This is a genomic window from Flavobacterium sp. NRK F10 (assembly GCF_024054235.1).
Taxonomy (GTDB): Bacteria; Bacteroidota; Bacteroidia; order Flavobacteriales; family Flavobacteriaceae; genus Flavobacterium; species Flavobacterium sediminis.
This window is the reverse complement of sequence record NZ_JAMXLC010000001.1, coordinates 1,868,575-1,926,245: the sequence shown is the minus strand read 5'-3', so window position 1 is coordinate 1,926,245 and position 57,671 is coordinate 1,868,575. Positions and strand designations below refer to the sequence as shown.

The 57,671-nt window shown below is 34.7% G+C and carries 49 protein-coding genes and 1 tRNA gene (1 of these 50 running past the window's edge); 33 read left to right on the top strand and 17 right to left on the bottom strand.

Features of this window, described 5'->3' with window-relative positions:
- From ruvB to NHF50_RS08760, 9 genes are all read right to left on the bottom strand, one after another.
- Positions 1-3 carry the 5' end (the start) of a Holliday junction branch migration DNA helicase RuvB gene (gene ruvB, locus NHF50_RS08800; RefSeq protein ID WP_109569336.1) on the bottom strand. It extends 1,020 nt beyond the left edge of the window, so the window shows 3 of its 1,023 coding nt (coding positions 1-3); it begins with the start codon at positions 1-3; its stop codon lies off the left edge, out of view.
- A 78-nt stretch (positions 4-81) separates the two neighbouring features.
- Positions 82-1,851 (bottom strand): cbb3-type cytochrome c oxidase subunit I, encoded by a 1,770-nt coding sequence (locus NHF50_RS08795; RefSeq protein ID WP_109569335.1) that lies wholly within the window; start codon positions 1,849-1,851, stop codon positions 82-84.
- Positions 1,852-1,879: 28 nt separating this feature from the next.
- Positions 1,880-3,028, bottom strand: a complete 1,149-nt coding sequence (locus NHF50_RS08790) for a cytochrome c oxidase subunit II (RefSeq protein WP_252775878.1) — start codon at positions 3,026-3,028, stop codon at positions 1,880-1,882.
- A 19-nt stretch (positions 3,029-3,047) separates the two neighbouring features.
- Positions 3,048-4,361, bottom strand: coding sequence for a quinol:cytochrome C oxidoreductase (locus NHF50_RS08785; RefSeq protein ID WP_252775875.1), 1,314 nt, complete (start codon positions 4,359-4,361; stop codon positions 3,048-3,050).
- A 28-nt stretch (positions 4,362-4,389) separates the two neighbouring features.
- Positions 4,390-4,935 (bottom strand): cytochrome c, encoded by a 546-nt coding sequence (locus NHF50_RS08780; protein ID WP_109569332.1) that lies wholly within the window; start codon positions 4,933-4,935, stop codon positions 4,390-4,392.
- Between the two features lie 5 nt (positions 4,936-4,940).
- Positions 4,941-5,465: a DUF3341 domain-containing protein gene (locus NHF50_RS08775; RefSeq protein WP_109569331.1), complete on the bottom strand. Its 525-nt coding sequence runs from the start codon at positions 5,463-5,465 to the stop codon at positions 4,941-4,943.
- A gap of 4 nt (positions 5,466-5,469) precedes the next feature.
- On the bottom strand, positions 5,470-6,879 hold the full coding sequence (gene nrfD, locus NHF50_RS08770; RefSeq protein WP_109569330.1) for an NrfD/PsrC family molybdoenzyme membrane anchor subunit: 1,410 nt from the start codon (positions 6,877-6,879) through the stop codon (positions 5,470-5,472).
- A gap of 32 nt (positions 6,880-6,911) precedes the next feature.
- The gene (locus NHF50_RS08765; RefSeq protein WP_252775873.1) at positions 6,912-9,953 is read right to left on the bottom strand and encodes a TAT-variant-translocated molybdopterin oxidoreductase; all 3,042 of its coding nucleotides are present in this window, start codon (positions 9,951-9,953) and stop codon (positions 6,912-6,914) included.
- 35 nt (positions 9,954-9,988) lie between these two features.
- Positions 9,989-11,290 carry a c-type cytochrome gene (locus tag NHF50_RS08760; protein WP_109569328.1) on the bottom strand — a complete coding sequence of 434 codons (1,302 nt, stop codon included), beginning with the start codon at positions 11,288-11,290 and terminating at the stop codon, positions 9,989-9,991.
- A gap of 219 nt (positions 11,291-11,509) precedes the next feature.
- On the opposite strand from NHF50_RS08760, the gene NHF50_RS08755 reads away from it, so the two are divergent.
- Positions 11,510-11,899 carry an SPOR domain-containing protein gene (locus NHF50_RS08755; RefSeq protein ID WP_252775871.1) on the top strand — a complete coding sequence of 130 codons (390 nt, stop codon included), beginning with the start codon at positions 11,510-11,512 and terminating at the stop codon, positions 11,897-11,899.
- 75 nt (positions 11,900-11,974) lie between these two features.
- Here the strand turns inward: NHF50_RS08755 and infB are convergent, their stop codons facing one another.
- The 3 genes from infB to rimP are packed head-to-tail and all read right to left on the bottom strand — an operon-like array spanning position 11,975 to position 16,571.
- Positions 11,975-14,788 carry a translation initiation factor IF-2 gene (infB, locus tag NHF50_RS08750; RefSeq protein ID WP_252775869.1) on the bottom strand — a complete coding sequence of 938 codons (2,814 nt, stop codon included), beginning with the start codon at positions 14,786-14,788 and terminating at the stop codon, positions 11,975-11,977.
- A gap of 60 nt (positions 14,789-14,848) precedes the next feature.
- Complete coding sequence (nusA, locus tag NHF50_RS08745; RefSeq protein ID WP_109569325.1) at positions 14,849-16,087, bottom strand: transcription termination factor NusA; 1,239 nt, start codon at positions 16,085-16,087, stop codon at positions 14,849-14,851.
- A gap of 16 nt (positions 16,088-16,103) precedes the next feature.
- Positions 16,104-16,571, bottom strand: a complete 468-nt coding sequence (rimP, locus tag NHF50_RS08740; protein ID WP_252775867.1) for a ribosome assembly cofactor RimP — start codon at positions 16,569-16,571, stop codon at positions 16,104-16,106.
- 170 nt (positions 16,572-16,741) lie between these two features.
- Here rimP and NHF50_RS08735 point away from each other — a divergent pair, with 170 nt between their 5' ends.
- Positions 16,742-17,566 carry a universal stress protein gene (locus NHF50_RS08735; RefSeq protein WP_252775864.1) on the top strand — a complete coding sequence of 275 codons (825 nt, stop codon included), beginning with the start codon at positions 16,742-16,744 and terminating at the stop codon, positions 17,564-17,566.
- Between the two features lie 53 nt (positions 17,567-17,619).
- On the opposite strand, the gene NHF50_RS08730 is transcribed toward NHF50_RS08735, so the two are convergent.
- Positions 17,620-17,690: transfer RNA gene (locus NHF50_RS08730), tRNA-Gln, on the bottom strand.
- A 165-nt stretch (positions 17,691-17,855) separates the two neighbouring features.
- On the opposite strand from NHF50_RS08730, the gene NHF50_RS08725 reads away from it, so the two are divergent.
- Complete coding sequence (locus NHF50_RS08725) at positions 17,856-21,056, top strand: DUF2723 domain-containing protein (protein ID WP_252775862.1); 3,201 nt, start codon at positions 17,856-17,858, stop codon at positions 21,054-21,056.
- Positions 21,057-21,069: 13 nt separating this feature from the next.
- Positions 21,070-21,741: a polysaccharide deacetylase family protein gene (locus NHF50_RS08720; RefSeq protein WP_252775860.1), complete on the top strand. Its 672-nt coding sequence runs from the start codon at positions 21,070-21,072 to the stop codon at positions 21,739-21,741.
- On the opposite strand, the gene NHF50_RS08715 is transcribed toward NHF50_RS08720, so the two are convergent.
- Together NHF50_RS08715 and NHF50_RS08710 are read right to left on the bottom strand one after the other, a co-directional pair.
- Positions 21,738-22,034, bottom strand: a complete 297-nt coding sequence (locus NHF50_RS08715) for a co-chaperone YbbN (protein WP_109569323.1) — start codon at positions 22,032-22,034, stop codon at positions 21,738-21,740. The genes NHF50_RS08720 and NHF50_RS08715 overlap by 4 nt on opposite strands.
- A 73-nt stretch (positions 22,035-22,107) precedes the next feature.
- Entirely contained in the window at positions 22,108-23,343 is a 1,236-nt protein-coding gene (locus NHF50_RS08710) for a metallophosphoesterase (RefSeq protein WP_252775858.1), read from the bottom strand.
- A 400-nt stretch (positions 23,344-23,743) separates the two neighbouring features.
- On the opposite strand from NHF50_RS08710, the gene NHF50_RS08705 reads away from it, so the two are divergent.
- The 10 genes from NHF50_RS08705 (at position 23,744) to polA (ending at position 35,841) form a co-directional block, all read left to right on the top strand.
- Entirely contained in the window at positions 23,744-25,639 is a 1,896-nt protein-coding gene (locus tag NHF50_RS08705) for a tetratricopeptide repeat protein (RefSeq protein WP_252775857.1), read from the top strand.
- Positions 25,639-25,932: a response regulator gene (locus NHF50_RS08700; RefSeq protein WP_252775855.1), complete on the top strand. Its 294-nt coding sequence runs from the start codon at positions 25,639-25,641 to the stop codon at positions 25,930-25,932. Before NHF50_RS08705 ends, NHF50_RS08700 begins: the two co-directional genes overlap by 1 nt.
- Positions 25,933-26,069: 137 nt before the next feature.
- On the top strand, positions 26,070-26,348 hold the full coding sequence (locus NHF50_RS08695) for a LytTR family DNA-binding domain-containing protein (protein WP_252775853.1): 279 nt from the start codon (positions 26,070-26,072) through the stop codon (positions 26,346-26,348).
- A 119-nt stretch (positions 26,349-26,467) separates the two neighbouring features.
- Positions 26,468-27,925: a hypothetical protein gene (locus NHF50_RS08690; protein ID WP_252775851.1), complete on the top strand. Its 1,458-nt coding sequence runs from the start codon at positions 26,468-26,470 to the stop codon at positions 27,923-27,925.
- An 8-nt stretch (positions 27,926-27,933) separates the two neighbouring features.
- The gene (locus NHF50_RS08685) at positions 27,934-28,404 is read left to right on the top strand and encodes a T9SS type A sorting domain-containing protein (RefSeq protein ID WP_252775848.1); all 471 of its coding nucleotides are present in this window, start codon (positions 27,934-27,936) and stop codon (positions 28,402-28,404) included.
- A 3-nt stretch (positions 28,405-28,407) separates the two neighbouring features.
- Positions 28,408-29,856 carry a DUF1566 domain-containing protein gene (locus tag NHF50_RS08680; protein WP_252775846.1) on the top strand — a complete coding sequence of 483 codons (1,449 nt, stop codon included), beginning with the start codon at positions 28,408-28,410 and terminating at the stop codon, positions 29,854-29,856.
- A 56-nt stretch (positions 29,857-29,912) separates the two neighbouring features.
- On the top strand, positions 29,913-30,638 hold the full coding sequence (locus NHF50_RS08675; RefSeq protein WP_252775844.1) for a hypothetical protein: 726 nt from the start codon (positions 29,913-29,915) through the stop codon (positions 30,636-30,638).
- Positions 30,639-30,651: 13 nt separating this feature from the next.
- On the top strand, positions 30,652-31,449 hold the full coding sequence (locus NHF50_RS08670; protein WP_252775842.1) for a T9SS type A sorting domain-containing protein: 798 nt from the start codon (positions 30,652-30,654) through the stop codon (positions 31,447-31,449).
- A 136-nt stretch (positions 31,450-31,585) separates the two neighbouring features.
- Entirely contained in the window at positions 31,586-32,893 is a 1,308-nt protein-coding gene (locus NHF50_RS08665) for a T9SS type A sorting domain-containing protein (RefSeq protein WP_252775840.1), read from the top strand.
- Between the two features lie 107 nt (positions 32,894-33,000).
- Complete coding sequence (polA, locus tag NHF50_RS08660; protein ID WP_252775838.1) at positions 33,001-35,841, top strand: DNA polymerase I; 2,841 nt, start codon at positions 33,001-33,003, stop codon at positions 35,839-35,841.
- Between the two features lie 115 nt (positions 35,842-35,956).
- On the opposite strand, the gene NHF50_RS08655 is transcribed toward polA, so the two are convergent.
- Positions 35,957-37,411 (bottom strand): P-loop NTPase fold protein, encoded by a 1,455-nt coding sequence (locus NHF50_RS08655; protein ID WP_252775836.1) that lies wholly within the window; start codon positions 37,409-37,411, stop codon positions 35,957-35,959.
- A 158-nt stretch (positions 37,412-37,569) separates the two neighbouring features.
- Between NHF50_RS08655 and NHF50_RS08650 the strand changes: the two genes are divergently transcribed.
- The 16 genes from NHF50_RS08650 (at position 37,570) to NHF50_RS08575 (ending at position 54,624) form a co-directional block, all read left to right on the top strand.
- Entirely contained in the window at positions 37,570-38,490 is a 921-nt protein-coding gene (locus NHF50_RS08650; RefSeq protein ID WP_252775834.1) for a nucleotidyltransferase domain-containing protein, read from the top strand.
- On the top strand, positions 38,483-39,943 hold the full coding sequence (locus tag NHF50_RS08645; protein ID WP_252775833.1) for a radical SAM protein: 1,461 nt from the start codon (positions 38,483-38,485) through the stop codon (positions 39,941-39,943). The genes NHF50_RS08650 and NHF50_RS08645 overlap by 8 nt, the downstream gene beginning before the upstream one ends.
- The gene (locus tag NHF50_RS08640) at positions 39,933-40,706 is read left to right on the top strand and encodes a bifunctional 2-polyprenyl-6-hydroxyphenol methylase/3-demethylubiquinol 3-O-methyltransferase UbiG (RefSeq protein ID WP_252775830.1); all 774 of its coding nucleotides are present in this window, start codon (positions 39,933-39,935) and stop codon (positions 40,704-40,706) included. Before NHF50_RS08645 ends, NHF50_RS08640 begins: the two co-directional genes overlap by 11 nt.
- On the top strand, positions 40,703-42,076 hold the full coding sequence (locus NHF50_RS08635) for a B12-binding domain-containing radical SAM protein (protein ID WP_252775829.1): 1,374 nt from the start codon (positions 40,703-40,705) through the stop codon (positions 42,074-42,076). The genes NHF50_RS08640 and NHF50_RS08635 overlap by 4 nt, the downstream gene beginning before the upstream one ends.
- Positions 42,077-42,118: 42 nt before the next feature.
- Entirely contained in the window at positions 42,119-43,513 is a 1,395-nt protein-coding gene (locus NHF50_RS08630; protein ID WP_252775827.1) for a glycosyltransferase family 39 protein, read from the top strand.
- Positions 43,506-44,552, top strand: a complete 1,047-nt coding sequence (locus NHF50_RS08625) for a glycosyltransferase family 4 protein (RefSeq protein ID WP_252775824.1) — start codon at positions 43,506-43,508, stop codon at positions 44,550-44,552. Before NHF50_RS08630 ends, NHF50_RS08625 begins: the two co-directional genes overlap by 8 nt.
- The gene (locus tag NHF50_RS08620) at positions 44,545-45,693 is read left to right on the top strand and encodes a hypothetical protein (protein ID WP_252775822.1); all 1,149 of its coding nucleotides are present in this window, start codon (positions 44,545-44,547) and stop codon (positions 45,691-45,693) included. Before NHF50_RS08625 ends, NHF50_RS08620 begins: the two co-directional genes overlap by 8 nt.
- A 45-nt stretch (positions 45,694-45,738) precedes the next feature.
- Positions 45,739-46,548, top strand: a complete 810-nt coding sequence (locus tag NHF50_RS08615; protein ID WP_252775820.1) for a class I SAM-dependent methyltransferase — start codon at positions 45,739-45,741, stop codon at positions 46,546-46,548.
- Positions 46,535-47,983 (top strand): aryl-sulfate sulfotransferase, encoded by a 1,449-nt coding sequence (locus tag NHF50_RS08610; RefSeq protein WP_252775818.1) that lies wholly within the window; start codon positions 46,535-46,537, stop codon positions 47,981-47,983. The genes NHF50_RS08615 and NHF50_RS08610 overlap by 14 nt, the downstream gene beginning before the upstream one ends.
- Before the next feature lie 84 nt (positions 47,984-48,067).
- Positions 48,068-49,591 carry a radical SAM protein gene (locus NHF50_RS08605; RefSeq protein WP_252775815.1) on the top strand — a complete coding sequence of 508 codons (1,524 nt, stop codon included), beginning with the start codon at positions 48,068-48,070 and terminating at the stop codon, positions 49,589-49,591.
- 6 nt (positions 49,592-49,597) lie between these two features.
- The gene (locus NHF50_RS08600) at positions 49,598-50,266 is read left to right on the top strand and encodes a methyltransferase (protein ID WP_252775813.1); all 669 of its coding nucleotides are present in this window, start codon (positions 49,598-49,600) and stop codon (positions 50,264-50,266) included.
- Between the two features lie 428 nt (positions 50,267-50,694).
- Positions 50,695-50,949, top strand: a complete 255-nt coding sequence (locus NHF50_RS08595) for an autorepressor SdpR family transcription factor (protein WP_252775810.1) — start codon at positions 50,695-50,697, stop codon at positions 50,947-50,949.
- Between the two features lie 5 nt (positions 50,950-50,954).
- Positions 50,955-51,611, top strand: coding sequence for an SdpI family protein (locus NHF50_RS08590; RefSeq protein ID WP_252775808.1), 657 nt, complete (start codon positions 50,955-50,957; stop codon positions 51,609-51,611).
- A complete protein-coding gene (locus NHF50_RS08585; RefSeq protein ID WP_252775806.1) occupies positions 51,608-52,561 on the top strand; it encodes an alpha/beta hydrolase in 954 nt (317 codons plus the stop codon). Before NHF50_RS08590 ends, NHF50_RS08585 begins: the two co-directional genes overlap by 4 nt.
- Before the next feature lie 12 nt (positions 52,562-52,573).
- Positions 52,574-53,878, top strand: a complete 1,305-nt coding sequence (locus NHF50_RS08580; RefSeq protein ID WP_252775803.1) for a serine hydrolase — start codon at positions 52,574-52,576, stop codon at positions 53,876-53,878.
- On the top strand, positions 53,878-54,624 hold the full coding sequence (locus NHF50_RS08575; RefSeq protein WP_109569307.1) for a nicotinamide mononucleotide transporter family protein: 747 nt from the start codon (positions 53,878-53,880) through the stop codon (positions 54,622-54,624). Before NHF50_RS08580 ends, NHF50_RS08575 begins: the two co-directional genes overlap by 1 nt.
- Here NHF50_RS08575 and NHF50_RS08570 read toward each other — a convergent pair.
- A complete protein-coding gene (locus tag NHF50_RS08570) occupies positions 54,616-55,638 on the bottom strand; it encodes a LacI family DNA-binding transcriptional regulator (protein ID WP_252775801.1) in 1,023 nt (340 codons plus the stop codon). The genes NHF50_RS08575 and NHF50_RS08570 overlap by 9 nt on opposite strands.
- A gap of 206 nt (positions 55,639-55,844) precedes the next feature.
- Between NHF50_RS08570 and rplM the strand changes: the two genes are divergently transcribed.
- From rplM to rpsB, 3 genes are all read left to right on the top strand, one after another.
- On the top strand, positions 55,845-56,300 hold the full coding sequence (gene rplM / locus NHF50_RS08565; RefSeq protein ID WP_109569305.1) for a 50S ribosomal protein L13: 456 nt from the start codon (positions 55,845-55,847) through the stop codon (positions 56,298-56,300).
- Entirely contained in the window at positions 56,300-56,686 is a 387-nt protein-coding gene (gene rpsI / locus NHF50_RS08560) for a 30S ribosomal protein S9 (protein ID WP_109569304.1), read from the top strand. The genes rplM and rpsI overlap by 1 nt, the downstream gene beginning before the upstream one ends.
- 147 nt (positions 56,687-56,833) lie before the next feature.
- The gene (rpsB, locus tag NHF50_RS08555; protein WP_109569303.1) at positions 56,834-57,589 is read left to right on the top strand and encodes a 30S ribosomal protein S2; all 756 of its coding nucleotides are present in this window, start codon (positions 56,834-56,836) and stop codon (positions 57,587-57,589) included.
- The last annotated feature ends 82 nt before the right edge of the window (positions 57,590-57,671 follow it).

Here is a 57,671-nt window from a genome sequence, read left to right as displayed (position 1 = left end):
CATAATCATCAAATATCAGCAAAGATAAAACAAAAAACCTTTCCAATCGGAAAGGTTTTCTTTATTAACGCTATTATGAATTTAGTGATGTAATTCTTCTTCTCCTTCTTTCATAGGAACATTTTGCGGTACAAAATCATCCTCATGCCCTGGTTTACTATAATCATAAGCCCAACGGTGAACTACCGGTAATTCTCCCGGCCAGTTTCCGTGAATGTGCTCTACCGGAGTAGTCCATTCTAAGGTGTTAGCTTTCCAAGGATTTTCTGTTGCTTTTTTACCGTAGAACATGCTGTAGAAGAAATTCCAGAAGAAAACGATTTGGAAGATCGAACCTACAATTGCAAATACAGTAATCAACACATTAACGTCAGCTAATTCATCAAATAAAGGGAAAGCTGAATTTGTATAGTAACGACGTGGTAAACCAGCCATTCCTAAGAAGTGCATCGGGAAGAATACTCCGTAAGCACAAACTGCAGTTACCCAAAAATGAACATAACCTAAATTTTTATTCATCATACGCCCGAACATCTTAGGGAACCAGTGATACACTCCGGCAAAGAAACCGTAAAGTGCAGAGATACCCATTACTAAGTGGAAGTGAGCTACAACGAAATATGTATCGTGAACATTAATATCTAATGTACTATCTCCTAAAATAATACCTGTTAAACCACCCGTAATAAATGTTGAAACTAATCCGATAGAGAACAACATAGCAGGATTTAACTGTAAGTTACCTTTCCATAAGGTAGTGATATAATTAAATGCTTTTACTGCTGAAGGAATTGCGATCAATAACGTTGTGAAAGTAAACACAGATCCTAAGAAAGGATTCATACCTGACACGAACATGTGGTGACCCCAAACGATAGTTGACAAGAAAGCGATTGCTAAAACAGAAGCAATCATTGCTCGGTAACCAAAGATAGGCTTTCTTGAGTTTGTTGCAATAATTTCAGAGGTAATACCTAAAGCCGGCAATAATACAATATATACTTCAGGGTGACCTAAGAACCAGAATAAGTGTTCGAACAATACCGGAGAACCTCCTTGGTAGTGTAGTACTTCACCTGAAATAAAGATGTCTGATAAATAGAATGATGTACCGAAGCTTCTGTCAAAGATCAACAAAAGAGCAGCAGAGAACAATACCGGGAATGAAACAACACCGATGATCGCTGTTACGAACAAAGTCCAAACTGTCAATGGTAATCTTGTCATTGACATACCTTCAGTTCTCAAATTAATTACTGTAACAATATAATTCAATGATCCCATTAAAGAAGATGCAATGAAAATTGCCATAGCTACTAACCAAAGCGTCATACCAAGACCTGAACCCGGAATTGCTTGCGGTAATGCACTCAACGGCGGATAAATTGTCCAACCTGCTGAAGCAGGACCTGACTCAATGAATAGTGAACTCAACATGATAACACAAGAAAGGAAGAACAACCAGTATGAAAGCATATTCATAAAACCGGAAGCCATATCTCTTGCACCGATCTGCAATGGAATTAACAAGTTACTGAACGTACCACTTAATCCGGCAGTTAACACGAAGAATACCATAATGGTACCGTGTATTGTTACCAATGCTAAGTAAATATCTTGACGCATTACTCCGTCAGGAGCAAATTTTTCACCTAATAAAACTTTAAATATTCCAAATGATTCTTCAGGCCAAGCAATCTGCAAACGGAATAAAATCGATAATAAGATACCTACGATACCCATTACCAAACCAGTAATCAAATATTGCTTAGCAATCATCTTGTGATCATAACTAAAAATATATTTTGTTATGAACGTTTGTTTGTGATGACCGTGTTCTAGTGCTGACATAATCTATAATTCTATATTATTGATCTAATTAATTTAAATTTTGAGCTAAAACTTTAGTTGTATCCACTACTGTTTCCATAACTTCCGGAACTACAGGAGCCGTTTCAGCAGGAGCATTAGCCTCTTTCCATTGTGAAGCCAATGTAGGCTTTTCTGCTAACCAAGCTTTGAATTCTTCCGGAGTTTCAACTACAATCTTCATTTGCATGTTGTAGTGAGAAGCCCCACAAATCTTATTACACAGTAATAAATAATCAAATGTATAAGGCTCTAAAGCAGATTCTCCTTTTGCTTCAAGTTCTTTACTCTTTTTAGCTCTAATTTCATTAATTCTAGCTACGTTTTCTTTTATATTATCATCTTCACGCATATCTGCTGTTGTTACAGTAGGAACATACGTAAATTGTGTAATCATACCCGGAACACAGTTCATTTGAGCTCTAAAGTGAGGCATATAAGCCGAGTGAAGAACATCTTGTGAACGGAACTTAAAAACTACTTTTTTACCTTTTGGTAAGTGTAATTCGTTTGTTACTTTATCGTCTTGTGCAGCAGGATCAGCCAAATCAACTCCCAAAGTATTGATACCTTCAATAAAACGAACATTCGCTTTACCTAAAGTATTATCAGTACCGGAATATCTAACTTCCCATCCGAATTGTTTAGCATATACTTCTACATACATTACATCCTCTTCATTATCATAGAACATAATGTTATTCCAAGTATACAATCCGTATAAGATCAAACCTGCCAAAGTAATTACGGGAATAATTGTCCAAACTGCTTCTAATTTACTGTTATCAGCAAAATATAAAGCTTTCTGACCTTGTTTTCCTCTATATTTAAAAGCAAAATAATGCAACAAGAACTGTGTAATTGTTTGTACAATAAATATAATAACCAATGAAATAGCCATTAAGTTATCATAATCAGGGCCATGTTCTGAAGCCGGTGTACCTAAAACCAGATGTCCCCAAGCATAAATTGAGTATATAGTAAATATATATATAAACCCAACGAATGCAAACATTAAATATCCGTTAACACTATTATCTCTATCATCAGCAACTTCTGTACTAGCTGCACCAACTTGAGTTAAATCAAATATTTTAGTTAACTGCCAAATGGCAACTCCGACTAAAACTAAAATAATAAATACCAATAAACCTGTCATTTGTTTATTTCTTTAAATATTAATAATGAAAATGTTTGCTTTCTTCCATTAACGGATTTCCTTTTGCTACTAAAGGTGCTTTTGTCAATGCAGTGAACACTACAAAAATAAACAATCCTAAGAAAAATAAGATAGCACTAATTTCAGGTAATCCGATGAACCATTGGTCACCAACTGTAGCCGGCATCACCATGTTATAAAAATCAACGTAGTGACCTGCTAAAATTACAATACCTGCCATAACTACAATCCAAGACAAACGTTTAAAGTCTGTATTAACAAGGATCAATAACGGGAAGACAAAGTTCATTACTAACATACCGAAGAACGGTAATTTGTAATGTTCGATTCTGGTTACGAAATAAGTAACCTCTTCCGGAATATCTGAATACCAAATCAACATAAACTGAGAGAACCATAGGTAAGTCCAGAAAATACTGATACCAAACATGAATTTAGCTAAATCATGAATATGACTGGTATTCACTTGCTCTAAATAGCCTTTAGATTTTAAATAAATAGTAACCATTGCTATAGCTGTGATACCACTAACAAAGAAGCTAGCAAAAACATACCAAGCAAATAAAGTACTATACCAATGCGGATCTAGTGACATAATCCAATCCCAAGACATTAATGACTCAGAAACGATGAAGAACACTAAGAATGATGCGGCCATTTTAAAATTCTTTTTATAAAAACTCACACCATCTGCATTATCTTGTGCAATAGAGTTCTTTCTTGAAAAGAATCTATATAAATTCCAAACACCTAAAAATAATACGGCTCTGATTAAGAAAAATGCAACATTCAAGTAACCTGATTTTCCTTGGATTAAATGGTCATTAGCAACTACTTCAGGATCCATCCATGTAAACAAGTGGTTCATGTGTACTCCTGAAAGAACCAAAACCAACAAGAAGATTACTGAACCGGGTAATAAATAAGCCGTAATACCTTCCATAACTCTGAAAAGTATCGGAGACCACCCTGCTAATGCTACTTGTTGAATTGCATAAAAAGCCAGAACACCAACACTCAGCAACATAAAGAAAATACAAGCTACATAAAAAGCAGCCCAAGGTTTGTTTTGCAATTGGTGGAAAACATGGTTCACATGTTCCTGATGAGCAGCATCAGCGTGTGCGTCATGTGCTGCATGCGCATCGTGAGAAGCTACTTGATCATGATGACCATGGCTTTCTTCTAATAAGATCGTTTCAACTTCTTCTACAGTTTTTGGTGCACTCCAAAAACCTACTCCAATCCCGATAGCTCCAATCACCATCAAAATCAAAGAAAAAGTTTTTAATTTACTTGAAAACGTGTACATATCAATTATTTTCAAAAGTGTTTTACAATTATAATTCTGATTTTAGTTTTAAAACGTAATCTGCTACTTGCCATCTTTCTTCTTGAGACAATTGATTAGCATGAGATCCCATGGCATTTAATCCATAAGTTATTACGTGATAAATACTACCTTCTGTAATTTCTCTATCTTTATAGTTAGGTACCCCTAAGAATTTTTCTCTTTTCACTAAAGTTCCTTTACCATCGCCTTTTTCGCCGTGGCAAATAGCACAATAGATATTAAATAACGCCTTACCTTTTTCAGTATCTAACGCTAAAGAATCTAATGGGGATTTCAAAGTTTCCTTTGCCAAAGTGTATCCTTCGGGAGTATTCGGAATTTCATAAGGCACAAACCCCCTCTTGATAGTTCCTTCTACCGGCAACAGACCTTCTTTACCTCCTTTAAAAACTTCATGCTCTGAATAGGTCTCGTAAGGAACCGCTTCATACATGTTCGGGAAAAATTGATAGTTAGGCTTGTTCTTGTTGAAACAAGAAGTTGCAACAATTGATAGACCAACTACAGCTACAATTTTATATAAGCTTTTCATACTTGTTAATGCTTTTCAATTACTTTTACTTCAACTGCTCCTGTAGACTTAAAGAAAGAAACTAATTCTTCTTCATCACCATGAACACCAACTTCCATTAAGAAATGATCATCAGTAGTTCTTACATCCGGGTTTTCAGCTTTTTTAAATGGCCATAATTTACTTCTCATGTAGAATGTAATTACCATTAAGTGAGCTGCAAAGAAAACAGTCAACTCAAACATAATAGGCACGAATGCCGGCATGTTATCAATAAAACTAAAACTTGGTTTACCACCAATATCCTGTGGCCAATCAACGATCATTATATAATTCATCAATGTAGCTGCAAAAGACAATCCGATTAAACCATAAATGAACGAAGCAATTGCAATTCTTGTTGGCGCTAAGCCCATAGCTTTATCTAAACCGTGAACCGGAAAAGGTGTATAAACCTCTTCAATATGATGATGAGCTGCTCTTGTTTGTTTAACAGCATCCATTAACACATCATCATCATTATATATAGCGTGTATAACTTTATTACTCATGATATTAATGATTATCAGAATGATTGTGATCGTTTAATTCTCTCTCTCTTTTGTAATTATCACCTGAAGACTTCAAAATAGTCTTAACTTCAGCCTGTGCAATTACAGGGAAACTTCTTGAGTACAATAAGAACAATACAAAGAAGAATCCAATAGTTCCTATATAAATACCTGCATCCACAAAAGTTGGTTGGAACATTGTCCATGAAGAAGGTAAATAATCTCTATGTAATGACGAAACAATGATTACAAAACGCTCAAACCACATACCGATATTTACAATGATCGATATAACAAATGAAGCTGCAATGCTTGTTCTGATCTTTTTAAACCACATTACCTGAGGCGAAACAACATTAAAGCTCATCATACATAAGTATGCCCACCAGTAAGGTCCTGTAGCTCTGTTTAAAAACGCATATTGTTCATACTCAACTCCTGAATACCAAGCAATGAATAACTCAGTAATATAAGCTGTACCTACGATTGAACCTGTAATCATAATAATAAGATTCATCAATTCAATGTGTTGTAAGGTAATATAATCTTCAAGTTGTGATACTTTTCTCATGATGATCAACAAGGTCTGTACCATGGCAAATCCTGAGAAAATAGCTCCTGCAACGAAGTAAGGCGGCAAGATTGTAGTATGCCATCCCGGAATAACCGATGTTGCGAAGTCAAATGATACGATCGTGTGTACTGAAAGTACAAGAGGCGTTGCTAAACCGGCTAACACAAGAGAAACCTCTTCAAAACGTTGCCAGTCTTTTGCTCTACCACTCCAACCGAATGATAATGTAGAATAAACTCTTTTTGTAAAAGGAGTAACCGCTCTATCGCGAAGCATAGCAAAGTCAGGTAATAAACCAGTCCACCAGAAAACTAATGATACCGACAAATACGTTGAGATTGCAAATACGTCCCACAATAACGGAGAGTTAAAATTCACCCATAAAGAACCGAATTGATTCGGAATAGGTAACACCCAATATCCTAACCATGGACGCCCCATGTGAATGATCGGGAATAAACCTGCCTGCATTACCGAGAAAATCGTCATTGCTTCTGCAGAACGGTTAATAGCCATTCTCCATTTTTGACGGAATAATAATAATACAGCAGAGATAAGTGTTCCGGCGTGACCAATACCTACCCACCAAACGAAGTTAGTGATATCCCAGGCCCAGCCAATTGTTTTATTTAAACCCCAAGTACCAATACCAGTAGATACTGTATAAATCATACAGCCTAAACCGTATAAGAAAGCAGCAAATGCTATCGAGAATACAATCCACCATTGCTTATTTGCTCGACCTTCTACCGGTTTTGCAACATCTACCGTAACATCGTGATAAGATTTGTTTCCTACCACTAAAGGTTTTCTAATGGGTGCTTCGTAATGAGACGACATAATCCTTTATATTGTTTCTGTTAATTAATATTTTATTTTTCGTTTCTAACTTTAACGTGATAGAATACATTCGGTTTAGTTCCGACATGTTCCAGTAAGTGATACATTCTTGCATCTTCAGCTAATTTAGCCACTTTACTTTCTTTATCATTCACATCACCAAATACCATTGCACCACTAGAACAAGCTGCAGAACAAGCCGTTTGGAATTCTTCGTCTTTTACCGGTCTTCCTTCACGTTTTGCTTTTAATTTAGAAGCTTGTGTCATTTGGATACACATAGAACATTTTTCCATCACCCCACGAGAACGCACGTTAACATCAGGATTCAATACCATACGACCTAAGTCATCGTTCATATGATAATCGAATTCACTATTCTTGTTATACAAGAACCAGTTGAAACGACGTACTTTATACGGACAGTTGTTTGCACAGTAACGAGTACCTACACAACGGTTATAAGCCATGTGGTTTTGACCTTCTCTACCATGAGACGTTGCTGCAACAGGACAAACTGTTTCACAAGGTGCATGGTTACAATGCTGACACATTACCGGTTGGAAAGCCACTTGAGGATTCTCAGCCGGATCTTCCATACCTCTGAAAGTTTCAATTGAATTCATCATTCCTGACGTTTCTTCTTTCAACTCAACATCTCCTTCAAATGTATCCTGAGAAGAATAGTATCTATCAATACGCAACCAGTGCATATCACGACTTCTTCTTACTTCAGACTTACCAACTACAGGGACGTTATTTTCAGCATGACAAGCAATTACACAGGCACCACAACCCGTACAAGCGTTTAAGTCAATTGATAAATTAAAGTGATGTGCTACACTTCTATCAAAAGATTCCCAAAGATCCACTTCCGTAGAAGGCGTTTCTTTGTGATCTAAAGATACTAATGGAATAGGATTCCAAACTTCTGTATCTTTAGTATTGAATACCTCTAAAGTAGTTTCTTTAATGATATCTCCTCTACCCATTAATGTTTTGTGTAACTGAACACAAGCAAATTCATGCTCACCTTCATCTTTTGTTACAGTAACATTTTGAACAGTATTAAAATTATTATAAAGAGCGTAAGCATTAACACCTACCTGCATTTCTTCTTTTAAAGCAGCGGTTTTACCGTAACCGAAAGCCAAACCTACAGTTCCAACAGCCTGACCTGGTTGAATAACTACAGGAACTTTAGTTAAAGTAGCATTACCCACTTTTAAAGTCGCATAACTACCGTTTAAACCTCCGTTAGCTACATTCCAGTTTTCAAAACCTAGCTTTTCAGCATCTTTTTTCGAAACAGTAACATAGTTATCCCAAGAAACTCTTGTAATCGGATCAGGAAACTCTTGTAACCAAGGATTATTAGCTTGTTGTCCGTCACCCATTCCCGTCTTAGTATACAATACTAACTCCATACCTGAAGCTTTTGCAGCAGCTAACTTAGAAGCCGAAGCCAAAGCATCAAAAGAAGCAGCTTCTAAAGGAGCAACTTCAGTTTGAGCAAAACCATCATGAACTGCCTGATTCCAAGACTTACCACCTAATTGAGCAGCCGCGAAACCTTTCAAATAATCATAATAAGCCGTACTATTACCTAACAAGCTTAATAAAACTTCTTGGAATTGTTTTGTATCAAATAATGGACGAATAGTCGGCTGCATAATACTATAGTGTCCTCTTTCTATAGACACATCTCCCCAAGATTCTAAATAATGCGGAGCAGCAGCAGCTATTGTAGTTAAAGTAGCCGTTTCATCTTCTTTCAAAGAAAAAGCTACTGATAATTTCACTTTTTTAAGACCTTCAGTAAAGTCTTTTGCATTTGCTAAAGTATAAACAGGATTAACTCCATTCATAATTAAAGTATGAACAGCACCTGATTTCATATCTGCTACTAATTGAGCAACTTCTTTAACATTACCTTTTCTTGTTAACTTAGTTGCACTAGGATTAAAGGCCTCAGAACTGATAGCAGCATTAATCGCTAATACCAATAACTGAGCATCCAAGTCATCTAACCCGGTTACGACAACACCTTTAGAACCTGCCGCTTTTAATTGTTGAGCAGCTTTAGTTACTTCAGCATTTTTCAATCCGGAAGCAGCCCCGCCTACAACAGCACTATACAAGTCTACTAATGCTTGTTTTTGCTGAGCAACTGTTAAAGGTATACGTTTATCAGCATTTGCACCAGCCAAAGACATATTAGCCTCCATCTGGATATGCTTAGACATTTTTCCGTTTTTAGGAACTCTCCCCATAGCATAACCGGCATCGTATCCACCACCTTGCCAATCTCCTAAGAAATCAGCACCAACAGAAACAATAACATCTGCTTTAGAAAAGTCATAACCAGCAAAACCTCTAACACCATAAACCGTTTCAAAAGCATCTAAAGCATTTGATTCAGAAACAGCATCATAAACCACTTGTTTTACGGTCGGATATTTAGCTTTTAATTCAGCTAATAAAGCATCCGTTGAAGGACTAGCAGAAGTTGAAGTTAACACTACTACATTTCCGCCTTTTTCATTAGCCTCATCTAAACTCGATTTAATTTTCGCAGTTACTTCAGCCCAAGTTGCATCTTTACCCGCAATCTTAGGTTGTTTTAAACGCAAACTGTCATATAGAGACAAAACCGAAGCATGAACTCTGGCATTTGCCCCAGAAACAGCTCCTTTTAATTTATTGTTTTCAACTTTGATCGGACGACCTTCTCGTGTTTTGATCAAAATGTTTGCAAAATCAAATCCGTCTGCAACAGTTGTAGCATAATAATCTGCTACTCCGGGAATAATTTCTTCAGGTTGCACTACATAAGGAATCGATTTTACTACAGGTCCTTCACAAGCAGCCAAAGAAGCAGCAGCTGTACTAAAACCTACGTATTTCAAAAAGTCACGACGAGTTGTCCCCGCTGTTGATAAATTCTCTTTGTTCCCCAAAAATTCATCTACAGGAATTTGTTCAACAAACTCATTGTTTCTTAGCGTCTCAACAATAGAACTATTTTCATTTAGCTCCTCAACACTTTTCCAGTATTTTTTGTTTGATGCCATATTATATATTGATATTAGCTTCTTAAATTAATTTATTAATAGTGGCATTTACCACATTCTAATCCTCCCATTTGAGCAGCTGTTAACTTGTCAACACCATACTTTTTAGAAAGCTCTTCATGAATCTTTTTGTAGTATTCATTATCTTCAACTTTCACATTAGTCTCTCTATGACAGTTCACACACCAACCCATAGTCAATGGCGCAAATTGCTCCATAACCTCATACGTTTCAACAGGACCGTGACATTTCTGACACTCAACCCCTGCAACCGTTACGTGCTGAGAGTGATTAAAGTATACAAAATCCGGAAGGTTGTGAATTCTTACCCATTTAACCGGTTGCGTTTTTCCTGTATACGCTTGCTTAGCCGGATCCCAACCAACAGCAGCATATAATTTTTGGATCTGCTCATCATAAAACGCCTTAGAATGCTCCTCTGTAGCAGTCGACTCAGCAACTTCACTAATGTTTTTATGACAGTTCATACACACATTCAACGAAGGAATACCTGAAGTTTTACTCACTCTGGCAGACGAGTGACAGTATTTACAATCAATAGCATTATCTCCGGCATGAATTTTATGCGAATAATGTATTGGCTGAACCGGAGCATAACCCTGATCCACACCTACCTGCATCAAATAGCCGTAAACAAAATAAGCAGCAACTAACAAGAACACAATTGCAGAACACAATACTAAAAATTGATTTTTAGCAAATGCTTTCCACAACGGTAATGATTTTTCCGAAGTACCAACTTCGATTCCGTTAGCCTTAGCAATTCTTCTTAAAACATTGTTAACCAACAACAACATTACAACAAGCATTGCCAACACCAATGTCAAAGCACCCAAAATCACTTCATTTGAAATACCTGAAGCATCCTGAGTTTGACCATCGGTACCAGGAACATTCGCCACCTCTTTAGGCTGCGCCGCTGGCTCAGACGTATACGCTAAAATATTGTCAATATCCTGATTTGACAATTGAGGAAAAGCCGTCATCGGGATTTTCCCGTTTTCTTCAAAAACTTTTACCGCTTGAGCATCCCCTGCTTTAATCAACTCTGCACTATTGCGAACCCACTTATAGATCCACTCTTTGTCATACTTATCAGCAACCCCCCTTAAAGCAGGTCCTGTTGCTTTTTTGTCTAATTTATGACAAGCGGCACAATTGGCATTAAACAACTCTTTACCTTTTGCCGGATCACCTGCGCCTGCAGCGGCTTCCGGAGCAGCATCTTGAGAAAATACAGATAAAGAAAAAGATAGCGTTAGCGCTAAACTGAAGAAAATCTTTGAAAATGATTTATGGTTACCCACCTTTTTCATATTTATTATGATTATCGTGTCATTTTTGGTATGGTTTTAGCACTATAAAACTAGTCTCCGCCACCACACTTTATTTTAAACTCCGACAAAAATACGACATTCGAACTATTATAAAAACCTTAATTTTATCTTAAAAGATAATTTATATCTATTCTAAATAACCTTTGTGTCGCGGTATAATAAGATTAATTGTATTTTTGTTTTAAATAACTATTCAAAATGAGAAATTTAGCTTTCAAAAGATTAACAAAAATTGTTTTTATAACCTCTTTCTTCTCAATTGGTATACATGCGCAAAGCGGAAAAACCACACTAAGCCAAGATGAGAAATTTTCAGAATTATTAGAAGAAAAAGCAAAAATCAATGCAAACTTATCAATAAACAACAGCTATAAGATACAAATTTTCTACGGAAACAGCTCGGATGCTAAAAATCAATTGGCCGCATTTAAAAGAGATTTTAGCGGTATAGAAGGCACAATCATATATACCAATCCGACCTATAAAGTCTATGTCGGAAATTACAAATCCCGCTTACATGCTGAAAAAGCTTTAATCGAAATCAAGAAAAAATATCCGACCGCTTTACTTATTAAACCAGGAAAATAAACAAATCGCTCCCTTCAAAATATAAAAAAAGCCCGAACCAAATGTCCGGGCTTTTTTTATATAAAATCTCTGTTCTTATTTTAATTTTTTCTTCACTTCAACTTCCTGGAAGGCTTCGATAGTATCATACTCTTTCAGATCGTTGTAATTCTTTATCTGTATACCACAATCATATCCTTTTGACACTTCTTTAACATCATCTTTAAATCGTTTTAACGCAGCTAATTCACCGGTATAGATAACCACTCCTTCTCTGATTAAACGAATCTTAGAATTTCTGAAGACTTTACCGTCTGTAACCATACATCCGGCAACAGTTCCCACTTTAGAAATCTTGAACAACTCACGAACTTCTGCAGTACCAGTAACTTCTTCTTTTAATTCCGGCGACAACATTCCTTCCATAGCATCCTTCACATCGTCTATTGCATCATAAATAATAGAATAATTACGGATGTCAATTTCTTCTTTTTCAGCTAAGGCTTTCGCACTTCCCTGAGGACGAACGTTGAAACCTATAATGATCGCATCTGAAGCTGAAGCCAACAAAACGTCTGATTCTGTAATAGCTCCTACTCCTTTATGAATAATATTGATTTGGATTTCTTCAGTCGATAATTTTGAGAATGAATCCGAAAGTGCTTCTACAGAACCATCCACATCCCCTTTCAAGATAATATTTAACTCTTTAAATTGTCCTAAAGCTATACGACGCCCGATTTCTGCCAAAGTAATATGTTTTTGTGTACGAACAGATTGCTCACGTAATAATTGAGTACGTTTTGCTGCAATTTGTTTTGCTTCTCTTTCGTCTTCGTAAACATTAAATTTATCACCCGCTGTCGGCGCACCGTCTAAACCTAAAACAGATACAGGTGTTGACGGACCGGCTTCTTTTACATTATGTCCGCGTTCGTCAAACATCGCCCGGATCTTACCGTGATGTTTACCCGCTAAAACATAATCACCTATTTTAAGAGTTCCGTTTTGAACTAAAATAGTTGTCACATACCCTCTACCTTTATCTAACTGCGCCTCAACAACTGTTCCCTGCGCTAACCTGTTCGGATTCGCTTTTAATTCTAGGATCTCTGCTTCTAACAACACTTTTTCCAAAAGTTCCTTAACCCCTAATCCTGTTTTAGCTGAAATATCCTGAGATTGGTATTTACCACCCCACTCTTCAACTAACAAGTTCATAGCTGCTAACTTCTCTTTGATCTTATCCGGATTAGCCGTTGGTTTATCTACTTTATTGATCGCAAAAACCATTGGCACTCCCGCTGCCTGAGCATGACTAATCGCCTCTTTTGTTTGCGGCATGATGTCGTCGTCCGCTGCAATCACAATAATTGCAATATCCGTTACCTGAGCACCACGAGCACGCATAGCCGTAAAGGCTTCATGACCCGGTGTATCTAAAAACGTAATTCTTTGTCCTTCTTCTAATTTCACGGAATAAGCCCCGATATGCTGCGTAATACCTCCTGACTCACCGGCAATAACATTGGTCTTCCGAACATAATCCAGAAATGACGTTTTACCGTGGTCAACATGTCCCATTACAGTAACAATCGGTGCACGTTCTTCCAATTCTTCCGGTGTATCTTCAATCTCTTCGATCGCTTCTTCAATATCTGTTGTAATGAACTCAACCTGATAACCGAATTCATCTGCCACGATTGACAATGTTTCGGCATCTAAACGCTGATTCATGGTAACCATGATTCCCAATGACATACAAGTTCCGATAACTTTTGTAATCGGCACATCCATCATTGTGGCAATTTCACCTACCGTAACGAATTCTGTTACTTTCAAGATTTTACTTTCTAAATCTTGTTGTTGCATTTCTTCATCTAAACGCTGACGGTGAGTTTCACGTTTATCTTTACGGTACTTAGCAGCTTTAGATTTATTTCCTTTCCCTTGAAGTCTTTCAAGAGTTTCTTTAATCTGGTTTTTAACTTCTTCCTCAGTAGGCTCAACTTTTTGGATTACCGGTTTTTTACCTTTATTGAAACGATCTCTTCCGAAATCTTTCTTTCCACCTTGTTGGTTTTGCCCGTTTCCGCCTTGAACCGGTTTAACAATACGCTTGCGTTTATTTTTATTTTCGCCTTCTTTTTTATTTGCGTTATTATTGTTATTCTGTCCCTGATTATTTCCGTTATTGTTCCCTTGATTGTTTCCGTTATGATTCCCTTTTTTGAAGTCTTTTTTATCTTCTTTCTTCTTTTTAGGTTTTTCAAACTGAGACAAATCTATTTTCTGCCCTGTAAACGTTGCTCCGGAAAGTTTTTTGTATTGCGTCTGGATCTTTTCATCTTCGATGATCAAGCCATCTGCTTTTTTCTCTTCTACTTTCTTTTCTTCCTGTTTTTGAACAGGTTCAGCCTTTGGAGCTGATTCAACAGGTGGAGTTACTTCTTCAACACTTTTCTTAGTTTCTTCAGGTTCCGGAGATTTTACCTCTTCTGATATGTTTTGCTCAACAGCTTCAACTTTCTCTTCCTGCTTAGGCGGATTCAAATCGATCTTTCCTACTGCCTTAGGCGCAGTTACAACAGCTTTTGCTTTTATAATTTCCTGCTCCTTCCTCAACTTCTCTTCCTGCTGACGTTTCAGTTCTAATTCTCTTTCCAACTCTCGCTTTAAAGCTTCTTTCTCTTTCTTCTTTTCTTCACTCACTTCAATCGAAGCCTCTTTTTTGCCCTTATCAGCAGAAAACTGTCGACATAAGACATCATACTCCTCTTGAGAGATCTTGGCATTAGGACTCGATTCAATATCATGCCCTTCTTCTTTTAAAAAGTCCACAGCTCTATCAAGAGAAATATTTAGTTCCCTTAAAACTTTGTTGATTCTTATAACTCTTTTATCAGACATATAATGTTTTTAATTTTTCTAAAATTCAGTTTGTGTTGTGTGTTTAGCAATTATGTCGAGTTAGTCTTCCAATTCTTCTTTTAGAATTCTAAACACATCTAAAATAGTTTCTTCCTCTAAATCTGTTCTTCTTATCAGATCTTCCACATCTTGTCCTAACACGCTTCTAGCCGTATCTAATCCGATTTTTTCAAACTCTTCGATTACCCAGTTCTCGATTTCATCTGAAAACTCTCTCAATTCTACATCATCCACTTCTTCAACACCTTCACGGATAACATCAATATCATAACCCGTCAACATACTTGCTAAACGAATATTGTGCCCTCCTTTACCGATAGCTTTTGATACCTCGTCGATTTTCAAGAAAACTTCTGCTTTTTTGGTTTGTTCATCAATCTTAACCGATGAAACTCTAGCCGGGCTCAATGCTCTGGTAATATACAACTGCGGATTTGTAGTATAATTGATCACATCAATATTCTCATTTCCTAATTCACGAACGATACCGTGGATACGAGAACCTTTCATTCCCACACATGCGCCAACAGGATCAATTCTGTCGTCATAAGAATCCACAGCTACTTTTGCTTTCTCACCAGGAATTCTAACCACTTTCTTAACATTAATCAAACCATCAAATACCTCTGGAATTTCTTGCTCAAAAAGCTTCTCTAAGAAATCCGGAGATGTTCTTGACATCACAATCTGCGGTTTATTTCCTTTTAATTCTACAGACTCAATAATTCCTCTTACATTATCTCCTTTTTTGAAATAATCATTTGGAATTTGTTTATCTTTAGGCAATACGATCTCATTTCCTTCATCATCCATCAAAACTATCATTTTAGGACGAACATGGTGCACTTCTGCTGTGTAAATATCACCTATAAGATCTTTAAACTGTTTGTAAAGATTTGTATTATCGTGTTCATGTATCTTAGAAATAAGATTTTGACGCAAAGCCAAAATAGCTCTTCTTCCCAGATCAATCAACTTCACTTCTTCCGACACCTCTTCTCCGACTTCAAAATCCGGCTCTATTTTACGAGCTTCAGAAAGTGATATCTCAGAATTCGGATCCTCAACCTCTCCATCTTCCACAACCGTTCTGTTTCTCCAGATTTCCATATCTCCCTTATCCGGATTTATAATAATATCAAAATTATCATCAGAACCGTATTTCTTCTTTAACGCATTGCGAAATACATCTTCCAAGATCGCCATCAAGGTAACTCTATCGATAAGCTTATTATCTTTGAACTCTGAAAACGAATCGATTAACGCAATATTCTCCATGTCAACTTATTTGTTTTTAAAATGATATTATAACTGTTGCTTCTTTAATTTCAGCATACGGCAACACTTCTTTTTTCGCCACCGTTTCTTTTCCTTTACCTATTTTTTTAGGCTCTCTGGCTTTCCATTCCAAAGTAATACTCTCTTCATCAGCAGCAGTTATTTCTGCTTCTATTTCTCCCCCCGAATTCTTTTTAACTTTAAGCTTTCTTCCGATGTTCTTTTTAAACTGTCGCACTAATCGCAACGGACTAGCAGCTCCGGCAGAAGCGACTTCAAGTGAAAAATCTTCTTCTTCTCGATCAAGATTGTGCTCTATAGCTCTACTCACATCAATGCAGTCCTGCAAATTTACACCATTATCTCCATCTATCACAACATTTATTTTATTTCCTTCGCTAATTTTCAAGTCAATAAGAAATAAATCCCCACGTTCTTCCAACGCTGAATTTAACAAATGCCGAACCCTATCTTTAAAACTCATATTTTATAAAAAGAGGCACGCTGTGCGTGCCTCATTATTTAACTAGTAATAAATAATTTGCAGCAAATATACGCATATTTTTTTAATTAAAAAAAAATTGTAGTTTTGATACATATTTACTAACTTTATTATGTAAATCTTTACATCCAACCTTTTAAAAAACAAACTTTATGAAACGAATTTTAGTACCTACAGATTTTTCTCAACATGCCGAATATGCGTTAAAAGTTGCTGCCCAAATTGCTCAAAAAAACAATGGAGAAATTTTCCTAGTCCACATGCTTGAGCTTCCGACATCCGGAAACGACGCTATTTCCACCGCACACGAGATGCCGGAACTAATGTTGTTTAAAAATGCTGCTATTGCCAAATTAGACACCTTAATGAGTGCGCCTTACCTTAATGATCTAAAAGTTACAAAGATAATTCAGTTTGAAATGGCTTTCAGCGGTATCATCAGAAACGCAGAAGAACACAAGGTTGACCTGATTGTAATGGGTTCCCACGGAGCAAGCGGATTCCAGGAAATGTTTATCGGATCAAACTCCGAAAAAGTAGTTCGTAATTCTGAGATCCCTGTTCTGATCATCAAAAAAGAAGATGACAACTTCAATGTTGATCATTTTGTTTTCGCTTCAGATTTTTCAGACGAGATCAAAAAACCTTTTGAAAAAGTAGTTGATTTTGCTAATGAATTTAATGCTCACCTTCATTTGGTAACCATCAACACTCCTAACAATTTTAAATCTACTCGTGTTGCTCAAAAAATTATGGATGAATTTGCAAGCAATTTCAAAATCCATAAATTCTCTACCCACATCTACAATGATATCAATGTAGAGAAAGGAATATTACACTTCGCCAAAGAAGTAAATGCCGATTTAATAGGAATGAGTACTCACGGCAGAAAAGGAATTTCCCATTTCTTTAACGGCAGTATCAGCGAAGACCTTGTTAATCATGCTAAAAGACCTGTAGTTACATTTAGAATTTAAGTTCTGAAATTATTAAAAATAAAAAACTCCGCTTTTAAGCGGAGTTTTTTTTGTTGGCCCACAAGGACTCGAACCTTGAATGACGGTACCAAAAACCGGAGTGTTACCATTACACCATGGGCCAATACCCTAACAACCTTTTCGATTGCGAGTGCAAATGTAATACATATTTTTTATTCTGCAAATTTTTCTAAAAAAAATATTAAAAATTATTTTTTGGCTTTTCCTTAAACAAAAAAATAGTTTCTTTGTAGAAGTTTACAAGCTATTTAAAGTTAAAACAATCTCTATGAGTTCATTCAATTTCAAGAAATGGAATACCGTCTTAGGATGGATTACTTTTGCCGTTGCATTAACCACTTACTCTTTAACTGTTGAACCTTCCATGAGTTTTTGGGATTGTGGCGAATACATCACAACTTCAGCAAAATTAGAAATTGGACATCCTCCCGGAGCTCCCTTATTTCAAATGCTCGGTGCTTTTTTTGCCATGTTTGCCACCAGCGCATCACAAGTAGCTTTAATGGTCAACATGATGTCTGTGTTTTCAAGTGCCTTTACAATCTTATTCATGTTCTGGTCCCTAACCCTTTTAATGAAAAGATTATTTATTCCTGAAGATGCGAGTAACTCCAGCTATATTACAATTTTAGGGGGAGCATTTATCGCTTCACTAGCCTATACATTTTCTGACAGCTTTTGGTTCAACGCTGTTGAAGCCGAAGTTTACGCCATGGCTTCCTTTCTGATCGCAATCCTGTTTTGGTTAGGTTTGCGTTGGGAACAAGAAATCGATACCCCAAGAGGAAATCGCTGGCTTTTATTGATCTCCTTGATTATAGGTCTTTCATTCGGAGTACACTTTATGGCTTTATTAACACTGCCTTCTATAGGCTTCTTATATTTCTTTAAAAAATATAAAAACGTTACCGTAAAAAGCTTTATTATAGCCAATATAGCTATTGTAGCTATTTTACTCTTTATTTTCAAACTACTTTTACCTTATACATTAGCTTTCTTCGGAAAAACCGAAATTTTTATGGTAAATAGTTTAGGACTACCTTTTAATTCAGGAACTATTTTTGCCTTCTTAATGATTGTAGCGCTCTTTTATTTCGGACTTAACTATACCCGAAAAAAAGGATATGTTTTATACAATACCATCTTGTTATGTACCCTGTTCATCTTGATTGGTTTTTCAACCTGGATGATGTTGCCAATCCGCGCAAATGCAAACCCTCCGATCAACGAGAATAAACCTTCAGATGCGGCAGAGGTTTTAGCTTATTACAACAGAGAACAATACGGAGAACAAAAATTATTTTACGGTCCTCAGTTTTCAGACACTTATTCAGGACTAGACGAGGAACAACCTTACCTTGACGGTAAACCTAACTACGAAAGAGATTACAAAACCGGAACGTATATCATTACTAACAATTATAAAAATTCCGTTCAAAATACCGACAACAATCACAAAGCCTTCTTACCGAGAATGTGGAGTAGCGAGCACAATGTAAATTACATGATGTTCACCGAACCTTTAGATTTTAGAATCAAACCTGAATATGCTGACGAGCATGAATTAGTTGAAGTCGTTGCCGAGTTCAGAAGCGGTTTTAATCAAGGTAAATTTGATCTGGACGATTATGATAAGTTCTTAAAAGGTTATGGTGAATACCTAATTGTTGAAAAACCTAGCTTTTTAAGCAACATGAAATTCATGTTCCAGTTTCAATTCGGATATATGTATTGGCGTTACCTGATGTGGAATTTTGTTGGTCGTCAAAGCGACAATCAATGGAAAGGAGACACATTTGACGGTAACTGGATCAGTGGTATCACTTTCTTAGATGAGTTGCGCTTAGGAAATCAAGAAAACCTGACTCCTGACATGCTGAACAACAAAGGAAGAAATACTTATTTCTTTTTACCTTTCATTTTAGCCTTAATCGGAATGATTTTTCATGCTAAAAAAGACCTTAAAAGTTTCTATGTTCTTTTAGCTTTATTCCTATTTACCGGACTGGCTTTAAAAATATATCTAAACGAAAGACCTTTTGAACCGAGAGAACGTGATTATGCATTGGTAGGTTCATTCTATGTATTTGCAATGTGGATGGGCTTTGGTGTTTATGCTCTTTATGACGGTATTAAAAAAACACTACAACCTAAGATTACCGTACCGATTGTATTAGCCGTTTGTTTCCTTACTTCGCCATTTTTAATGGCCAAAGAGAATTGGGACGACCACGACAGAAGTAACCGCTATACTGCTATTGCAATGGCTAAGGCTTATTTAGATTCTTGTGACAAAGATGCTATTCTCTTTACTATCGGAGATAACGACACTTTCCCGTTATGGTATGCTCAGGAAATTGAAGGTTACAGAACAGACATAAGAATCGTCAATACAAGCTTATTCATGACTGACTGGTACATTGACCAAATGAAACGCAAAGCTTACAATTCAGACCCTGTTCCTATTTCATTTACCAGAGAACAGTATAGGGGTAGTAATCGGGATTATAGTTTCTTAATTGAACGCACTAAAGACTCTATATCTCTTGATGATTTTATCAAGTTCTTATCTTTAGATGATGAGCGCGCTAAAGTACAATTGAGAAGCGGACAATGGATCAACTATTATCCTACGGATAAGGTTTTCATCCCGATTGATAAAGAAAACATTATTGCAAACAAAGTTGTCTCTCCTGAGTTATATGACTCCATAGTTCCGGTTATGCATTTCCAGATCAAAAAAGACGCCTTATACAAAAATCGGTTAATGATGCTTGATATTATCAACCAAAACAACTGGAAAAGACCTATCTATTTTACCGGAGGAAGTTTTGGTGAAGATGATTATCTATGGATGAAGGATTACTTAGAACTGGATGGTTTGTGCTTCAAATTAGTTCCGGTGAGAACGCCTCAAAAAGGCAAACCAAACCCTATGGAAATGGGATTGATCGATACGGACAAAATGTACAACATTGTAACCAACTGGTACTGGGGGAATAGTGGTAGTCCTGAAATCTATCACGATCCGGAGACTCGCAGAAACGGTATTACTTACAGAACAAATTTAGCCCGATTAATGGAAGCCCTGATCATTGAAGGTAAAAACGACAAAGCTGAAAAGGTTATTGATCTGGCTATGGAAAAAATGCCTGTTAAATATTTTGAATACTACACCATAGTTGAACCGTTTGTTCAGGGGTATTATGAGATCGGCAAAAAAGACAAAGCCAGAAAACTACTGACTGAGCTTATTCAAAAATATCAGGACGAATTAACATTTTTCAATAGCATGTCATCTAATGGACGTTATGATAATCGATACGACATTGTAGGTAGCATAGAGCGCTACAGAAGCCTATTAGAATATATGAAAGACGCTCACGATGAAGATTTCTATAATCAGGAAAAAGTAAAATTCAACAATTTCAACAAACTCTTCCCCGAATTCAGAAGAGAAATGGAATAAAAAAATAAATTAAATGAGCCACGAAGTTTTTATTCGTGGCTTTTTTGAAATTATGAATTGGGTAAAAACACATCCTATAGTTAAATCCTTATTTCCGAAGTACATTTGGACAGTGCCAGATTCGCCCAAAAAAGTATATCTTACTTTTGATGATGGTCCGATTCCCGACATCACGGAATGGGTTTTAGATCTATTAGAAAAAGAAAATATTAAAGCAACTTTTTTTTGTATCGGGGACAATATCAGAAAACACCCGGAAATTTTTCAAAAAGTAATCGCTAAAGGGCATTCCATAGGAAATCACACGTATAATCATTTAAACGGATGGAAAAACCCGACTCAGAACTATGTCCGTAACTTTGAAGAATGTAATAAGATCATTGAAGAATACGGAAATCCTACAAAGCTTTTCCGACCTCCTTACGGAAAAATTAAACCTTCCCAAGCCAAAATCATCCGTAGAAGCGGATATACAATTGTAATGTGGGACATTATCTCGTATGATTTTGATGTGAATACCACTCCTGAAGAATGCTTTCAAAATGTAGTCAAAAATACACAAAATGGAAGCATTATCGTATTTCACGACAGTATAAAAGCATGGCCTAATTTACAATTAGTCCTTCCTAAAGTGATACAAGAATTAAAAAAACAGGGAGTTGAATTTGGAAAACTGAATTATTAAGCTTGCTCCTGTACCAAAGTGATCAATGTATTAGCGTCTAATTCTCCGCTTTGTCTCCATACCATTTGACCTGCTTTGTAAATCATTAAAGTTGGTAATCCTTTAACTCTAAGAGCGTCTGCTAATTCTCTATTTTTTTCCACATCAATCTTAATAACCCTTGCCTTATCTCCTAACGCCGCAGCAACGTCACGAATCACTTCATTCATCGCAACAGACGGCTCGTTCCACTCTGTAAAAAAATCGATTAATACAGGAACTTTAGCATCAATTAACTCTCCGAATTTTGACATAAAATTGATTTTATACTATCAAAAAATACATTTTCCTCAGAAAACAATATACAAATGTAACATTTTTACTGAATTATGCTACATTTTCTCCTTTTTTTAGTTCAATAACTGTTATTTCTGGCATAATACCTACTCTTCCGGGGTAAGCATGGAAGCCAAAGCCTCTGTTTACATACACATATCGTCCCGCATTCTCATACAATCCCGCCCATTGCTTGTACATGTATTGTACAGGACTCCATTTGATCCATCCGGGAATTTCGATCCCGAACTGAAAACCGTGTGTATGTCCCGAAAGCGTTAAATGATAATTGTTCGAATGCGTTTTCACTTCATGCTCCCAGTGGCTCGGATCGTGACTCATTAATATCTTAAAATCTTTCTGTTGTATCCCCTCTGAAGCCTTGGCTAAGTCACCGGCCTTTTTAAAATGCATCCCCCAATTTTCAACACCTACTAATTTGATCTCACCAGCACCTCTCTTAATGGCTACATTTTCGTTCAGCAACAGCTTAAAATCAATCTTTTTGTGCAACTCTTTTATTGCCTGAAAATTTTGATCTTTCGCTCCTTGGGAATTCCATTGATAATATTCACCGTAATCATGATTCCCTAACACTGAATATTTACCCAAAACCGGATTATGGATCTTCTTAAAAATATCAATCCAGGGCAACATTTCTTTGGCATGAGTATTTACAATATCTCCTGTAAAAAGTACCAGATCTGATTGCTGTTCATTTATCAGGTCAATTGCATATTGTATTTTCTCGGCATCGTCAAAACTTCCGCTATGAATATCGGAAATATGTGTAATGGTCGTACCGTCAAAATCGTCCGGTAAATCAGGAAAAAACAAGGTTTGCTTCATCACCTTGAAATTATATTTCCCTTTAGTCATTCCATACAAAAGTGATGTGAAAGGAACGGCAGCTAAAGCTAAAGCCATTTGACTTACAAATTTTCTTCGTTCGGGTAAAAAGCCTGATGTTGTTTCTTCATTCTTTGAGAAATACTGAAAAACACCTTGAAACAATCTGAAGACATCTTCCGAAAACAACGTTAACGTTAAAATAATTTTAGGCAAATACAATAATAGAAATAAACCAATAGTCCACTGAAAACGTTTATCCTGCGCTGTATTTCTATCAAACGTAAAAAAGTAATAGGCTAAATAAAGTAAAAAGACCACAGATATTATTCCGTAGATCAACAATACCCATTTCGATTTGGCAGCGGTTTTAACTGCTTGAAAAGAATATATTTCTATAAAAAGAAAGATTAATATTGGGACAATAATACGATACATAAATCAATATTTTATGCAAAGTAACTAATTCTTCTCCTAGAAATTTGATTCTCAATAAAGTTTAACGAGATTCTAACAATTACTTATAGTACAAATAGCACAATTAAGTTTAAAATTAAAACCAGAACTGAAATAGCAAAAATTAAATTATATGGATCAACTAACTTATTCATGTTTCAAAGCTAGTCAATAAAGATTTTTAGATATTTATAAAGTTCACGAAAGCTCTATTTCTTTCCATAAAACCTCATTTTCGGATTATGAAACTTTATGATCTACTAGAAAAAACACATTTTTTCGCTCCAAATTGATTTATTTCTTATTTAATTCTATTCTACTTGATAACATTTTTATTTTGTTTCTTTAAAATAATACTAAATTTGGATAGTAAGTCTTTTCTATGAAAACAAAACTACTCTTAACTTATTGTTTCCTATTTGCTTTTTTTCTGCCTCATAGTAGTCATGCTCAAGATGTAATTGACTCTTTGAAAAAGAGCCTAGCAGAAAGTAAAAACGATAAAGAAAAAATCAAAATTCTAAATGATTTAAGTTGGGAAATTGCTCCTACTGATTACGATTCTTCAATTGTTTTTGCAGAGGAAGCTTTGTCAATGGCCAAAAAAAAACATCCTAAACTTGAAGCTGAAGCTTATACCTGTTTAGGTTCTGCTAATGATTTACATGGAAAATATGATTTGGCAATTTTAAATTATCAAAAAAGTTTTGAAGGTTACAAAAGTATTAAAGATGAAACTGGCATGGCCAAAGTATACCTCAATATAGGCGCTAGTTTTTATTATCGTGGTGTTTTTGCTAAAGCACTTGAAAATTACTTGGAAGCCGCTAAAATTCAAGAGAAAATTAAGGATGAAGGAACTCTCGCTAAGACACTGAACAACATTGGTTTAATTTATCGAACCAAAAACAACAATCAAAAAGCTTTAGAATGTTTTTCAAAATCATTAAAGATTAAGAAAAAACTTAATGATAAAAAAGGAGTTTGTTACACCTATAGTAATATCGGTATTATTCATCAAAACCAAAAACATTGCGATAGCGCCTTGTGGTATGCTAATGCTTCATTAAAATTATCTGAGGAAATTCAAAGTCCATTTGATATTGGAACTTCATTAGTAAATATTGGCGAAGCTTACTTCTGTTTAGAAAATTATAAAGAAGCTAAAAAATTCTATTTAGACGCCGAAAAAATATTAATAAAAAATACCGATGAAAACACTTTGGCTTTTTGCTACAAAGGGTTAGGAAACGTTTTTGAAAAAGAACACAACTTTGAAAAAGCTCTTGAATATTATGAAAAAGGAATTCAATATGCTAAAGCTACCGAACGCAATGAACTTTTAAGTGATTTATATCGTTCCGTTTATGAAATCGAAGAAAAATTACAATATCCCGAAAAGGCCTTGAACTATTACAAGTTGTATTCCCAAATGAAAGATTCGGTTTTTTCAATAGAATCGAACAGAAACTTGAACGAATTGGAAATTGTTTACGAAACGGATAAAAAACAAAAGCTAATTGAAGAAAAAGAAGCAGATCAAAAACGTTTACACAATTACATTATTGCATTGGGTTTTGTTTTACTTATTGTCATATCGAGTATTTATATTGTAAATAAACAAAAAAGAAAACTAGCTAGCCAAAAGAAAATTTTAGAAATATTAGTTGATGAAAAAAACACATTGTTAAAAGAAACGCATCATCGTGTAAAAAACAACTTTCAAATTGTATCCAGTTTGTTGTATTTACAATCAGAAAGTTTACAAAACAAAGCTGCTATAGATGCCATACGCGAAGCACAAAACAGAGTTCGCTCGATGATTTTAATTCACCAACGGTTATATAATAGAGATGAAATTGTTGGGATTAATGCCAAAGAATACATTACGGATTTAGTTAATGATTTAACCGAATATCAAGCGACCAAAATTGAAAATTTAAAAACTGAGATTTCGGTTGAAAATCTTGTGTTTAATGTAGATACTATTACTCCAATTGGTTTAATGGTAAACGAATTGGTAACCAATATTATCAAACATGCTTTTGATGACCATATTACGAATCCTATAATTAAAGTAGATTTACATAAACAAGATGAAGAAATAATTCTAATAGTTTCCGATAATGGAAAAGGATTGGTAAAAGAACCTAACCCCGATTCATTTGGAATAAAATTAATTCATTCTCTATCTAAAAAATTAAAAGGAAAAGTTACTTTTACAAACCAAAAAGGTACAACTGTAACTATAATAATGAAACGCTTTACTTTAGTCTAATGAATAGAATATATATAGTTGAAGACGAACCGCTAATTGAGCAAACTATTGAAACGGCTCTAAAAAAGTATCATTATCAAATTGTGGGTGATGCCGATAATATTGAAGATGCCTACGAAGAGATTTCCGAAATTAAACCAAGTCTAATATTAGTAGATATCACATTAGAAGGAAAAGGAGACGGAATTGATTTGGCTAAAAAAATTGATGCTGAATTAAAAATTCCATACATCTTTATTACTTCTTTGTCTGATCCTATGACTATCCAACGCATTAAAGATGCAATCCGGTAGGCTATATTGTAAAACCTTTTACTGAAGAAAACTTATTGGCTAACGTAACCTTGGGTTTATTCAAAAAAAACACGGAACAAACTAAAATAGAGCCTGAAAAAACTATCGACGACTTCTTTGTAAAACATCAAGGCAAAATGATTAAAATTCCAGCAATAGAAGTAAGTCATTTTGAAGCGTATGATAATTATTGTTTTTTACACACAACAGATAACAAATATTTAATTACTCATACATTAAAATCGGTTGAAGAAAAATTACCTCAACATCATTTTTTAAGAGTACATCGTTCGCATATCATAAATATAAAGCATATTGATTTTCTTGATGAAAGTAATGTATATGTAAACAGTCATAAAATATCAGTAGGTAAGTCGCATCGAGAAGAATTGCTAAAAATGATCAATCTACTCTAATCATTCACCAAGAAAAAACATACTTTCACCCGGCAAATTTGGTCATTCACTAAAAAAACATTTTTTATAAGTAATTGATTTTTAAGCATTTGTATTTTTACAACGTTTAATCATTACTTATGAAGAAAAAAATACTTTTACTAACCACTTTATTATTTAGTCTCTTTACGGCAAATAATTTTGCACAACCATCAGATACAGAAATTGTTTCTTTATTAAAAGGGAAAGGTGCTATCGATGTAAAATTTACTAGTACAAAAGGCACCATTCACACTACTGTTACTGAAAAATGGTACGAACGCACAGCAGAAAGCAAATGGAAAACAGAAATTCCAAATATTTATCGATGGGAACGTTCCGATTATCGCTATGATTTCAGAAGTGGAAAATGGTCGTACAACAGAAGTTACTTTGGTTCAGGATGGTATGATGGAATTCCAAATCCTACAGAAAAAGAAATAGTTGCCATTTTAGAAAACTCTATGGTGGGTTACCAAGGTGCATATTTTCAAAAACCTATATTTAAATTAGCTAAAGAACCAAAATTCAATTGGCATACTTTCAACAGTGTAGAATTTAATATAGAAGCAGTTTATTTTAAAAAAGTAAGCTATACCGAATTCCAAAAAGTAAAAGCAACATTCCCTGTACGTTTGTACAAAGATTGCGGCAACGGAAAATATGACAATACTGCAAAAAAAATCTTCAAAGACGCTTCTTGGCTTCCAGTTCAAATGGCAATGATTTCAAATAGTTATGGAAAAGAAGAAGTATTAGAAACCAAAAAAATCAGCAGTGAAGAAGCCGAAAATCTTCGCAACATGCAAGAAATGTATGGCGATGAGATTGCTAAAAATCAATTAGCGGCAATGGGTTCTATTGACATTCCTGCTTTTAAAAATGACAAAGAAGCTATTGTATGGATTCACAATGTAATGTATAGTGGTGATGCTAAAAAAGCAGAGTTAATGGCCTATCACATGCTTTCTTCATTCTATTTCGAAAACGGATCTGCAGCTACTTTAAACGAAAGAGGAAAACAATTAGTAGAAAACATTAAAAATGGTGTAAAAACGTATGCTACCATTTACTGCGAACACCCTAGTATAAAACACCAACAAAGCGGTATGCTTCAATTCTATGACCGAGACAATTATTCATTTGGTAGAATTGCGGTTCAAAAAGAAGGAGATGCTTATAAAATATCAGATTTAGAGTTTGCTTATGCCCCTAATTCTTCACAAATCAATGCTTGTAAACAAGCTGCTGATAAGAATTGTGGAGAAGCAATTAACACAGGAACTACTGCTGGTCCAGAAAAATTCAACATTGGAGATTTAGTTATAGTAAATTGGAACGGTCAAGGAAAAGATTTTTATACCGGAAAAATAACCAAAATAGATGAATACAATAGCAACCGCTACTTTGTAACATTTGATGGAATCCAAAGTGCTTGGATCAATGGGAAATTCATTGGAAAAAGAGGAACCCCTGATTCAAAATCAAACAACTCAACTTCAGAACCTAAAAAAGAAAGTAAGCTAAAAGGCTTAGGCAAAAAATTTGGGTTAAAATAACACATAAAATGAAAAACAAATTATTTATTACCTGTATTTGCATACTAGGTTGTACGACTCTTTTTTCTCAAAAAAACACGGTTAGCGCAGGAGGAAACAACATAGGCCCTGGGGGGTCTTTTAGTTATAGTGTTGGACAAATAAATTATACTTTTCAAACTAATGGAAATGAAAATATCATTGAAGGTCTTCAACAACCATATGAAATTTCGGTATTAGAAATCAAAAACTTTGAAACCCTTTCTAACATAACGGTTTTTCCAAATCCAACTACACAGTTTGTTACCATTTCTGTAAAAGAATTTGAAAATATTGAATATCAATTGTTTGACACTAACGGAAGATTAATTCAATCAGGAAAAATAGTTAACACTGAAACCACAATAAATGTTAGTCGATTACCTCAAGCTACGTTTATTTTAAATATAATAAAAAATCAGAACATTAATAAAACTTATAAAATAATTAAAAAAGACTAACTCATGAAAAAAATATTTACTGTAATATCTTTTCTAATTTTCGCTATTTCTTGGTCACAAGCTCCTGAAAAAATGAGCTACCAAACAGTGATTAGAGATAATGCTAATCAACTTTTGGTGAACCAATCTGTAGGTGTTCAAATAAGCATTTTACAAGGTTCAATATCAGGAGTTTCGGTATACAGCGAAACCCACAACCCTACATCAAACGCAAATGGTTTAGTAACCTTTGAAATCGGAAACGGAACTACTTCTGACAATTTTTCTAGTATAGATTGGTCAAACGGACTTTATTTTATTAAGACAGAAATCGATCCATTAGGTGGAAATAGTTATACTATAACAGGTACTAACCAATTTTTAAGTGTACCTTATGCTTTATATGCAAAAACTTCTGGAAACGGACAAGGACCAGCAGGAGCTGATGGTGTTGGAATTATATCAACTGTTAACAATGGAAATGGAACATATACTTTCAATTATTCTGATGGTTCATCTTTTACTACTACTAATTTAACAGGTCCATCTGGAAATGGATTTACAAACGGAACACAACCAGGCGAAATAAAATACTGGGATGGAACAAATTGGATTTCTTTACCTCCATCTACAAACAATAATTATTATCTAACTTTTTGCAGTGGTCAACCAATGTGGACTAATAGTTATTGCCCAGCAGAAGTGAATGCATTAAATTGTGGTTCAGCAAGTACTACTAGTTCCGTTTACGCAATGGTAAACACCGTTGGAGTTAGTGTACTTTTACCTTACACAGGCGGAAATGGAGGCCCATACAGTGGTCAAACTATTACATCAACTGGTGTAACAGGATTAACGGCAACATTAAATAATGGGACTGTAACAAACGGAAGCGGAAATTTAACTTTAGCAATAACAGGAATTCCTTCAGGAACAGGTACTGCGAATTTCTCAATAAGTTTTGGTGGACAAACGTGTACATTTAGTGTTTCGGTACAAGCACTAACTATAGGAACTTCTTATGGCGGAGGTATTGTTGCGTATATTTTACAATCAGGAGATCCTGGTTATTCAGCAAGTGAAATGCACGGATTAATTGCTGCAAATAGTGATTTAGTAGGAACCTATGGATGGGGATGCAATGGAGTAACTGTGGGAGGAACAAGCCCTGGTTTTGGAACAGGAATGGCTAATACTATTCAAATAACGAGTGTTTGCGGTGCAGGAACAGCTGCACAATCCTGTGATGCCCAAACGATTAATGGATATACTGATTGGTATCTTCCAAGTACAAATGAATTATTGGCAATTTATCCAAACGCAGGATTAATCGGTGGATTTTCGGCCACACGTTATTGGACCAGTACAGAACTAGGGGGAAATGCCGCGAGAGCGATTGATTTTACAACTGGCGCTGGAATGATAACTTCCAGAATCTCACTCTATCCGGTTAGGGCGGTACGTTCGTTCTAATTATTTGTTTTCTTAAATCAACTAGCTAAAGAAGTTCAAAACATAAAAAATAACTAATGAAAAATTTACTCTTAATCTTAACTATTATGACATTACATGCTTGTTCAAAAACATCTGGAGATCATCCTTCTGATGCTGAAATAACAGATTTATTAAAAGAAAAAGGTGCTATTGAAGTTCGTTTTACAAGCGACGAAGGAACGGTTCATACTACACCTACTGAAAAATGGTATGAGCGCACCGCTGAAAGCAAATGGAAAACCGATGTAGATAATGTCTATCGATGGGAACGTTCTGATTATCGCTATGATTTTGTTGGAAACAAATGGGTATACAATAGAAGTTATTTTGGAAGTGGATGGTATGATGGTGTTCCAAATCCCACAGAAGAAGAAATTGTTAAAATCTTACACGATTCAAGAGCAGGTTACCAAGGTGCTTATTTTGAAAAACCAGTTTTTAAACTAGCGGAAGATCCAAAGTTTAATTGGCATACTTTCAATAGTGTTGAATTTATGGTGGAAGCAACTTATTACAAAAAACTAAGCTATACTGAATTCCAAAAAGTAAAAGCCACGTTCCCTGTCCGTTTATACAAAGACTGTGGCGGCGGAGTTTACAATAACAGTGTAAAAGAAATTTTAAAAGACGCCGCTTGGTTGCCAGTTCGTATTTACTTGATATCTACTGATTATGGTAAAGAAGAAATATTAGAAACTAAAACAGTAGATAGCAACGAAGCAGACAACCTTCAAAATATGATAGAAGTTTATCCTTATTAAATTAAAAGACATTATGAAAAAACAATTACTCTTTTTAGCATCACTATTTACATTAACATCAATTGCACAAACCACAGCCATTCCTGATGCAAATTTTGAACAAAAACTAATTGATTTAGGAATAGACACCAATGGATTAAATGGTAATATTTTAGATACTGATGCTGCAACTGTAACATCACTTGATATTTCTTTACAGTTTGTAATTAGCGACATTACAGGAATTGAAGCTTTTGTTAATTTAACCCATTTTAATTGTGCTTTAAACAATATTGGAGCGTTAGATTTATCTCAAAACACAGCACTTCAAGTTTTAAATACTTCAGGTAATATCTACACATCAATAGATTTATCAAACAATCCAAACTTAATTGATGTAGATGTTAGGGGATCTTTTGTTACTACTGTAGACTTAAGAAATGGCAATAATGCTGCTATCACTAGCTTTTATGCAAATACAAGCCCAAATTTAACATGTGTATTTGTTGACAACGCAGCTAATAGTTATTCTGGTTGGTACATTGATGCAAATGGGAGTTATGTTAACAACGAAATCGAATGTGCAAATTTGAGTTCAAACTCTTTTAATGAGGCCACTTTTTCAATTTATCCAAATCCTGTTTCTGACTTCTTATCAATCACTTCTGAAAGCGCAATTTCTAAAACAGAAATATTTGATTTATCTGGTAAAAAAATATTAGAAAGCAAACAAAACACACTTGATGTTAAATCTTTTTCTAGCGGAATTTATGTAGTAAAAGTAACCAACATCAATGGTAATATTTCAGTACTTAAATTTTGTAAGAAATAATAATATACTATGAAGGTTATAAAAAAATCGATAGAAAAATACCGCTTAGAACTGCTTTTAACAGCACTTTACGGTACCATAATTTGGATAATAATTCAATTACTTTTTATATAAACATTTTAAATCTTAACTACTTATGAAAACAAAATTATTTTTAGTAAGCTTATTAGCTTCATTTTGGGCAAATGCACAAACAACTCCAATTCCTGATGTTGTCTTTGAACAATATCTTGTAGATCAAGGATTTGACACAAACGGCATGAATGGAAATATTTTAGATTCTGATGCTCAAGCAGTTACTAGTTTAAATATGACTGGTTTAAACATTACTAATTTATCTGGTATTGAAGCTTTTACAAACATTTCCAATTTAATTTGTGTTAGCTGTAATTTAACTTCAATTGATTTATCAAATAACCCTAACATTAATACAATTAATTTTAGAGTAAATCTTAATTTATCTTCATTAACATTTCCTACAGTAGCTACAAACTTATTTGAAGTTACTTTAAGTGGTTGTAATTTATCTTCATTAACGCTGCCATCAGCCTCAACTATTAGAAGACTTTATATCGATGAAAACCCAATTAGTTCATTAGATTTATCAAATTCTAGTACATTACAACAACTAACTGCAAATAATTGTAATTTAAATGCAATTAATATAACCAACCTTTATCTTTCCAGATTAGAACTTAACAATAACCCTATTGGTTCTATAAATTTAACAGGTCAAACTGGACTAGGTATTTTAAAAGTTAGTAATTGTAACTTAAATTCATTAAATCTTACGGATTGCGACAACTCACTTAATACAATAGATTGTTCTAATAACAATTTAAATACATTAGACTTTACAAATCAGACCAATATTCAGTTTTTAAATTGTAGCAATAATAATTTAACAAGCTTGGTTATTCCAGCAACTGTGAAAAAACTATATGCCTCAAATAATAGTATTGCAAATAACCTTGATTTAAGCAATTCTTCTGATTTAATGGAATTAGACTTATATGGAAATGATTTTCAAAAGATTAATTTAGCTGGTGATAATGATAGCAATTATGATTTTTTCGATTTAAACGGAAATCCAAATTTAGATTGTGTGCAAGTTAACGATCCGTCAGCAATGATTGCAAATGGTTGGAATTTTTTCATCAGCTCAGCATCCTTTTCAACAGATTGTTATACTTTATCATCAAATCATTTTCAACAAAACAACTTCTCATTATATCCTAATCCGGTAGAAAATCAATTTACTATTTCATCAAATAACAATGATGAAATAAAAACTATAGAAATTTACAACATACAAGGGCAATTAGTTAAAACAGAATTAAATTCTAACACAACCAAAACAGAAAACTTAACACCAGGTTTTTACTTGGCAAAACTAACTTCTTATGACGGTAAAGAAGCGAATATCAAATTTTTGAAAAAGTAAGTAGTTAAGTAATTTTTTCAATTTCCGTTATATAAGAGTTCTCAAAAGGAACTCTTATTTTTTTAAAATAATATCCTACCTTTGTTTAGGAACCAATTACATTTCAAATGTCACAAAAACGATTATTTCTACTCGATGCCTACGCTTTAATTTTCAGAGGTTATTACGCATTTATCAAAAACCCCAGAATCAACTCAAAGGGAATGGATACTTCTGCTATCATGGGATTCATGAATTCTTTAATGGATGTCATACGACGCGAAAAACCGGATCATTTAGCTGTTGCATTTGACAAAGGAGGAAGCACTTATCGTTTGGAAATGTTTGAAGACTATAAAGCGAATCGGGATGAAACTCCGGAAGCTATCAAAATTGCTGTTCCCTACATTCAGGAATTGTTGAAAGCCATGCAAATTCCCATTATTGAAAAAGCAGGCTATGAAGCCGATGATCTGATAGGAACTTTATCCAAACAAGCCGAAAAAGAAGGATTTAAAGTTTTCATGGTCACTCCGGATAAAGATTTTGCCCAACTGGTATCCGAAAATATATTTATGTACCGCCCTGCCCGAATGGGTAACGGAATTGAAATTTGGGGAGTCGATGAAGTAAAACAAAAATTTGAAATTGACAATCCGTTACAAGTCATTGACTTTTTAGCCATGATGGGCGATGCTATCGACAACATTCCGGGATTACCGGGTGTAGGCGAAAAAACAGCGAAAAAATTCCTGGCTCAATATGGCTCTATAGAAACTCTTTTAGAGAACACTCACGAGCTAAAAGGTAAAATGAAAGAAAACATAGAAGCCAACAAAGAAAAAGGAATCCTATCTAAAAAATTAGCGACCATATTACTCGACTGTCCGGTTGAATTTGATGAGGATGATTTTGAACTTTCTAAACCCGATGTAGAGAAAACCGATGCGATTTTCCAAGAATTGGAATTCCGTCAAATGAAAGCCCAATTCGATAAATTATTCGGTTCCGGAAAAGAATACGACGAAATTGAAAGCAATGGAAACGGGGATGGCTCTGCAAAAAAAGCACCACAGAAGAAAACAGCTGAAAACCAGATGGATCTTTTCGGATTCAGTGAACACGAAGAAGATACCGCTTCTAATTCGTTTTATGCTACTTTAGAATCAACCGAACATTTTTACCAGATTGTTCAAGGTGATTTAGGGCTAAAATTATTTTTACAAAATCTAGAAAAACAAACCTCTGTTTGCTTTGATACCGAAACTACAGGAATTGACGCACTCAATGCCGAATTAGTCGGAATTGCCTTTTCATGGGAAAAAGGAAAAGGCTTTTATATCCCGTTCCCGGAAAACCAAGAAGAAGCAAAAATTTTAGCTGAAAAATTTATTCCTTTCTTTTCTAATGAGAGTATCGAAAAGATCGGACAAAACATGAAGTATGACCTGAAAATTTTAGCCAACTATGGTATTGAAATTAAAGGACCGTTCTTTGATACTATGATCGCCCACTATCTGATCAATCCGGATATGCGTCATAATATGGATGTGTTGAGTGAAACTTATTTAAAATACGCTCCGAAACCTATAGAAGCCTTGATCGGTAAAAAAGGGAAAAACCAGCTTTCCATGCGTCAGGTCGAAGTAGAAGCTGCAAAAGAATATGCTGTAGAGGATGCTGATGTTACTTACCAGTTAAAACAGCACTTTCAGCCTATTTTAGAGAAAGTAGGAACCAAAAAACTATTTGACGAAATCGAAATCCCGTTGGTTCAGGTTCTGGCTGATATGGAACGGGAGGGTATCCGTTTAGATGTTGATTTCTTAAAAGCCATTTCTACAGATATGGAAAAAGAGATTGCCGCATTTGAACAAAAAATATACGAAGAAGCCGGTGAAAGTTTCAATCTGGCTTCGCCAAAACAATTAGGTGACATCCTGTTCGACAAATTGAAAATCGGAGGTCCGAAACCTAAGAAAACAAAAACGGGACAATATGCTACGGGTGAAGAAGTTTTGAGCTACTTAGCCAAAGATCATGAAATTGTACGCAATATTTTAGAATGGCGTCAATTGGTCAAACTAAAAAGCACGTATGTGGATGCCTTACCTGAACAGGTTGATGCGAAAACGCAGCGCATTCATACCGATTATATGCAAACGGTTGCTGCCACAGGACGTTTGAGTTCCAACAACCCGAATTTACAGAATATTCCGATCCGTACGGAAAGAGGTCGGCAAATTCGTAAAGCATTTATTGCCCGCGATGAAAACTATACCTTAGTAGATGCCGACTACTCACAAATCGAATTGCGTATTATCGCTGCTTTATCCGGTGAAGAAAACATGATCAAAGCCTTTCAGAACCATGAAGACATTCACAAAAGTACGGCCGCAAAAGTTTTTAATGTTCCTCTTGAAGAAGTGACCAAAGAACAACGTAGCAATGCCAAAACGGTAAATTTCGGAATCATTTACGGTGTTTCCGCTTTCGGATTGAGTAACCAGACTAATCTGACCCGAAGTGAAAGTGCTGCTTTGATCGATGCGTATTACAAAACTTATCCAAGATTAAAAGCATATATTCAGGAACAAATTGAATTTGCACGCCAACATGGTTATGTGGAAACGATTTCAGGAAGAAGACGCTATCTGAAAGACATTAACTCAGCCAATGCTGTAGTACGCGGTGCTGCCGAACGAAATGCCGTTAATGCACCTATTCAGGGAAGTGCTGCCGATATTATCAAAATTGCCATGATTAACATTCACAAACGATTGAGAGCAGAAAACTGGAAATCGAAAATGTTGTTACAGGTTCATGATGAATTGGTATTTGATGTACACAACTCGGAATTAGAAAAAATAAAACCTCTGATCAAAAGCGAAATGGAAAATGCTTTCCAGCTAGCCGTTCCTTTAGTAGTTGATATGGGAATCGGACAAAACTGGTTAGAAGCACATTAATTTTAGTTTACAGTTTTAATTTGTCATTTCGACTAGCAGGAGAAATCTTATAGAGTTATTTAGATAATTTGATTTCTCACTCTGTTCGAAATGACAATTCTATACACATTCGTATTTACAAAACATTTGCAACTATTTTTTTAATGTCGTTTAATGAATTATTAGACACTTTTATATCCAACAACTCATTTAAACTAAATTTAGTTATGTAAACATAAAATAAATAATCTATTTCAGTACTTTCAAAAATACCATTCTTTACATCCGTATTAAAAAATTTGACACTAATATCTCTTAGCTTTTTTAAAGGTCCGAAACAAATTTTAAACTTAACTTCACTACTATATTCGATATCATCCGCAATAGTTTTCTTTATTTCATTCAGACTTAGGCTTGCTAAATTCCTGTTAATAAAACTTCTTAATCCGTTAAAATCATTACTAACTCTAATTTTATCAGAATAAATTCCTGCCATTTTTTCAAAATTCAAAAAATCAACAAATATATCAGGGTAAAACTCATGAAGAATTATCAAATAAATCACCAATATAGTTTCAAAATATGACCTTTGCCTATCATCTGCCATATCAATATTTGGGAAATTACCCAACAATCGTCTGAATTCTCTAATTATATTAAACTTATTTAAAACCTTTTTAACTCTTCTAGGGTTTGTAAAATTTATATCTTCAAAAAAATCACTAATCCAGTAATTTATTGGTCGGCTTTCACTTCCTATTGTATAAGTCCTATTATCAAAATATCTATCGACTAATCTTAATAAATTATTATGCCCTGGCATGGAAAAAGAAATATCAAATATTTTCTCTAAATATTCGTTTGCTTTAATTACTTTACCATACTTGGTTTTTACCGCTTGATTAACCGCTACTTTGTCAATTCCACAGAAAAAGATAGTTCTTTGACCATATGTAAAAAACAACTTAATTGCCGATAATAAATTGAGAACTTGTTCTGGCTCACATCTATCTAAATCGTCAATAAAAACAATATTGTAATCTTTCTTTTTTTCTGCTTTTAATTTATCTTCTAATCTTATAAATTCAGTTTTAAAACTTTTTAAAGATTTATAAAAAGAGATTTCCTCTTTTTTAGAAAACTCATCAACAAATCCATTCATATCTAAATCAACACTTGGCCCCTTTGGATAAAGTGGAATATTAAATTTGACAGACCTTCCTAAACCTCTTAAAATTCTTCCTCCAAACTTTAATAAATCTTGACAAAATTCTTCTCCTGTATCTACATTTTTTGCGTTTATAAACTCCAATAAGGACATTGCTAAATTTTCATCTTTTTCAAATTGCCATGCTTCAAAGAAAAAAGTATTAAAATCACCTTTTAAATCATTTTCTAAAAACTTCATTAAAGAACTTTTACCACTTCCCCATTCTCCATAAAGTGAAAACATCTTAATTTTATCAAACTGACTTTTATTTCCTTTTAAAAAAGTAGAAATTAAATTCCCCTTTTCTAAAACCCCTAAATAATCATTTTCTTTTGATAAATTTTCAACAGGAAGATTAGCTAATATGTCTATCTTATTCATTTTTATAGTTTTCAATAAATTTATAACGTAATTATTTAACCACAAAACATCTTGTTATTTAAGAACTAAAATTATCAAAAGAACTTCTATTACGATTCCTATTTAGTTTTTATCTTTTTATATAAATTTCTAATAAGATTTTTTAAATTTGAAAAAAATTGCACGCTAAATTTTTGAAAATCTTACAACCCTTACTGTATTTCTCTTTATTTAACCACCCGTTAAAAAAAGAGGAAATACTTCATTATTCATCTCATACTACCCAAAAAGATTTTGAGGAAGAAATAGCGCTTGCACTTTCAAAAAACATCATTGAAAAAACAGCCGCTTATTACCATCCGCATCTAAACGAAGAATGTATTACTAAACGGGAAACAGGATATAAAAATGCGCAAAAAGCAATGATAAAAGCTAAAAAAAGAGCCCGCTTTGCCTATACGTTTTTCCCTTTTATCGACGGGATAGCAATTTCAGGCTCGCTATCTAAAGGCTATTTCGACAAGCACAGTGATGTTGATTTTTTTATCATTACTAAACCCGGTCGTTTGTGGTCGTGCAGAATGGCTTTGATCCTTTTTAAAAAAATATTTCTGTTCAATTCCAGGAAGTATTTCTGTATGAATTACTTTATTACTTCTGACAATTTGGAAATCATAGAAAAAAACAGGTTTACTGCTACTGAAATAGCAACGCTGATTCCGCTACACGGATCTGTTTTTGAACATTTTTTTAAGGCTAACAACTGGTATAAAAACTTTTTACCGAACAAAGATTGTAATTGGAGCGAATTAGAAAACATTCCTAAAAAACCGCTGTTGCAATACTATGAAGCATTATTCAACAATTCCATAGGAGAATTTATTGAACGTGTTTGCTTCAATATAACATTTGCTGTCTGGAAGATCAAATACAAAGAAAAAATGAGCAGTGCAGATTTTGCTATTGCTTTTAAATCTTCCCAAAATGTTTCGAAACATCACCCTTCAAATTTTCAAAAAAAGGTTATTGATGCTTTAAATAAAAAATACGACGAGATCCGAGAAAAATATCAAATAGAATTACCGGAAGAACATGCTTGATATCTTATTTTCGCATTCTTATTACTATCGGTTAGATCCGAAACAATGGAAGAACAAGACCCCTTTTCCTCCATTAGGAACACTATATGCTGCTGCTTTACTGCGTAAAAATAGTTTTTCAACAGAACTGTTTGACACCAATCTTTTAGACAGTCCCGAAACGATAATCCCTGTTCTGCAGGAAAAAAAGCCGAAATACTTAGTGATCTATGACGACGGCTTCAACTACCTGACCAAAATGTGTTTGACCAATATGAGGGAAGCTTGTTTTGAGATGATCGGAATGGGTAAACAAAACAACTGTATTGTCATTGTTAACAGTTCGGATGCCACTGACCATTATGAAAAATACCTCAATGTAGGAGCTGATTTTGTTATTCAGGGTGAAGGCGAAATAACCTTACTGGAACTTATCAATGCCTTAGAAAATAACACCTCTTTAAATAAAATTGACGGAATTGTTTTCAAAAAGGATAATGAAATTCAAAAAAACAAATCCAGAGCTGTCCTTCAGAATTTAGACGAACTCCCTTTGCCCGCATGGGATCTGGTAAACATGGATGAATATCGAAAAATCTGGAAACAAAGTCGTCAGGAATTTACACTGAACATTGCCACCACCCGCGGATGTCCGTATAAATGCAACTGGTGTGCAAAACCAATCTATGGCAATCGCTACAACGCACATTCTCCCGAATATATCGTTAACGAAATAAAATATTTACGGAAGCAATTCAATGTAAGTCGGTACTGGATGTGTGATGATATTTTCGGACTAAAGCCTAATTGGGTTCAGGATTTCAATACCCTTCTCAAAAAAAACAAGCTCCGTATTTACTATTATATTCAAAGCCGCGTTGATCTGCTTTTAAAAGAAGATGCCATTGACTGCTTAGCCGAATCGGGCTTAGAAGAGGTATGGATAGGAGCCGAAAGTGCTTCCCAAAAGATACTGGATGCTATGGACAAAGGCACTACAGTTGAGCAGATCTACAAAACCACCCGTTTGTTGCAACAAAAAAATGTGAGAGTTGCTTTTTTTCTACAATTCGGCTATCCAGGCGAGGATCAGAATGACATTCAAAAAACCATAGCAATGGTTAAAGAACTACAGCCGGATAACATCGGGATTTCTGTATCTTATCCGTTGCCGGGAACTCCGTTCTACGACAAAGTTAAAGAAGACCTTAAAATCAAGGCAAACTGGACTGATTCGGATGATTTTGATATCATGTTCAAAGGAAGTTACAACACAGAATATTACAGAAAACTGCAGCGCTTTGTTCACAAAGAGTTCCGAAAAACGCAAGGATTAAACGCACTAAAAGGGATTCTGAAAAAACCTCAGCTTTCAGATGTTCAAAAAATAAAGACAATAGCTAAGTTACTGTATTATATTCCGAGCTCTTTTATAGATAAAATAAGGCTAAATCAATTAAAAAATGAAAGCTAGTTTCGATGTTGAAGCCATACATTATGACTCTCACTTTACCTATACTTCAATTGGTAAAGCACAAAGAGCTATGGTATATCATCATCTTCAAAAACATCTCACAAATCCTTTGACCATTCTTGAAATAAATTGCGGCACAGGAGAAGATGCGATCTGGCTTGCCCGACAACACCATACCGTTTGTGCAACGGACATTTCGGAAAAGATGATCGAAGTTGCAAAAGAAAAAGGATCCCATCCCGGTCTGTCATTCATACAAGCGGATATCAGAGCTGTCTCAAATCACTTTAATGCTAAAGATTTCGATCTGGTTTTTTCTAATTTCGGCGGACTGAACTGTTTGTCTCCGGACGAAATGGATCGTTTTCTGAAAACAACTGATACGGTTCTGTCTGCCAATGGAAAATTAATCCTTACTCTTATGCCCGAAGGAACCTTATGGGAAAAACTATATTTTTTACTGAAAGGGCAATTTTCTAAAATTTCCAGAAGAAAAACGGCTGCTGTTGCCACACTCGGTGAAGAAAAGGTCATCACATACTATTATAACCCGAAAGAAATTGTAAATTTATCCAAAGATAAGTTCAACACCATTGAAGTTAAACCCATTGGTTTTTTTATACCTCCATCCTATCTGGAGCCCTTTCTTAAAAACAAAAAGCTTTTTTTTAAAGTATTGACCCGATTGGATAGCCTTTTTAAGAACCTGTCTTTTTTAGCTAAATATTCCGATCATTATTTAATCGTATTAGAAAAGAAATGAGCCTTGTTCTGACACATGCATATTATTTATCTGAAGACCCTAAGGAGCAAAAGATCATGAAACCTTACCCTCCGCTCGGGCTTTTGTATGTGTCCGGTTATTTACTTAGCAAAAACATTAAACATGAGGTATTTGACAGCACTTTTTCCACACAGAAAGAACAACTGACCTATCTAAAAGAGAAACAACCGGAAATCGTTTGCATTTACACTAATCTTATGACAAAAATAAATGTCATACGGTTGATCCGGATTCTTCGTTCCAAAGCATACGGGACTCCGAAAATTATTTTAGGCGGACCTGATGTTACTTATAATGTTGCTAATTATCTGAAAGCAGGTGCTGACTTTTTAGTCATCGGTGAAGGTGAAGAAACCACTTATGAACTTTGCTGTGCACTACTTAACGGCAAGGATTATCACAATCTGGATGGTATTGCTTTTCAGGAAAACGGCAAGGTCATTCAAACTAACCCCAGAACAAAATTAAAAGATCTGGCTATACTTCCGCTGCCCAACAGAGCCGCTATCAATATCAACCGATATCTGGAAACATGGAAGAACAACCATGGTAAAAGTTCTATGACCATTTCTACTCAAAGGGGCTGTCCTTATACTTGTAAATGGTGTAGTACCGCCGTTTACGGACAAAGCTATAGAAGACGCCCTGTTCGCTTAGTTATTGAAGAAATAAAAGAGTTAAAGGCTACTTATAACCCCGACATGTTGTGGTTTGTTGACGATGTTTTTACGGTAAGTCATAAATGGCTCAAGGAGTTCCATTCTGAAATACTAAAAGAAAATATTCACATTCCTTTTGAGTGTATTACCCGGGCAGAACGATTGAATGATGATATTCTGCAACTGCTTAAAGAGTCCGGATGTTACCGGATATGGATCGGTGCTGAAAGTGGTTCTCAAGCTATTATAGATGCTATGGACAGACGAGTTGACGTACAAACTGTAAAAGAGATGATTCAAAAAACAAACCGGATCGGTATTGAAACCGGAACTTTTATTATGCTCGGTTATCCCGGAGAAACCATAGCCGATATCAAAGAAACCATTACCTATTTGAAAGAAGCCAACCCTACTCACTATACTATTACCATAGCCTACCCCATAAAAGGAACCGGTTTGTATTATGAAATTAAGAACAAAATAACACATCAGCCGGACTGGGAAACTTCAACCGACCGGGATATTGATTTTGAACGTACATATCCGAGAAAATTTTATGATTATGCCGTACGAAAAGTGTTTAATGAAGTAGAGTATTTCAGAAACCTATCTCATTCCAGATGGAAAGCCTATAAATTTAAGATAAAATCTATTGCAATAACTGCCTTGTTAAAACGGTATACGAAATAGTCTATGCTTCTATTAAAAAACATAAAAAACACATCGCTCTTTTTGGTTATATTAGCTATTGTATGGGTTGTTTTTCGCTTTTTTCTTGATTTTGACGGGCTATATGGACAAGACAGTTATGAGTATTTACGATATACTAAAGCTCTGAACCTGTATTTCAGAACCGGTACTTTTCCCGGCGATTATTTTTGGCCTCTCTACTATCCTATAGCAGGAGCCGTTCTTTCTTTTGTACTAAAACCGGTAATAGCTTTACAATTGGTTAGTTTTATCTCTTATTTAATCGTTATATTATATAGCTTTAAAATTATAAAACTCATTTATCCGCAAAACCAAAATGCCCGGATCTTTTGTATGCTCTTTCTGGGGTTATCTCCTTATATGCTTCGGCTGAGTCTCTCCGTAATGTCTGACATGCTGTCAACAGCTTTCGTAGTATTGTGTTTTTATAACGGTTTTTTCTACTTTAAAACCTCATCCCTTAAAAGCTTATATCTGGTAGTTATTTTCGGATTAAGTGCCATCATGACGCGTTATGCAACATTTGTCGTTTTACTACCGCTCAGTTTATATACTTTGTACATTTATATATCGAGAAAGGAGCACTTCAAACATTTACCTTTTTTCATTTTGACTGGCGCAATACTCCTATTGCCTCATTATCTCATCCGGTATGAAAATACAACGGAGTTTCTACAGCACAACTGGCTGAAAAGTTGGTCTGTACAAAACTTTTATAAAAGATCGTTTACCACTCCGGACGGAACAAACTATAATTTTTTACCCAACATTATATATGCGTTCTCGTCCTTGTTCCATCCTCGCTATTTATTTTCAGGTATTTTATTCTTTCCGTTTCTTTTTAAAAACTTTCTGAAAAAACGAGCCGTTATTTTATTGACCCTCTCCTTCTTAGCTTATAGCTTTTTTTTATCGGGCATCCCCTTTCAAAACAGTCGCTTTTTAATAGTATCTTTCCCCTTGCTCCTTATAATTCTTTATCCTGGCTTTCAACTGTTAGCAGCTACGTTTTTATCCTTAAAGATTTATATTGCAACGGGCATAGCAACTTTTGTTCTTCAATTGTTCCTTTGCTATCTAGCGTTAAAACCGGCTCAAGAAAGGAATCATTTGGAAAAAGAAATAGCTCAAGAACTGATACCTTATCAAAATGCTGTTTTATACTCTTTTGACATGGATGTTGCGCTGCAAGGCAGAGGTTTACATTTTGAATATCAAAATTTGTGGCAACAGGAATACGTCACAGTACATGAAAATTCTTTACTTTTATTTAATTCGCAAAAGTTTTCACGGCAATGGGAAGGTAAAAACCCTATGAAAAACTGGAATTTTATATCTAACAACTATCGTTTACAAGTTTTAGAGGAATTGCCGGAAGGATGGAAACTGTACAAAATAATTAGTCCTATTGAATAGCTCCATATCTCATATCGTTTTTTTAACTCCCGGATTTGCGGTTTCTGAAAATGACTCTGTAACAATCCCTGCATTACAGGTCTATTTAATGGCTTTGCGAAAGGCTTTACCTCAAGCCAAATTGACTCTAATACCATTCCAATATCCTTTTACAAACAAAAAATACAATTGGAACGGGATTGATGTCATTCCGTTGAACGGATGTAATAAAAAATCAAGAAAAATAGCTACTTGGTATACATCCTATAAGTTGCTTCAAAAAATCCATTTAGAGACCCCGTTTACTGTAATCCATAGCTTCTGGATCGGAGAATGTTCCTTAATAGGTCAACTTTTTGCCCGCCAAAAAAATATTTCACACATTGTTACAGCAATGGGGCAAGATGTTTTTAAAAACAGTTATATTAAATTCATCCATGAAAAACACTCAAAAGTAGTCACTCTTTCTAAGCATCATCAATCCGAATTATATAAAAATTACGGTTTAAAATCGGAGATCATACCCTGGGGCATTGATACGGACTCTTTTCCGAAAATCAAAGATGCTAAAATTGATATTTTAGGTGTCGGTTCTCTAAACAGCATCAAAAATTATCCTTTTTTTATTGATGTTATTAAAAAGGTCGTTGAAAAAAGACCCGATTTAAACGTGGAAATTATAGGAAGTGGAAATGAATCTTCAAAAATCAGATCTCTGATAAAAAGTCATAATCTGAATGAACACATAACTTTGACGGGAGAACTATCCAGAGACAGTGTTTTACAAAAAATGAGTATGTCAAAAATATTGCTCCATACCAGTAAATACGAATCATTCGGTTATGTTTTTTCGGAAGCCCTTTATTCAGGAATGCGAATTGTCTCTTTCGATGTCGGCGTTTCGCAGAAACTGCCGGAATGGAAAGTGTGTAATTCTGAAGAATCATTCGTTGCAAATTGTTTGAACTTGCTTAGTAATGAAAATCCGGAAAGAAAAAGAGTTTTATTATATGATACTGACTTTACATTAAAAGCTTATCTTACATTGTATCATGAATAGGTTTTTAAAAATAGGCATTAATATCATTCGAGGAATTACCGTTCCTCTCTTAAATTTTATTATCATCCTTTCCGGGATTAAACATTTCGGAAAGAACAATTGGGGAGAATATGTAAGCATCATTGTCTGGATCTCTTTTTTTACTTTTGTTGCTAACTGGGGAAATAAAGATTATCTGATCCGGAAATACAGTCAAAATCCTTCGGAGATCTATTCTAATTTTTATATGAATCTCTTCAGCAGAGGGCTACTGATCCTTCCTTCCTTTGTTTTATTTGCTTTTTTCCCGTCTAAAATTGCATTGTTATCGATTTTCATTATCCTTATCAGTTATGCTTATAATTCCTTTGAAAGTTTAGTGATCTATCAGCAAAAGTTCGGTCCACAATTAGTTGTTGAAATCATTGGGTTTAGTTTTTTCTACGGAGCATTATACAAGCTTTCCACATTTGATCTCGCCAGTGTTTTAGAATTTTATGCTCTAAGTATAATCCTCAAACTTATTCTGATATCTTTTCTGTTTAACCTTCGGAATAAACCTTTCAGATTAAAGATCGCTTTAAATGAGCTTATTCTCAGCTTTCCGTTTTTTATTTTGGGATTGAGCGGAATGATTAGTTCTAAAATAGATCTGTATCTGGTAACTGTTTTTCTGCCAAATGAAATAATCTCTTCGTATCAAACCATTACTACTGCCTTTTTAATGTTACAAGCCCTTTCTGTTTTTATAACAGCTCCGATAAACAAATCCTTTTACAGGTCAAACACAAAAGTGATCTCTAAACTAAAAATACTATTTAAAAAAATAGCGATCCCTATAAGTATTTTGGGTTCGTTGTCTATCTGGCTATTATTAGAGCACTATATTAAACTAGGTTTTGAATGGCATATCTATCTCTTATGTTTTTTGTCCAGTCTTCCTGTATTTTTTTATGTTATTCCTATTCTAAACTTGTATAAAGAAAAACTGGAAAAAAAAATAGTATATTCTAACCTCCTTATTGCGATCTTAAATTGCGCTCTCGGTCTGATTTTATTAAAAAGAATAGGTTTAGAAGGAATTTTCATCAGTGTATGTGTATCACAATGGTTGTTCTTAATCCTCATCAAGAAACTTGAAAACTCAATATCTCAATCATAAAGACCCTGAATACAAAGCAGAGAACAAGAGTCAAACATGTGATATATGAACTATTTAAAATATATAGCGAGAACCGGAAGAATCAACCAACATCCACAAGGTCGATTAGGAACTCATCTGCTCCTAAAAAAAATTCCGCATACCTCCGAAGCTAAGACTATATTAGAGATCGGTTGTGGTACAGGACATACAGCAGCCATTCTGTCAAATAATCCTTTTATTTATTATGAAGGGATAGACAATATGCTAGAAATGATTCATTTTTGTAATAAAAGGAAAAAGAAATTAAACCTGTTCAATTGCAATTTTAAGCATCACACCAAAAATAGTTTCCCTTATCAAGATAACTTTTTCGACATTGTCATTTGTGAATCTGTATTGGCTATACAAAGCCCTGAACAATACAAGCAGATCGTTACAGAAGCTTTCAGAGTATTAAAAGACAAAGGGCTTTTTATTTTTAATGAAACCATTTGGTGTCCGTCAACTTCTTCAGATACAAGGCAGAAAATAAATACTATTTCTTTATCTTATTTTAATATCATTCAGGCAGACGAATCGGCAAGCTTAACAAGCTGGGAAACGACACTTATTAATCACGGATTTAAGATAAAACATATTGAAGAAATCCATGATCTTGAAAAAACAAAATATAAATTTGTGATTAATGATTTTGAACTTAAAAGTTTACACTATTCTGATAAAATGAAGTATCGTACTCTTTTTAATCCCAAAGAACTATCTTTATATCTGTATTTTAAAATAGCCAACCGAAAAGTAAAAATCGAAAAAGGAATATTAGAATCGTATATTATCACTTGTGAAAAAAATTCCCTCACGTATGAAAAACCATAATATTATAATTGTCCTTGCGCTCATTTGTTTCACTTTTTTTTCCTGTACTAAAGACGATGAGTCAACAACAGGCGATCTCCCTTTAATTCAGGTCTCAACAGGAGAGTTATATCCGGAATTTAATCCTGAAATATTCGATTATTACATTACGTCACTTAATACATTAAATGAAATAGAAGTTACATTAAACGATTTCAATCCTTTCAAAAAAATATTCATAAATAATGAAAAAGTTACAGGCAAAACAACCCCAATTAAGCTAACTCCGGGTGAAGATATTGTCATTCAAATGGAGTCCCCTACAGCAAAAACGTATACAATACATTATTTACCCGAAGATATGCCAGGCATTAATTTAATAGCTAAAAACAATCCTTCTGACGGCTACCTATTCATAAACCTTTACAAACTTTCGCCATCTGCTGCAGATGATTTTACCTATATTGCTATCTTAGACAATAACGGTTTCCCTGTTTATTATAAAAAATTAGCTTATACCGGTGCTATCAATTTTAAATTCTTCGAAACTGTTCAGGGTAAAAGATTCACTTATACTATTAATGACACTAAAAAGACCATTGTAATGGATGAAAATTTTGAAGTCATTAAACAAATTGACTTTTTACCTCCCGATAACGCCTACGATTATAGTATTGAAAACCACGATTTCATCTATATTGATGATGACCACTATATTGTTCCGGGTCAATACATACGAGAAAATGTAGACATGACTGCATACGGCGGTAGTAATGCTGTTAAACTTGTTGAATTTGTCTTTCAGGAAGTCCTGAACAATCAGGTAATTTTTGAATGGGATACGGCTGAACATCCTGAACTTCTAAGCGCTACCGATCCCTTATACTATACTCAATATGCTACAGCTGAAAAGGTAGACTACTTTCATTTTAATTCTATAGCAATTGACCCAAACGATGAGAATTTTATTGTCTCTGCACGACACACAAACCAAGTTTATAAGATCAACAGAACTACAGGAGAAATAATGTGGCGATTGGGAGGAAACAATGATGATTTCAATCTAACCGGAAATACTATTATTTCACATCAACATCATGCCAACATCCTGAATAATGGTAATTTGTTATTATTTGACAATGGAGTGACAAAGAACCCGCAACAAAGCAGAATTGCTGAATTTGAGTTGAATGAAACGAATCTAACCGCAAATCTTGTATATGAGTATACGGAACCCGGTCGTTATTCTGATATTATGGGCTCTGTTCAAAAATTAAGCAACGGAAATTACTGTATTGGTTGGGGTGGAAATATAACGTCACAAAGTAATGCTAATAAATCAGATATTACAGAGGTAGATCCTAATGGTACTATTGTTTTGGATATCAGTTTTACAAACTATCCGGATAGTTTTACTTATTCTTACAGAGCTTTAAAATATAATTTGACTTTTTAATTCCGATCAGAATGTTCAAAGCAGCAATTAAAAAAAAATCTAATTTATCCAAGAAAGAATTACACGGAAATATATTTGTAAAAAATGACTAATCATAAGATCATCATATTTAACCCGAAGAGCGCTAACAGCAAACACCGGATCCCTAATTCCATTTTGCAAGTAGGAGCCTCTGTTCATGGAAAATACAATTATGTTTTTATTGATGGAAATTTAGAACAAGATCCATGGCAAACTATAGCGAATTATTTAAAGACCGGAGAATTCAAATACTTCGGTTCAACAGTAATGCCCGGACCTCAACTGCTACAAGCCATTCCTTTTACTAAAAAAATTAAAACATTATTTCCTGACATCATCACTATCTGGGGAGGATATTTTGCCTCAAACCAGTACAAAGTCTCTTTAGAATCCGGTTATGTAGATTATATTGTAAATGGACCGGGAGATCAAACATTTCCGGAACTCATCAATACTTTAGAATCGAACCGAAAGGAAGATACTATTCATATCAAAAACCTAATCTTTAAAAACAATAACGGCGAAATCATAAAAACAGCAACTGAAGCATTGTTAGATCAGGATAGTCTGCCTAAATTTCCCTACGAATACCTCAACACCTTTTATCCGGTTAAAAATTACCTGGCTAAGACCTTCATGGGAAGTAAAACCCTGTCTTATCATTCCAGTATGGGGTGTCCGTTCAGTTGTTCCTTTTGTGCCGTTGTTCCTATATACAACGCCCGCTGGAAAGGAATGTCAGCCGCCCGTATATATGAAGACGTAAAATACTTTAAAGAAAAATACCAGATCGATGCCGTTGAGTTCCATGATAACAATTTCTTTACCTCAAAAAAAAGAGTGTTGGAATTTTCAGAGTTAATTAAGAATGACAACATAAACTACTGGGGAGAAGGCAGGATAGATACGCTTAACATGTATTCAGACGATGAGCTGAAGTTCATGCGAAAAGCAGGATGCAGGATGATCTTTCTCGGAGCAGAAACCGGAAATGATAAGATCCTAAAACAAATGAACAAAGGCGGTACACAAACCGGACAAATGATTAAGGATTTTGTTCTCAGAATGAAAAATGCGGATATTATTCCTGAATTATCCTTTGTTTTAGGGCTACCGGCTGCAACTGAAAAAGAAGTTTATGACCAAATTTTATGGGACATCAATTTCATCAAAGAGATCAAAGAGATCAATCCTAAAGCAGAAATCATTATTTACTTATATAGTCCGGTTCCTACTGAAGGCTCTGAATTATACCAACAAATTATCGATGCCGGTTTTTCTTTTCCATCTACATTAGAAGATTGGATTTCACCAAGCTGGGAAAATTTTGACTTGCGAAAAAATCCGCTTACTCCTTGGTTAAAACCTTATATGATTGACACCATTAAAAACTTTGAAACGGTCTTAAACGGCTATTACCCTACTGCTTCTGATTTCAGAATAAAAGGCTGGAAAAAAAGACTGTTACAACTTCCGTCAAGTATCCGGTATAAAACCGGTATTTATAACTATCCTTATGAAATAAAATTAATGCATAAGATCTGGAAATACCGCCAACCTGAAATTGAAGGTTTTTATTCTGAATAATACAACATGAAAAACATTAGAAACTTCATAAAAAAATGCACTCACCCGTTTCTGAAATCCGGACTGAAACTGTATTACTCAAAACCCAGAAAGTATTGTTATGAATCTGTCTGTGTACAAGTGCATCCCGATGTATTTCCTCCTCATTTAACATTCAGTACAAAAATACTTTTAGATTTCATTAAAGACCTCAAACTAAACAACAAAACTTTCTTAGAATTAGGCTGTGGTAGCGGAATTATTTCTCTATTGGCATCGCAAAAAGGGGCTATTGTAACAGCAAGTGATGTTAACAAGATTGCTCTGAATTATTTAGAAGAAAGTGCTATAAGAAATAACCTTAAGGTTAGAACCGTTTATTCTGATTTATTCGATGAAATTGACAAAACCAAATTCGATTTTATCATTGTGAATCCGCCATATTATCCTAAAAAAGCAAAAAACGTCAAAGAAAAAGCCTGGTTTTGCGGAGAACATTTTGAGTATTTCAAAAAATTATTCTCTCAACTTACTGAAATTGAATTTGACAATTTTTATATGATCCTTTCACAAGACTGCGAAATAGAAAAAATAGTATCAATAGCCCAAAAAAACAATTTAAAAACCCAAGAAGCTTCTAAAATTAAAAACAGTTTTGAAAATAATTTTATCTATAAAATCACAAAAATGAACTAGTAATTGTTTAAAACAAAGTATAAACAAAAGGAGATACCGAACTCTCGGTAAATAGTACTATCAAACCTAATATTATCTAAACAATGATAACTTGATAAATAACTGTATCAGGATGATATTGTTTTAATTTATCTTTTAAAAAAGACTTGTTTGTTTAATGCCTGTACCTGTACCCGAAACAGAAAAATTAAGAAATGCTTTATTAGGATATATAGTCTGTAAACAACCTCAAACAAAGCTATTGTTATACATCCTATTATTTTGAAAAATAAACAATCTGTTTAAGAATTTTATTTAAAATTTAACCTTCATTAATTAGTGAAATCATTTCGAAATGTAATTATCAGTATAGAGAAAATAATAATTTCTGATAAAAAAAGAGGTTATTTAAAAAAATATTTAGATATTTGCCTAAATATATAAATATAGTGAACACAATTTTTAAAGCTCTAAACGATGAAACCCGACGAGAAATTTTAGAATTGCTTCGTGAGAAAGACAGAACAGCCGGTGAAATCGCGGACCATTTTAATATTTCCAAACCGAGTATTTCCCATCATTTGGATTTACTCAAACAAGCCGATCTTGTTACCAGCGAAAAGCAAGGGCAATTCATCATATACTCACTTAATACAACTATTGTAGACGACATCTTAAAATGGTTACTAACCTTAAAACAATAACTATCATGGCTACTTTAAGAAAAGAACTTCCTTTTATCATTATCGCATTAATCCCTTTTATCTATTTGGCATACGTATGGAATCAACTTCCGGAAACCGTTCCTCTGCATTGGAATGCAGCCGGTGAAATCGATCGTCGGGGAGACAAAAAAGAATTATTAGTTCCCATATTTCTATTATCCGGTATCGCCTATTTTATTTTTCTTATTCTACCGAAAATTGATCCGAAAGGAAAACTAAACAAAATGGGAAATAAACTGAACCAACTCCGGTTTGTAATATCCTTATTTATGTCGGCTATCTCGGTTTTTGTTATTTTTAGTGTCCAACAAAACAGTCATTCTAAACCTACATTCATTTTTGCTGTGATCGGTTTACTTCTGGCTGTACTTGGCAACTATTTCAAAACCATTAAACCTAATTATTTCATTGGTATTCGTACCCCTTGGACTTTAGAAAATGAGGAAGTATGGAAAAAAACACATCTGTTAGGCGGTAAATTATGGTTTGCCGGCGGCTTATTGATCTTCTTTTTGTGCTTGGTTCTCAATTCAAAATATGCATTCTACGTTATGATGGGAATTACTATCATCATTTCTGTCATTCCAATACTATATTCCTATTTAACTTTTAAAAGAATTAAATCCTCTGAAACCAAATGAAAAAAAGTATAATCCTATTTAGTATCCTTTTCTTATATACTTCTATTTCAAAAGCACAGAATAGTACAAAACCAGCACTTATCGAGAACAGCATTACTTTGCAAACCGAAACAGGTGATTTATCCGGCACATTGTGTATGCCTGTAAACCCCAAACAAATGCCTGTGGCTCTGATTATAGCAGGTTCAGGCCCAACAGACCGAAACGGAAACAATTCGATGATGCAGAATAATTCATTGAAATTTCTGGCTCATGAATTAGCAAAAAGCGGAATTGCCTCTGTTCGTTATGATAAAAGAGGTATCGGCGAAAGTTCCTCGATAGTACAAAACGAGACTACACTTAACTTTGAAGACTACATACAAGATGCCGCTGACTGGATCGCATTGCTAAAAAAAGACAACCGATTTTCCAAAGTCATTGTTATCGGACACAGTGAAGGTTCTCTTATCGGAATGATCGCTGCTAAAAGTGCCGATCTGTATATTTCCGTTGCCGGGGCAGGTGATGCCGCCGATAAAATATTAAAAAAACAATTGGCTCTTCAGCCCCAGTATATTAAAGACATGACTAGCCCGATAATCGACAGCTTAAAAAGCGGGAAACAAGTCAAAGATGTAGTACCCATGCTTAACTCTTTATTTAGACCAAGCGTTCAACCTTACCTGATATCCTGGTTCAAATATGACCCGCAAACCGAAATAAAAAAACTAAATATTCCCATCCTGATTGTTCAAGGAACAAAAGATATACAGGTCTCTACTGAAGATGCTAAAAAACTGGCGGCTGCTTCACCGGAAGCTCGGCTAATATTAATTGAAAATATGAATCACGTCTTCAAAATAGTCGAAGTAAACGGAATCAGTAACATGGAAGGTTATAACAATCCGGATTTGCCTGTTGCGGAAGAGATGGTAAACAGCATAAAAAGTTTTATCTTTAACTTTTAAATTTCCGAAAAAATGAAAAAACTGATTTTTCTAATTGCATTAAGCTTTTCAATAATAGTATCCGGTCAAGATCGTTTTGAAAAAATGGATCAGTACCTTACTTATCTATATGAAAACAACAAATTTATGGGCAGTCTTTGCATCCGAGAAGGTGAAAATGTTGTTTTCAGCAAAGCTTACGGATTCTCCGATGTTGAAAATAAAATTACAGCAGATCGATTAACTACCTATAAAATCGGATCTATCAGTAAGACCTTTACTGCTGTAATGATCATGCAATTAATCGAAGAGAAAAAATTACGTTTAGAAAGTAAACTCACCAAATTCTTTCCGAAAGTTAAGAAAGCCGACAGCATTTCCGTTGCCGACCTATTATACCAAAGAACCGGAATACCGGACTTTGTTAACCACGACAGTATAACATCAAAAGAATTGAAAACATTGAATCTTAAAGAGACTATTTATCAAAAGATTGCAAAATACGATTCGCGTTTTAATCCGGGGAGCCAATTCGAATACAGCAACTCAAACTACTTTCTGTTAGGTGGAATTATTGAAAAGATCACTAAAAAATCATTTGCGGAAAATCTGGAAGAACGAATCGTTAAAAAAGCAGACTTAAAAAGCACCTACTACAAACCTGATACAACGGATACCAGGAACAAAGAAAGCTATTCTTATTCTTATGACGGCGAATGGAAACTATACCCCGAATGGAACAACGACGTTGCCTTCTCTTCCGGTGGAATTATTTCAAACCCTGCCGACCTGACCCGCTTTTTAAATGCTCTTTTTGAAGGCAAACTACTAAAACCTAAATCCATAGAGGAAATGACTGAGATGAAAGACGGTTATGGCATGGCACTCTATCAATTTCCTTTCGGTGACAGAAAATTTTTCGGGCATAACGGAAGAATAGAGAATTTTAACGCTACTATGGGATATAATCCTAATGAGAAACTCTCTGTTTCACTAATATCAAACGGAAGCAATTATAGTCTGAATGATATGATGATCGGCATTCTAAGCATCTATTACAAGCTCCCTTTCCCTTTCCCAAGTTTCGAAAAAATCAATCCTGAATTAATTGCAAAATATTCCGGCACTTATAGCTCAAACGAAATCCCTTTAAAATTAACTGTTTTCGAAAAAAATGAGGAATTAATGGCCCAGGCAACCGGACAATCAGCCTTTCCGCTAACGCTCCGAGACGAAAAAACATTTATCTTTGCAGCAGCCGGAATCGAAATAGACTTTGGCGATAATTCCTTAATTTTAAAACAAGGAGGAATGAAATTCAATTTCAGTAAAGAATAATGCAAAACGACACTGCAATAGCCAATTCTCCCCTTTTAACCTTAGTTAAAAGAATTACTAACAGTCAATACCTGGACATTATAGGAGTCGCTATTGTTGTGTCTGTGTCTGTCTATCTGGAATATTACAAAACCGTTTACAATTTTCATTTCAAAGGAAAAACATACGTTTTTTACTTAGGCTATTTCTCTATTTTAAATACTTGTTTTTCCATGATGGCGACCCGTTTAGTCACTAAAAAGAATAATTTCGGTAACCTGATAGGCACCTGTAATACTGTTCTAAGCGGAACTATTGACTTTTTATTAGGGAATGTCGGAGCCATTTTAACCTATCCGGTATCTTTCATCGGAAATTATATTGCTTTCAGGATCTGGAAAAAGAAAAGGTTTTTAAATCATATTGATCTGATCTTCTTTCGAAATATGGCTTTAGGGTTAACGCTTTCGTTCGTCCTTAATTTCATTGCCTTCTATTATTTATCTGAAGGTTCAATTAACTGGCAACTCTTTTTTGCCATTACTATTCCCGCAGGAATCAGTTTTGGCGGTACATTTAATTTAGGAAGAATGTATCCGGACAATTGGGTTACCTGGCAAGTATACAATCTGTTTAAAATTGTACAGAACTTAATGTTACTTAATATTGCCAACACCACTAAATACGTATTCTATCTGTTCAACGCCACTCTGGGGTACATTACCTGGCGAGATGACCGAAAAAGACAAGACCGTGAATTATCCTAATTTACGGGTCGATTCCCGTTGCCTTAATTCCGTTTTAATCGTATACGTATTGTATCGGTAATATTCGTCCTCGTTATTAATACGTTCTATTAACAATTCTGCCGTTTTCTCACCTATTTCAGGTGCATGCTGACTCACAGTAGACATACTCGGCGTCAATCTCTTTGACCAAACACCATCGGCAAAGCCTATTATAGATAATTCTTCCGTAATTTTATAACCCGCTTTTATGGCCAACTTCATTGCCATAGTAGCAGCATGTTCGTCTAAAGCAAAAATCCCGTCTATGGTCTTTGCATCTATTAATTCTTTAAGCTTCTCGTTAAACGTATCAATATCACTTTCCGACAATACCACCATTTGGTCTTCCATCTGAGCCTCAACCATTGCTTTTTGAAAACCATCCAGACGAAGTTGCCCGACACTTAAATTAGATATTGTGGTTATTACTGCAATTCTTTTACATCCGGTTTTAATCAAATGTTGTGCTGCATCAAAAGCCGAATCAAAATCATCCACAACAACTTTATCACAAACCACTTCATCCACAACACGGTCAAACATTACAATAGGCGTTCCCCATTTGATAACATTATTTAGATGGTCATAATCTTTTAATGCCTGTGTCTCTTCGGCAACCGAAAGTATAAAGCCATCAATCGTACCGTTGTTCAGCATTTCGATCACCTGTTTTTCCTTTTGACAAGATTCATTCGAAATCCCTGTAATCACATTATAACCAAGCTCAATTGCCTTTTTCTCGATACCCGAAAAAACTTTAGCAAAAAACGGATTTAAGATATTCGGCAAAATAACCCCTAAAGTATTCGTTCGCTGATTTTTTAAATTCTTAGCAATACTATTCGGCTTATAATTCTTAAAAGCAGCATACTCCTTTATCTTTTCTTTTGTTGCTTCACTAATTTCCGGACTATCATTTAAAGCTTTAGAAACAGTTGAAACAGACACCCCTAATTCTTTTGCTATTTGTTTTAAAGTGGCTTTTGGTTTCATATTGTCAAATTAGAAAGTAAAATTAATAAAATTTATATATTTCTCAATAATAATATAAAATATTGACAAGACGTAAATTACCTTAAAAAGCAACTCTTTTACTGCTAATAGAATAAAAATCAAAATACTATTTGCTTTTATATTAAATAATTGTACTTTTGCACTCCCTTAATTGGGAATGGAATGTTTAATTAAAATTAATTATTGTGAACACATTAAGCTACAAGACAGTATCAGCTAACAAAGCTACTGCAGACAAGCAGTGGATTGTTGTAGACGCTGAAGGTCATAACTTAGGTCGTTTTGCATCAAAAGTAGCTATGCTATTAAGAGGTAAATACAAACCAAGTTATACGCCGCACGTTGACTGTGGAGATAATGTTATCGTTATCAACGCAGAAAAAATCAACCTTACCGGTAACAAACTGACTGACAAAATTTACATGCGTCATACAGGTTACCCGGGTGGTCAAAGAACTTTAACTGCTAGAGAACAACAGGCTAAAAACCCTGCTGTATTAGTAGAAAAAGCTGTAAAAGGAATGCTACCTAAAAACAAATTAGGAGCACAGTTATTCCGTAATTTAAATGTATATGTAGGTTCTGAGCACAAACATGAAGCTCAACAACCTAAAACTGTAAACTTAAACGATCTTAAGTAATGGGAGTTATTCACAAAATCGGTAGAAGAAAAACCGCTGTTGCTCGTGTTTATGTTACTGAAGGTACTGGTAACATCACAGTAAACAAAAGAGAATTCGCTAACTACTTCCCTACACCAACATTACAGTACAAAGTAATGCAACCTTTAGCTATGACTGAGAATGCAGGAAACTTTGACGTTAAAATAAATGTTTATGGTGGTGGAACAACTGGTCAGGCAGAAGCTGTACGTATGGCTATTGCCAGAGCAATGTGTGAAGTAGAAGCTGAAAACAGAGCTATTTTAAAACCAGAAGGATTATTAACAAGAGATCCTCGTATGGTTGAGCGTAAGAAATTTGGTCAGAAAAAAGCGCGTAAGAGATTCCAGTTCTCTAAACGTTAATCAATTTCTTGTTCATTTATTATTGAAATTAAAAACACAGTTGCCGTTATTCCTTTTCAAAAGGGAATTAGTTTAGCATCTAAATGGATAAGACCGATATTCGCTACTTGTCCATTGCTAATCAACGGAACGTAAACTATTACAAAAATGGCAAACAAAATAGACGTTAAAGAGTTATTAGAAGCTGGTGTTCACTTTGGACACATGACTCGTAAATGGGATCCTAACATGGCTCCTTACATCTATATGGAGCGCAATGGCATCCATATCATTAACTTATACAAAACTGCAGCTAAAATTGAAGAAGCTAATGAAGCTTTGAAAAAAATCGCTGCTTCAGGTAGAAAAGTACTTTTCGTTGCTACCAAAAAACAAGCAAAAGACATCGTTGCTGAAAAAGCAGGTGCATGTAACATGCCATACATCACAGAAAGATGGCCAGGTGGTATGTTAACAAACTTCGTTACGATTCGTAAAGCCGTTAAGAAAATGGCTTCGATTGACAGAATGAAGAAAGACGGAACATTTAACACCCTTTCTAAAAAAGAGCGTTTACAAGTTGACCGTTTACGTGCAAAATTAGAGAAAAACTTAGGTTCTATTTCAGACATGACTAGATTACCTGCGGCTCTATTTGTAGTTGATGTGAAAGCAGAACATATCGCAGTAAAAGAAGCATTAAAATTAAACATTCCAGTTTTTGCAATGGTGGATACTAACTCTGATCCTCGTCCGATCGATTTCGTAATCCCTGCAAATGATGACGCTTCTAAATCAATTGATAAAATTCTTTCATTAGTTTCAGGTGCTATCGTCGAAGGTTTAGCTGACAGAAAAGCTGAAAAAGAAGAGGCAACAAAAGAAGCTGATACAAAACAAGAAGCTACAACAAACAAAGAATAATTATTCATAATAATTCCAAAACAAATCCCAAATTCCGAAAAGCTTATTTGAAACATAAAGTTGATAATAATTTAAAATTGGA

Bases quoted from the DNA above. Each gene is read 5' to 3' on its own strand.
- NHF50_RS08795 (WP_109569335.1), bottom strand. From the start codon at position 1,851: ATGTCAGCACTAGAACACGGTCATCACAAACAAACGTTCATAACAAAA.
- NHF50_RS08790 (WP_252775878.1), bottom strand. From the start codon at position 3,028: ATGACAGGTTTATTGGTATTTATTATTTTAGTTTTAGTCGGAGTTGCC.
- NHF50_RS08785 (WP_252775875.1), bottom strand. From the start codon at position 4,361: ATGTACACGTTTTCAAGTAAATTAAAAACTTTTTCTTTGATTTTGATG.
- NHF50_RS08780 (WP_109569332.1), bottom strand. From the start codon at position 4,935: ATGAAAAGCTTATATAAAATTGTAGCTGTAGTTGGTCTATCAATTGTT.
- NHF50_RS08775 (WP_109569331.1), bottom strand. From the start codon at position 5,465: ATGAGTAATAAAGTTATACACGCTATATATAATGATGATGATGTGTTA.
- nrfD (WP_109569330.1), bottom strand. From the start codon at position 6,879: ATGTCGTCTCATTACGAAGCACCCATTAGAAAACCTTTAGTGGTAGGA.
- NHF50_RS08765 (WP_252775873.1), bottom strand. From the start codon at position 9,953: ATGGCATCAAACAAAAAATACTGGAAAAGTGTTGAGGAGCTAAATGAA.
- NHF50_RS08760 (WP_109569328.1), bottom strand. From the start codon at position 11,290: ATGAAAAAGGTGGGTAACCATAAATCATTTTCAAAGATTTTCTTCAGT.
- NHF50_RS08755 (WP_252775871.1), top strand. From the start codon at position 11,510: ATGAGAAATTTAGCTTTCAAAAGATTAACAAAAATTGTTTTTATAACC.
- infB (WP_252775869.1), bottom strand. From the start codon at position 14,788: ATGTCTGATAAAAGAGTTATAAGAATCAACAAAGTTTTAAGGGAACTA.
- nusA (WP_109569325.1), bottom strand. From the start codon at position 16,087: ATGGAGAATATTGCGTTAATCGATTCGTTTTCAGAGTTCAAAGATAAT.
- rimP (WP_252775867.1), bottom strand. From the start codon at position 16,571: ATGAGTTTTAAAGATAGGGTTCGGCATTTGTTAAATTCAGCGTTGGAA.
- NHF50_RS08735 (WP_252775864.1), top strand. From the start codon at position 16,742: ATGAAACGAATTTTAGTACCTACAGATTTTTCTCAACATGCCGAATAT.
- NHF50_RS08725 (WP_252775862.1), top strand. From the start codon at position 17,856: ATGAGTTCATTCAATTTCAAGAAATGGAATACCGTCTTAGGATGGATT.
- NHF50_RS08720 (WP_252775860.1), top strand. From the start codon at position 21,070: ATGAGCCACGAAGTTTTTATTCGTGGCTTTTTTGAAATTATGAATTGG.
- NHF50_RS08715 (WP_109569323.1), bottom strand. From the start codon at position 22,034: ATGTCAAAATTCGGAGAGTTAATTGATGCTAAAGTTCCTGTATTAATC.
- NHF50_RS08710 (WP_252775858.1), bottom strand. From the start codon at position 23,343: ATGTATCGTATTATTGTCCCAATATTAATCTTTCTTTTTATAGAAATA.
- NHF50_RS08705 (WP_252775857.1), top strand. From the start codon at position 23,744: ATGAAAACAAAACTACTCTTAACTTATTGTTTCCTATTTGCTTTTTTT.
- NHF50_RS08700 (WP_252775855.1), top strand. From the start codon at position 25,639: ATGAATAGAATATATATAGTTGAAGACGAACCGCTAATTGAGCAAACT.
- NHF50_RS08695 (WP_252775853.1), top strand. From the start codon at position 26,070: ATGATTAAAATTCCAGCAATAGAAGTAAGTCATTTTGAAGCGTATGAT.
- NHF50_RS08690 (WP_252775851.1), top strand. From the start codon at position 26,468: ATGAAGAAAAAAATACTTTTACTAACCACTTTATTATTTAGTCTCTTT.
- NHF50_RS08685 (WP_252775848.1), top strand. From the start codon at position 27,934: ATGAAAAACAAATTATTTATTACCTGTATTTGCATACTAGGTTGTACG.
- NHF50_RS08680 (WP_252775846.1), top strand. From the start codon at position 28,408: ATGAAAAAAATATTTACTGTAATATCTTTTCTAATTTTCGCTATTTCT.
- NHF50_RS08675 (WP_252775844.1), top strand. From the start codon at position 29,913: ATGAAAAATTTACTCTTAATCTTAACTATTATGACATTACATGCTTGT.
- NHF50_RS08670 (WP_252775842.1), top strand. From the start codon at position 30,652: ATGAAAAAACAATTACTCTTTTTAGCATCACTATTTACATTAACATCA.
- NHF50_RS08665 (WP_252775840.1), top strand. From the start codon at position 31,586: ATGAAAACAAAATTATTTTTAGTAAGCTTATTAGCTTCATTTTGGGCA.
- polA (WP_252775838.1), top strand. From the start codon at position 33,001: ATGTCACAAAAACGATTATTTCTACTCGATGCCTACGCTTTAATTTTC.
- NHF50_RS08655 (WP_252775836.1), bottom strand. From the start codon at position 37,411: ATGAATAAGATAGACATATTAGCTAATCTTCCTGTTGAAAATTTATCA.
- NHF50_RS08645 (WP_252775833.1), top strand. From the start codon at position 38,483: ATGCTTGATATCTTATTTTCGCATTCTTATTACTATCGGTTAGATCCG.
- NHF50_RS08640 (WP_252775830.1), top strand. From the start codon at position 39,933: ATGAAAGCTAGTTTCGATGTTGAAGCCATACATTATGACTCTCACTTT.
- NHF50_RS08635 (WP_252775829.1), top strand. From the start codon at position 40,703: ATGAGCCTTGTTCTGACACATGCATATTATTTATCTGAAGACCCTAAG.
- NHF50_RS08620 (WP_252775822.1), top strand. From the start codon at position 44,545: ATGAATAGGTTTTTAAAAATAGGCATTAATATCATTCGAGGAATTACC.
- NHF50_RS08615 (WP_252775820.1), top strand. From the start codon at position 45,739: ATGAACTATTTAAAATATATAGCGAGAACCGGAAGAATCAACCAACAT.
- NHF50_RS08610 (WP_252775818.1), top strand. From the start codon at position 46,535: ATGAAAAACCATAATATTATAATTGTCCTTGCGCTCATTTGTTTCACT.
- NHF50_RS08605 (WP_252775815.1), top strand. From the start codon at position 48,068: ATGACTAATCATAAGATCATCATATTTAACCCGAAGAGCGCTAACAGC.
- NHF50_RS08600 (WP_252775813.1), top strand. From the start codon at position 49,598: ATGAAAAACATTAGAAACTTCATAAAAAAATGCACTCACCCGTTTCTG.
- NHF50_RS08590 (WP_252775808.1), top strand. From the start codon at position 50,955: ATGGCTACTTTAAGAAAAGAACTTCCTTTTATCATTATCGCATTAATC.
- NHF50_RS08585 (WP_252775806.1), top strand. From the start codon at position 51,608: ATGAAAAAAAGTATAATCCTATTTAGTATCCTTTTCTTATATACTTCT.
- NHF50_RS08580 (WP_252775803.1), top strand. From the start codon at position 52,574: ATGAAAAAACTGATTTTTCTAATTGCATTAAGCTTTTCAATAATAGTA.
- NHF50_RS08575 (WP_109569307.1), top strand. From the start codon at position 53,878: ATGCAAAACGACACTGCAATAGCCAATTCTCCCCTTTTAACCTTAGTT.
- NHF50_RS08570 (WP_252775801.1), bottom strand. From the start codon at position 55,638: ATGAAACCAAAAGCCACTTTAAAACAAATAGCAAAAGAATTAGGGGTG.
- rpsI (WP_109569304.1), top strand. From the start codon at position 56,300: ATGGGAGTTATTCACAAAATCGGTAGAAGAAAAACCGCTGTTGCTCGT.
- rpsB (WP_109569303.1), top strand. From the start codon at position 56,834: ATGGCAAACAAAATAGACGTTAAAGAGTTATTAGAAGCTGGTGTTCAC.